Below are 55677 nucleotides of genomic sequence, written 5' to 3'. Positions count from 1 at the left end.
GGTGCGCCGCCTTCTCCATTGTCCAGTTATACAAACCGCGCAGCATCGATTCTCGCCCTCATTGTTCGGCTGCGCCTCTAGGCGAGGCGTCTGGTGCGCGCAATGCGGTTGGAGCCCCCCTAGTAATAACCTATTTGGTTCTTTTCTGTTGACATCGTAACGCTCTTGGCCTAGACAACTGGAACATCGCGATAGACCGAGTCGGAACGGGCAACGTTCCCGATGGCGGAAACACAAGGGCGGAGCCGCACAGGCTTTCCGCCCTTTCTTGTGTCCGCCCGGCTCGTACACCCGCACACACTTAATTTTCGGGAGGATATGATGCGTGACCCGATCCCCGGCCCCAAATGGATCCCGGTCTTCCTCGAAACGCTGGTCGAAACTCGGATCGTCAGCGATGCCATGACTGCCACCGGGAAGACGCCCGGTACAATCTACGCCCAGCGCAATCGGAACCTCGCCTTTGCCACCGCATGGCGCGATGCGCTGGACGGCAAGCTGACTGCCAAAGCGGCGCGCGACGCACAGAAGAACCTGATCGAAGTGCCGGCCAATGGCGGCTGGAAAGACGCGTTTTTGAGCGCGCTGGCCGACAGCTCGAATATCACGAAGGCGGCGCAGGAGGCCAATATCCCGGTCTCCACCGTTTACCGCGAGCGCAGCAAAAATCCCGCCTTTGCGCAAAGCTGGCAGGCCGCCTTGTTCGAAGGATACACCAATCTGGAGATGGAAGTGCTGGGCCATCTGCGCGACCCCGATCCGACCCGCCCGATGGATATCACCAATGCACTGCGCCTTCTCGCCGCCCACCGTGACAGCTTCGCCCGTGAACATGCGCAGCGGCAGAATGTGACCGCAGCCGAGGTGCGCGCCTCCATCGAGCGCAAGGTGGAAAAGCTGCGCCAGCAGGTCGCCAAACGAAAAGCGAAGGAGGCCCATGACGGACAATAAGTCACGCGGGGAGCTTTATGCCGAAGCAACACCTGCGGAAAAGCTCTCCTTCATTCGCACATTGAACCAGGACGAGCGCAACGGGTTCAATTCCGATTTCAGCAATTTCGCCCATGAGGGGCAGCGCCCGCCCAGCCAGAAATGGGCTACCTGGCTTATGATGGCCGGACGGGGCTTTGGCAAAACGCGGGCCGGGTCCGAATGGGTCAGCAATATCGCCATCAACCACCCGTCCGCGCGCATTGCACTGGTAGCGGCGTCGCTCGGCGAAGCGCGGGCCGTGATGGTGGAGGGCGATAGCGGCCTGATCGCCGTCGCCAGCCCCGGCTGCGTGCCGGTATTCGAACCCTCTTTGCGCAGGCTGCGCTGGCCAGGCGGCGCGCAGGCGCAACTGTTCTCTGCCGCTGAACCGGAAAGCTTGCGCGGGCCGCAGCACAGCCATGCGTGGTGTGACGAGCTGGCGAAATGGGACAACTCAAGCAATCGCGCGCTGCGCTGTTGGGACAATCTGCAGCTCGGCCTGCGGCTGGGCGACATGCCGCAAACGGTTGTGACTACGACGCCCAGAGCGGTGCCAGTCGTCCAGCGTCTGGTCGACGAGGCGCAAACGGCTGAAGCGGCCATTGCCATTACCGGCGGAAGCACGCTGGATAACGCGGCCAATCTCTCGGCCAATTTCCTGACGGCGGTCTATCGCCAGTTTGGCGGCAGCGCCCTCGGGCGGCAGGAGCTGGAAGGGGAGCTGCTGCGCGATGTCGAAGGCGCTTTATGGAGCCGCACTTTGCTGGAGCGGTGCCGAAGCGATGTTCCGCCTGCCATGGTGCGGCTGGTGGTGGCGGTCGATCCCCCGGCCTCGGCGCGCGGCGATGCGTGCGGTATCGTGGTCGCTGGCGTGGATGCCGGCGGCAACGCGGCTATCCTCGCCGATGCCACGGTAGAGAAAGCCAGCCCCGAACGCTGGGCGCGGGCGGTGGCCGACACCGCATCCCTGTGGGGTGCCGACCGCGTGGTGGCCGAAGCCAATCAGGGCGGCGCGATGGTCGAAAGCGTGTTGCGCGCTGCCGACATCTCGCTGCCGGTCAAACTGGTCCACGCCAGCCGCGGCAAGTCCGCAAGGGCCGAACCGGTCGCGGCGCTATACGAAGCAGGCCGCGTCCAGCACTCTGGCCTGTTCGGACCGCTCGAAGACCAACTCTGCGGCCTGATGACAGGCGGCAGCTACGAGGGCCCCGGCCGATCACCCGACCGCGCCGATGCTCTGGTCTGGGCGCTGACTGAATTGATGCTTGGCAAACAGGGCGCGCCGAGGGTGCAGGTGTTTTGAGTTGTTTGTTTTGGGCCCTGCGGGCGGGTCGCATCCGCGCCCCTTGCTTCCTCGCATAAGCTCGGGCGGGCAGTCGCCCTTGCGAGGCCTCGCGGCCTCGACCCATTCCTAGCCAGTACTGTCTTCCCAATCTCGGTTGGCAACCAGCCAACCGCAAGGCCACGCGGCCGCCCCGCAGGTGCTCGATGCGCAGCATCGAAACTGCACCGAGGACGCGCTCACAGATGTGAGCGCAAGAAAAGGAAATCCCATGTCATTTCTCGATACCCTGTCCTCTGCCTTCAAGGGCGGGGGCGGCGCCCGTGTACCTTTGAACCGTGCCATTCCGAGCGGCTATGTCTCGCCTTGGGCGACGGCGTTTGAAGCGGGCACGGGCCGCGCAGCCTTTAACTACAACAGCGCGCTGCAAAGCGGCTTTATCGACAATCCCGTGGCCCAGCGCGCCGTGCGGATTGTCGCCGAAGGGGTAGGTAGCGCGCCGCTCGGCGAGACCGATACGAAGCTCGCCGCGCTGATCAATGCGCCTTCCGCCGGACAAAGCCTGATCGAAACGCTGGCCGCGCATCTGACACTGCATGGCAATGGCTATGTCCAGATCATGAAAGATGCCGGCGGCAAGCCGGTCGAATTGTTCGCCCTGCGGCCCGAGCGGGTGAGCGTTGTCGCCGGGCCTGATGGCTGGCCCTGCGCTTACGAATATCGCCTCGCGGAACGCACCATCACCGTGCCGCTGGAGGATGACAATGGCTGGCCCGAAATCATCCATCTGCGCAGCTTCAATCCGGGCGACGACCATTACGGCGCAGGCTGCCTCGCCGCCGCCCATGGCGCGGTCGCGATCCACAACGCCGCGAGCGAATGGAACCGCGCGCTGCTGGCCAATTCGGCGCGGCCCAGCGGGGCGTTGGTCCACGATGCCAGCGAGGGCGCTTCGCTGACGCCGGAGCAATTCGAGCGGCTGAAGGACGAGCTGACCCGTGCCTTCTCCGGCGAAGCCAATGTCGGGCGGCCCATGCTGCTGGATGGCGGGCTGAGCTGGCAATCCATGGCGATGAGCCCCGCAGAAATGGACTTCGCCACGCTGAAAGCCGCCGCCGCACGCGATATCGCGCTGGCGTTTGGCGTGCCGCCCATGCTGCTCGGCCTGCCGGGCGACAATACGTACGCCAATTACCGCGAGGCCAACCGCGCCCTGTGGCGGCTGACCCTGCTGCCGCTGGCCGGCAAGATCCTGTCGGGCATCGCCGATGGTCTGTCGCCGTGGTTCCCCGATGCCAGCCTCTCGGTCGATCTCGACCGGGTGCCCGCTCTGGCCGACGACCGCGAGAAACTATGGAGCCAGGTCACCGCCGCCGATTTCCTCTCGGACGAGGAGAAGCGGGTGATGCTGGGTCTGGACACAGGAGCTGCGCAATGAGCCGGATGGAGAACAGCCCCCTGCCATCGGAAGACATGATTGCGCGACTGATCGCACAGGCGACGAGCGATGATGGCGCGGGTGCGAGCAACCTGATCACCCTGCGCGCGATTGTCGAGGAAGCCAGCGAGGCAGGCGCGGCGCGGGCGCTGGGCCGCATGGGTCTGGCCGATGAGAGCGCGCAGGACGACATCGACGAACTGCGCGAACTGCTCGGCGCATGGCGTGAAACGAAATCGGGCGCGCTGAAGGCTGCGCTCGACTGGATCATGCGCGGAATGTTCGCGCTTCTGTTGATCGGCATTGCGGTCAGGCTGGGCGTGCCGGAGATGGTCCGATGAGTTCGCCGATCATGCGCTTTGCCGGATACGCTGCCCTGTTTGGCACACCCGACGCCGCGCGCGATACGATCCATCCCGGCGCCTTTGCCCGTACGCTGGGAGAACGCGACACTCCGCTGCCGCTCTATTGGCAGCACCATCCGGAGCAGCGGATCGGCTGGATCGAACGCGCCGAGGAGGATGCGCGCGGCCTGCGGGTCGTTGCTAGAATCGACAATCCCCACAGCCGCGCCGCGAACCTCCTCGCCAATCGCGCAGTCGATGGCCTCAGCTTCGGCTACCGCGCACGGGCCAGCCGCCAAGAGCCATCAGGCCGCCAGCTGGACGAAATCGACCTGTTCGAAGTGAGCCTTGTCACCCACCCGCTGCAGGATCAGGCGCGGGTGATTTTTATTTCTTGAACCCGTGTCCGCGGGTTCAGCCTCGTCCCGGAGCTCGGTCGGCGACTAGCCGACCGCAAGGCCGACCGGCCGCCCGCAGCGCCGCAGGCGCGAGGATTTCGCACGCCGGATGGCGTGCGGACAACAAACACTCCCCCATCCCCAACGCCAGGAAAGGCACCCCCTATGGACACCATCACTTCCACCATTTCCGCTGCAGAAACGGCCCCAGACCCGGCCCGCGACCCTGCGATGCAGAGCTTCGACATTGCCGCCCGTCAGGACAAAACCGAGGCCGATGTCACCGCGCTGCGCAGCGATGTCGACGAGGTGAAGGCCCGCGTCGACCGCATCGGGCGCGTCGCGTCGCGCCCCGCCATCGGCGGAGCAGACACCGCCACGCCCGAGGTAAAAGGCTTCGTCGATGGCTATCTGCGGCGCGGCTCCACGCACGAGCTCAAATCGCTCAACACGATCACACCCAGCGACGGCGGCTATGCCGTGCCGCGCGTCATCGATGCGATGATTGCCCGCGAGCTGACCGAGATCAGCCCGATCCGCAGCCTCGCCCAAGTGGTACAGACCGGTAGCGCAGGCTATCGCAAGCTGGTCAGCACCAGCGGCACAGCCAGCGGCTGGGTCTCCGAATCGGCGGCCCGCCCGGAGACCGAAACGCCGGAATTTGCCGAGATCGCGCCGCCATCGGGTGATCTCTATGCCAATCCGGCGGCCAGCCAGACCATGCTGGACGATGCCGGTTTCGATCTGGAAAGCTGGCTGGCGAGCGAGATCGCCATGGAATTCGCCCGCGCCGAAGGGGCTGCCTTCGTCAGCGGCTCCGGCTCGGACCAACCCGAGGGGTTCCTCTCCGCGCCCTTCTCCACCGCTGACGACGGCGCGCGCGCGTTTGGCACCCTGCAATATATCGGCACCGGCGACGCGGCCGGTTTTGGCACGGATCCCGATGCGAAGCTGATCGATCTGGTCCACACGATTAAGGCCGGGCATCGCCAGGGCGCCAGCTTCGTGATGAACAGCGCCACACTGGCGCAGGTCCGCAAGCTGAAGACCGCCGATGGCGCGTTTCTGTGGCAGCCGGGTCTGGTCGATGGTCAACCCGACCGATTGCTCGGCTATCCGGTGGTCGAGGCGGAGGACATGCCCGATATCGGCGCGGGCGAATTCCCCGTCGCATTCGGCAATTTCCGCCACGGCTATCTGATTGCAGAACGCAGCGCGACGCAGGTGCTGCGCGATCCGTTCACCAACAAGCCCTTCGTCCACTTCTACGCGACCAAGCGCGTGGGCGGGCAGGTGCTGGATAGCAGCGCGATCAAACTGCTGCGGATCGAGGAGTAGGGCGCAGCGCGTGCGGGTGTAGTGCCAATTGCTGGCGCTGCACCCGCGCTGCCTTTTTTGTTTGGACCCTGCGGGCGGGGTGCATCCGCACCCCTTGCTACGCCGCATAAGCGGCGGCGCGCGGTCGCGCGCTGTCGTCGCCTATCGGCTCCGATACCATCGCCGGCTACCAATGTCGGACTGATCTCGGGCGCGACCAGCGACCGACAGAGGGCGACCGCCCGACCGCAGGTGCTCGATGCAAAGCATCGAAACAGCACCGAGGACGCGCCTGCGGATGCAGGCGCATGAGACAAAAACACCGCAACAACCGCCACACATCACGCGCGCTCTCGATCATGCGCCCCTCCCCATACAGGGACGACCATTATGCCAAAAACCACCCTCGTGCCCCCCGTGATGGCGGGGGCACTCGATGAATTGCGCCAGTGGCTTGCCGTTTCGCGCGACAGCGAGAATCCGCAACTGGCGAGCCTGCTTCGCGCCGCGCTGGAGGCGTGCGAGGCTTTCACCGGTATCGTCCCGATCAATTTTGAAGCAGAGGCGATCCTGCCGGTCGTCAAAGACTGGCAAGGCGTTCCTGCGCAGCCGGTTCAGGCCGTGCTGGGGATCGAGGGCATTCCTGCCGAGGGGCCGCGTTTCGCGCTTCCCTCCGATGCGTGGGCGGTCGAGCTGGGCGCTGACGGGACAGCGTGTGTGCGCGTGATCCGCCCGGGCGCAGCAGGCCGGGTCGCGGTACGATTTGTTGCCGGCCTGTCACCCGATTGGGCCAGCCTGCCCGATGGCCTGCGCCACGGTATTCTACGCCTTGCCGCGCATTATTACCGGGCCCGCGAGGATGATCCGCGCTCCTCGCCGCCCGCTGCGGTTGCTGCCTTGTGGCGGCCGTGGCGCATCATGCGGCTGACTTGAACGGCGCCGTGATCGACACCCGCATCCGCCCGCCTGCCGCAGCTCTCACCCGCCGCCTTGCCGCGCGCGCCGCGAGGATGGCGGTGGACGCCGTCAACGCCCGCCGCTCCGCAGCGCTGTCGCGCGATCCGCGCGGCCTGTGGCCCGACATGTTCGAGGAATAGCCCATGGAAACCCAATTGCGCACCGATCTACTCGGCTGGCTGCGCGGCGAACCCACGATTACCGCAGCGGTCAATCTGGTGGACGAGGCCGAGACCAGCCGGGCCATGATGCCGTGGCTCGCGCTTGTCGCCAGCGCCTCTGTCGACTGGAGCAGCAAGACCCACACGGGCCGCGAAATCCGCATCGCGCTGGAGCTACGCCACCGCGGCGACGTGCCGGGCGATGCGGCTGAACTGCTCCGGGCAATCGAAGCGCGGGTGGAAACGCTGCCTACCCAGCAAAATGGCTACGAGATCGCCGGCATCCAGTTCCTGCGCGCCCGCACCGAACGCCGCGCAAAGAACGAGCGGGCAAGTCTGGTGGAGTATCGGTTCCGGGTAGTGCTGACTTAGAGACCTTGCCCCCGACTTCGTCATTGCGAGCGACCGCAGGGAGCGCGGCAATCCATGGGATGCCGTTCCAATCAAGTGGACCGGCAGTGACCGGCGAATGTGGTCGCACTCTGGATTGCCGCGTCGCTTCGCTCCTCGCAATGACGATGTTTTTTCCACCAAAGGCATAATGCCTCAGCCCGCGCCAGTATTTCGCGCAGAGACCGCAGAGGAGCAGAGATGCGAAGATGTCTCGCTCGCGGCGAAGCCGCACTCGATCGGTGCACATCGCACCGCGTCGCACCGTCGCAATTCCAAAGCGGCCTCGCCGCTCGCACAAGACCTCTGCGTTTCTCCGCGCTCTCTGCGCGAACTCGGCAACATTCCCAATTGAACCCACGCCCGAAAGGACCTCCCCCAATGCCTGCACAAAAAGGCTCCGCCTTCCTCCTCAAGATTTCCGATGGAGCGCAGCCTCCAGCCTACGAAACCGTCGCCGGTCTGCGCACCACGCAGATGTCGATCAATGGCGACACCGTCGTCGTCACGCACAAGGAATCGGGCGGCTGGCGCGATTTGCTTTCCGGCGCGGGCACCCGCTCGGTCAGTGTCTCTGCCAGCGGCATCTTTCTCGGCTCCGCAGCCGAAGCTCAGATCCAGTCCGAAGCGCTGTCCGGCACGGTCGCCGATTACGAGCTAAGCTTCGAAGACGGCGCACGGATGCAGGGGCGCTTCCTGATCCAGCGGCTCGATTATTCGGGCGATTTCAATGGCGAGCGCAATTACACGCTCCAGCTGGAAAGCTCAGGCCCGGTGCTGCCCGCATGAGCGCGAACAGCTTACGCGGTGAGGCCGAGTTGGTGATAGCCGGCACTCCGCATTTGCTGCGCCCGACATTCACCGCGCTGATTGCGGCAGAGGAAGAGCTGGGCCCGCTCTTCGCGCTGGTCGAGCGGGCGGGCGAGGGACAATTGCGCCTCTCCGAAATGACCGCGCTGTTCTGGCACTGCCTTGCACAGCGGCAGGACCTGACCCGCGACGAAGTGGGAACCGCCGTGATGGAAGCCGGGCTCGCGGCTTGCGCCAAACCTTTGCGCGCTCTGCTCGGGGCGATCCTGCAGGGCCAGGGCTAGCGCGGGTAATGCAAGAGCGATTGGCGGACAGCGTTCCGCAACTGGCGGCCCTCGCCGCACAGGCTCTTGGCTGGAAACCGCGCGAGTTCTGGTCCGCCACTCCTGCCGAACTGGCGCTGTCCCTCGCCCCTCCGGCGGGCGCGGCATCGCGAGATACGATTTCACGGGACGACATCGACCGCATGACCGCAACCGACACACACAAAAGGCACCGCCATGGATGATCCGATCGACGAAATGCTGGTCGAGGTTCGCGCCAGCACGCAAGGCTTTCAGGCCGATATCGCCCAGATGCGCTCGAGCTTCGACGGCACTCTGGTGCAAGGGTTCGAGAAGGCTGGCGGCGTTCTGGAGCGCGGGCTGCTTACCGCCTTGCGCAAGGGAAGCCTTGGCTTTGACGACCTGAAGCGCACGGCCAGCGCTGCGTTGGACCAGATAGCTTCGCAGGCGCTCAATCTCGGTCTGGGTTCGCTGTTCGGTGGATCCAACAGCGGGTTGGGTGGCTTGCTCGGCGGCACGCTGGGCGCATTGTTCGGCCTGCCCGGACGCGCCACCGGCGGGCCGGTCTCCCCCGGACGCGGTTATATCGTCGGCGAGCGCGGACCCGAATTGTTCGTGCCGACCAGCGCGGGCCGGGTGGAAACCGGCTCCGGCACCTCTGGCGCTTCCGGCGGGCGCAACATCAATGTGGCCATAAGGCTGAATGCCGAACGCGGTCTCTCAGCCCCCACGGCAATGCAGCGCTCTAGCCGCCAGGTCGCCAGCGCGGTTAGCCGAGCACTCAGGCAAGCCTGAGTTTCTTCTCCGCAAGCGCATCCGCGCTCGCGATTTCCTCGCTCATGCGGCCTGAAGGCCGCGTCGCTGCGGGCGGCCAGTCGGCCTTGCGGTTCGCGGGGGCGAACCGGTCACAGCTCAAAGGAAACATTATGGCATTCTGGCTGGCGAGCAAACGCCAAGGACAGGACAGCGATTTCATCCAGCGCTTCGATCCGCGGTTCTGGACGGTCAATTTTCCCCGTCCGATGATGGCCAGCATCGTCACTACCGGCGCGGATTCGCTGCGGGTCGATCTGGAGTTTCACAACGAGGGCGAGCTCGCCGGGCTGATCTGGGAGAGCGAAGACACGCTCGATCACCCGCTGCTCGGCTACGACACCAATCGCGACTATGCGCACACTGTGCTGCATTTCCGGTGGCGGTCGGGCGGGGTGATTGCGCTCGATGCGGTCAATGGCCCGACGCTGACCATCGAGGGCCGCGACGCTGCGGGCACTCCGCGCAGCTGGTATGTCCGGCTGTGGAACTACGCCTCGGGCACGCCGGAGGATGCGCAGATCAGCCTGCCCTTCTCCTCGCTCCAATCGGGCTTCGTCCTGCCGGGCGAGGCGGTGCACCCCGCCGATATCGACCGGATGTTTATCTCCTGCGTCCCGCCCGCTTTTGTGCAAGGGAGCGACCAGCCTTTGCCCGCACGGGCGGATGGCTGGGTAGAGCTGAGCGCGATACGCTGCGAGGGCGAACATGCCGTGCTGCCCATCGGCGATGTGATGCTGCCCGAACACGGGGAGCGGATCGCCACCGCCTATGACGATAGCTTCAACCAGACGCCCGAACGGCTGCTACGCTCCATCATCGGTCTCGGTTACCGCGATCGGCTGGTCCATTATGTCGGGATGAGCCATTTCTTCCGGCTGGAACGCGATGTGGACGATTTGCTGGTCGACCAGACAGGCAACCTGTGCACCCCCGCAAACCGCTGGCACGAGGCGTTCTTCGCAGCTTGCAAACAAGCGCGCATCAACCCGATCGTCTCCCTCTCTTACGAGCTGTTTGCCGAGCATTGTCCGCTCGACTGGCAGCAGCAGGACCGTCAGGGCAATTACGCCCGCACCGGCTGGGTCCCGCCCTCCGCGCTGCTTTCTCCGGCAAGCGCACCCGCTATGGCGTATCTGCAATCGGTCGCCGCGCGGTTCGTCGCTTTGCAAGAGACTGCAGCTTTGCCGGTGCTGTTCCAGATCGGCGAGCCATGGTGGTGGATCATCCCCGCCACCGCCTCCATTTGCCTGTACGACACCTCCATGCGGGCGTTGATCCTTGCCGAATTCGGCTCGCTCCCGCTGGTCGACGACATGACGGCGAGTTTCAATTTCCGCCAGAAACAGGTGCTGGATCTGGCGGGCACTGTGCTTGCGAACTCCACCGCCGCACTGGGACAGGCCGTGCGCGATGCGGCCAGCGGCCCGGCGGAGATCCTGCTGCTGGCTTTCACGCCGACCATTCTGGACCCTGCCATGCCCGAAGCACGGCGCGCCAATCTGCCGGTGGAGTGGGCCTTTCCCGCTTTCGACCGGCTCCAGCTCGAAGATTACGACTGGTTGACCGGCGGAGCCGACGGCCTGCGCAGGGCCGCTTACACATTTGTCGATCAGCGGCTCGGCTATCCGCTGGACCGGCAGGATTATCTCTCCGGCTTTGTGCTCCTCGCGGAAGATGCAGCGCGCTTCTGGCCGATCATCGATGCGGGCCTGGAGGAAGCGCGGGAACGCGGCGTGGCCCAGCGCTATGTCTGGGCGCTGCCGCAGGTCGCGCGCGACGGATACACCCGATTGCCCTTTCAGGAGGATGACACCATGCAGGCCTATGACGACGTTCTCTACCCGCTGGCTCTGGGCCGAGATGCCGGGGTCAGCCCGGAATTTTCGACCACGATTGCGGTCACCGCTTCAGGCCATGAGCGGCGCAGCTCGCTGTGGTCTGACGCGCGGCTCAGCTTCGATGTCGGGCCGGGCATCCGCAGCGAGAAGGAGCTGGGCACGCTGATCGCCTTCTTCCGCGCCCGGCGCGGGGCGGCGCGCGCTTTCCGCCTGTCCGATCCGTTCGATTTCAGCTCCAACGCCATGACCGGTACGCCCGGTCCGCTCGACCAGACCATCGCGACCGGCGACGGGCTGGCGGCGCGCTTCCCGCTGATCAAATCCTATGGTGCCAATTCCCCCGGCGGGTTCGACGAGCCGCAAATTCGCCGGATCACGCGCCCGCGTGCCGAGACGGTCCGTGTGGCCGTGGACGGGGCGGAGGTGACTGGCTGGAGCCTGCAAGCAGGCGGAGTGCTAATGTTCGATGAAGCACCGCCCCAAGGCGCGGCCATCACGGCAGGCTTCCTGTTCGATGTATCGGTGCGTTTTGCCGAAGACCGGCTGGATGTGACCAGCGCCAATTATGCCGCCGGAGAGGCCCCGTCCGTGCCGCTGATCGAAGTGCGCGAGGCGGTATGAGCGGGCACGTCTACTTCGCGTCCGAACTGGAAGGCGTAGCGACTTTCTGGCGGATTTTTCGCACCGACGGGGTCGCTCTGGGCTTTGTCAGCCATGACCGCGACATCACGTTTGATGGCATCCTTCACCGCGCCGCGCCCGGCATTCTGCCCGCCTCGCTACGCAAAACCGAACGGATCGATGGCGACAGTGCCGAGATGCAGGGGCCGCTCGGCCACTGGAGCATTTCGGAAGAGGATTTGCAGCAGGGTCGATACGACAATGCGCGGGTGGAAGTGGGCGCAGTCGACTGGGAAACAGCCGAAAGCGCCACCCTGTTTCATGGCACGCTGGGCTCGGTCTCGCAGGAAGACGGGGCGTTTATCGCCGAGTTGCAATCCGCGAAAGCTGTGCTCGATACGGGCGAACCCGTGCGCACCAGCCCCTCCTGCCGCGCACAATTTTGCGGGCCGGGCTGCACTTTGTCGGCGGCACGGTTCACCCACCATGGCGAGATTACGGAGGCCGATGGCACAGCCGGATCGGTGCGCGTCTCCGTAACCGACGCGGCCTTGTTTCTGTCGGGCGAACTGCGTTGGCTGAGCGGCGCGCATATCGGCAAGAGGTGCGAAGTGCTCGGCATCGATAATGGATGGCTGAAGCTGGACGATCCTCCGCCTGTTCTGGTCGAAATGGTCGGAGCACCGGTCGCCTTGCGAGAAGGCTGCGACCATACGCTGGCCACCTGCTCCACCCGCTTCGGCAATGCCGCCAATTTTCAAGGCGAGCCGTTCCTGCCGGGCAATGATCTGCTGGCCCGCTACGGCTCTCCGGGCTGAGCGCGCGATGAGCGGAAATGGCGAGGCCCTCGCCGCCGCCGCCGCACAACTGATAGGCACGCCCTTCCGCCTTCACGGTCGCGACCCGGTGACGGGGCTCGATTGCGTCGGCCTGATCGAGGCGGCCATGCAGGGGGCGGGCTATGCGCTCGAAACACCGCTTTCCTACCGGCTCCGCAATGCCTCCATTGCCCCGCTTCTAAACGCACTGGGCGAGGCTCCCGCCCGGCGCACTGACGAGCCGCGCATTCCCGATCGAACCGGCGATATCGTCCTGTGCGCTTTAGGATCGGGCCAGCACCACCTGCTGATTATCGAGCATTCAGGCCTGCGGCCATCCTCGCAAGTCTCCTTCATTCACGCCCATGCGGGCCTGCGCCGCGTGGTTCGCACGCCCGGTACGCCGCCCTGGCCCGCCCTTGCGCGGTGGCGCTTCGACTGAACCAGCCAAAGGACACCCCGGCATATGGCAACGCTTCTTCTTACCGCCGTCGGCACTGCGCTGGGCGGACCGCTTGGCGGCGCACTCGGCGCACTGGCCGGTCGCCAGATCGACAGCGCTATTATCGGCACCGGCACCCGTGAAGGCCCGCGCCTCAAGGAACTGGATGTCACCACCTCCAGCTATGGCAATCCGGTGGCCCGCCATTACGGCACCTCGCGCAGCGGCGGGACGATCATCTGGGCCACCGAACTTGTGGAAAGCAGCGAGAGCAGCGGCGGTGGAAAAGGACAGCCGGGCACCACGACCTACAGCTATTCTAGCTCCTTCGCCGTCGCGCTTTCCAGCAGCCCGATCGAGAGCGTCGGGCGCATCTGGGCCGATGGCAATCTGCTGCGCGGGGCTGCCGGTGATCTGAAGACAGGCGGCACGTTCCGGCTGCATCGCGGCTTTGCCGATCAGGCCCCCGACCCGCTGATCGCGTCTGCCGAAGGCGCGTCCGCCCCCGCATTTCGCGGACTTGCCTATGCGGTGTTCGAGGATTTGCAGCTGGGCGATTTCGGCAATCGTATTCCCGCCCTGACCTTTGAGATTATTGCCGGTTCCGGCGATGTCCGGCTGACACAGCTTGCAAGCCCGACGCCCGCCTCGCTTCCTGAACCGGTCGAAGCCGATGACGTTTTCGCGGGCCTTGCCGGGTATGCGGCAGAAACAGGGTCGTTAGCGCAGCATTTTGAAACGGTCGGTCAATTGTATCCGCTAGCCTTTGATGCCTCGGGCGACAGGCTGTCGATTGCACAAGTTTCCCGTCTCGGTGCGGACACCGCCCTGCTCCTTCCGCCGGACCGCGTTGCTGCATGGGATGGTCAGGATTACGGACAGGCTGGAGGTCTCGCTGCGCAGCGCGCCGACGGTGCACGGGCCACGATTGCCGGGGTAAGGCATTACGATCCGGCGCGCGACTACCAACCGGGCGTCCAGCGGCTCGATGGGCGCGCGGCCAGTGGGCGCGCCTCCATTGTGGAGTTTCCCGCCACGATTGCGGCCCCGGCAGCCAAGGCGTTGACTGCGCAGGCTGCACGGCGCGGCGCGGCTACCGCAGAGACGATTGCCTGGCGGATGGCCGAGCTCGACCCTGCGATCCGTCCCGGCCAATTGGTCACATTGCCCGGCCGCGCAGGCCATTACCGCGTGCTGGCATGGGAATGGCGGGAGCGCGCGGTCGAGCTAGAACTGGTCCGGCATTCTTTCCCCGACGGTGCGATACCGGCCTCCGATCCGGGCCGGATTCCTTTGCCCGGGGATGTGCAGGCCGGGCCGACAACCCTGTCCGCCTTTGGCTTGCCGTGGGACGGCAATGGCAGCGCGGGCACTGCGCAGATGTTTGCCGCCGTCACCACCGGCTCGTCTTCTACCAGAGCCTCGCTGTTCACCGTTCAAGACAACGGATTGGAGCCCGCAGGCTCCGCCCGAGGCGATGCGCTGCAAGGCACATTGGCCGCGCCGCTCGGCCCGTCGCGAGCCGTGCGATTCGAGCCTTGCGCCTCGCTTGAGGTCGCATTTACCGGGCCGGACACACGGCTGGCCCCCGCCACCATGCAGGACTTGGCGGTCGGCGCGAATCGCCTGCTTATCGGCGCGGAGATCGTGCAGTTTGCTTTGCCAGTACCGCTTGGTGGCGGGCAGTGGCGGCTGGAAGGGCTGCTGCGCGGTCGCGGCGGAACAGAGGCGGCGGCGATGGCGGGCCACAACGGTGGCGCGCTGGCCGTGCTGCTGGATGACCGCCTCGTGTCGCTGGCTCCCGGTCTTGCAGAAAAAGCCGATCCCGCCATCGCTGCCAGCGGGCTTGGCGATGCTGAGCCAGTGACGGCGGCCATTGCCGGACCCGACACGTCGCTGCGACCGCTGACGCCTGTTCACGGGCAGGCCTATCGGGCTGGCGATGGTGGCCTCACCCTGTGCTGGACCCGCCGCTCGCGCGGCGCATGGGTCTGGCGTGACGCTGTCGATGCTCCGCTGGTCGAGGAAACCGAAAGCTATCTGGTGGGGCTTGGCCCCGTCGATGCACCTGTCGCCAACTGGGAGGCCAGCGAACCACGGCTCGATCTCTCTGCCGACGAGGTGAGCGAACTGTCCGCAACCCACACGGGAAAAACGCTGTGGGTTCAGCAGCAAGGCACCTTCGCGCGCTCCACTCCCCTGAGCCTGACCGCGCTCTAGCTCTCAAGCAGCATCCCAGCCCCCACGACAAAGGACCACAAGATGACCCAGTCCATAACCTATACTTCGCGCACCGCCCGGTTCGATTTGCCCCTGCTGTTCGCCGGACAGGCCCAGAAGGAGTTCACCGTCAACGACGCGCTGACCCGGATTTCCGCGCTTCTGCATATGACAGTGGGGGGCGAATCGGACACGCCGCCTTCCACCGCGGAGGAAGGCGAATGCTGGCTTGTGGCTCCATCGGCAACCGGCAGCTGGGAAGGCCATGACGGGTCGGTCGCGTGCCGGATTGATGATGCTTGGGCGTTTGTGGAGCCGGTCATCGGCCAGCGCTGCTATGAAATATCGACCGGAGCGACATTGTTCTACGACGGTATCTGGCAGCGCCCGCAAGGCCCGGCTGCAATCGATGGCGGCACGACGCAGGACACTGAAGCACGGGCGGCCATTGCCGATCTCGTGGCCGCATTGGAGCAATCGGGAATCATCTGAATCGACTTGTTTTCGCAGAAATCGAAAATCGCTGGAACTTCGCTGGTGATGCGCCGTTAGCACCCCACAGGACGGAGAATTCAGGCATTTTGTGGCGCAAGACAGCCAATCGCGGCATTCTTGCAACACTATCACATGGATGTTTGCTTGCTTCGCCTTTGTTCAAAAGTTAGATGAGGGGCCTCTTGGTGGCTCCATTTCGCTTTAAAAGGGGAATTTGTAATGCGGAAACTCGTCATTGGAATGGCGATGGCATCGACGGCACTCACTGTGCCGGCCCATGCCCGCGAAGATGCGTGGTACGTCGAATTCGACGGCGGCGTGACTGTTATGCAGGACATCGATCTGGACATTAATGGCCAGGCCGACGATCTGACACTCGGTCACGACGAAGGTTTCGATTTCGGCGGTATCGTCGGTTACGACTTCGGCGGCGTTCGCCTCGAAGCCGAAGCCAGCTATCGTGAAGCTGACATCGAAGGTGTCACTGTCGGCAACCGTGGTTTTCCCGGTGGCGGCACGAATGGTACCGGTTTCGTTTCGAACGGTATCTATCCTGCCAACGGCAGCACGAGCTCGCTGAGCTTCATGATCAACGCTCTCGCAGACTTCGGTCCCGATGACGGCCTTCAGGCATTCATCGGTGGTGGTCTGGGCGTAGCTCGCACCGACATCGGCGCGACGATCAACACGAACGTTCCTGACGGCTTCGACGATTCGGACACCGGCTTCGCTTACCAGCTGCTCGCTGGTGTGCGCGCTCCGCTGACCGACACGATCGACGTTGGCCTGAAGTATCGCATGTTCACCGCACAGGGCGTGTCCGTACTGGACCGTGCCGGCCGGACGAACAGCGCGCAGTCGCGTTCGCACTCCCTGCTGGGTACGCTGGCGTTCAACTTCGGTGCGGCTCCGCCGCCTCCGCCTCCGCCTCCGCCGCCCCCACCGCCGCCTCCGCCGCCCCCGCCGCCTCCGCCACCGCCTCCGCCGGTCGCTGAGTGCAACACGGGTCCGTACATCGTGTTCTTCAACTGGGATCAGTCGGATATCACGCCGGAAGCAGCAACGATCCTGAACAACGCGGTTTCGGCATACGCCAATTGCGGCACGGCTTCGGTCATGCTGGCAGGCCACACCGACCGTTCGGGCAGCGTGCAGTACAACATCGGCCTGGCCGAGCGTCGTAACTCCTCGGTTACCGATTACCTGACGGGTCGCGGTATTCCGGGCATGCGGATCAGCAGCGAAGCCTTCGGCGAATCGCAGCCCCGCGTTCCGACCGCCGACGGTGTTCGCGAACTGCAGAACCGCCGCGTGGAAATCACTTACGGTCCGGGTTCGGGCATGTAAGTTTCGCAGCAGCGAAGAAAATGAAGAGGGGCCGGAGCAATCCGGCCCCTTTTTCGTTGTGTGGGCATAGTCTCCAGCGAAGGAATGCCCGCATGACCATCCATACGACCAAACCTAACAGCCTGCGCACACCCGCGTCCGCCACCGCATCCGCTATTGCCAAGGCTTCGGTTGTAGCCACGATGGCCCTTGCGCTCACCGCTTGTCAGTCGATTGACCAGATCCCGACAGAGCGCATCGCCTCGGCCCGGCTGACATTGGCCAATGGCGTTCCTGCGGGAACCGCGCAGCTCCTCGCCAATGGCAATACGCTCACCCTCGCAATTGCCGCCACGGGGATCACACCGGGCGAGCATGGCTTTCACCTGCACACTGTGGGCGAGTGCAAGCGTCCGGACTTCACCTCGGCTGGAGGCCATTTGAACCCGACCAATGAAGGGCACGGGCTGGACGATGACGACGGCAGCCATCTGGGCGACCTGCCCAATCTCTCGGTGCCCTCGTCCGGCACAGTCACCACGACGGTCGATTTGCGCGGCAGCCGCGCCGAAATCGAAGGCTACATCTTCGATGCCGACGGAACAGCCGTGATGATCCACGCCGACCCCGATGACGGGACCAGCGAGCCTTCAGGCAATGCTGGCGACCGCATCGCCTGCGGCGTCCTCACAAAGAGCTAGTCTATCCTAGACATCCTCGCCGGCGGCACGGGCGCGCTCGATCAGAGTGCGCTCCGCCTCCGGCACCGTGCGATACGCCACCAACAGGAGCACCAACCCGATCGGCACCGCGATCAGTAGGCTAAGCCCCCCGGTCGAGAGGCTCTCGCTGAGCGTCGAAACCTGTCCGGCCATATACGGGCCAAGCGCCAGGCCCACCAAGGTTGTCGAAAGGAAGAATGTCGCCGTCGCCGTGCCGCGCATCCGCGGCAGGACGAGATCCTGCGAAGTCGCCGCAGCCCCGCCCAATGCCGAGCTGCCGAAGACGGACTGGAAGAAGGCGGCGACGTAAAAGACCAGCGTCGATTCGGTCGTGAACATCAGGAACAGGAACGGTGCCGCCCCCACGAGACCGAAAGCGACCACCAGAAGTCGTCCAGCCGGATTTCTCTTGCGCAGGTAGTCGGCAGCCGCACCGCCGAGGATCACACCCAGAAAGCCGCCCAGAGCACCCGGGCCGCCAATCCAGAAGCCCGCCGTAGACGGCGCTTCGCCGAGGATCCGGATGGCGTAAGGGGCCGCCCAGAACGAGGCGGCGTAGGACATGAAGGCGACCATCCCGTAACCCAGAATTGTCGTCAGGAAGGCCGGTGTTCCCCAGATCAGCTTGAACGCAGCTTCATCACGGCGCTTCAAGGTCGAGGCCCAAGAGAAGATCGCATAATAGCCGATGCCCACGGCAATCCATTGCTGGTAGCTGCCCGTCGCGACAGCCAATGCGTAGGCGGCTCCCCCGATCACGAGCATGCCCGCCAGGTTGGTGGCAATGCCTTTCGGCCCCGCTTGCGCCGCTCCAATCAATGTGAAGGGCGGGATGACCGCGACAAGTTCGCGCGCAAAGCCGCGGAACGGATCCTTGGCTGGCGGCGTGATGATGCCGTCGCTCTGGCCGCGCAATGGCTCGCGCAGGGTAAAGACGAGGCAGGCGAGCAGAATACCGGGCAAGCCGACTGCGATGAACGCCGCTTGCCACCCCGCCAGTCCCAGCGGGGCGTCGACCGGATAGGCCTCGTTCCAATTCTCGACGATGGCCCCGCCGATCAGCAGCGAGATACCGCCGCCAATATACAGGCCGGACGAATAGATCGCGAGCGCGGTTGCGCGCATCTTCTTCGGAAACCAGTCGGAAATCAGCGAGTAGGCGCTCGGGCTGGCGGTCGCCTCACCGACGCCCACGCCAATCCTCGCGACGCTAAGCGCAGTGAAGCTCTTGGCAAACCCCGACAGGGCGGTGAAGGCGGACCAGATAAACAGACCCGCCGTCATCAGCCGGATGCGGTGCCAATTGTCTGCCAGCTTGCCCAGGGGAATACCGAACAGCGCGTAAAACACGCCGAAAGCGGTTCCATAGAGGAACCCGATCTGGTCGTCGCGCAGACCCAGATCGGCTTTGATATCCTCAGCCAGAATCGAGATGATGTTCCGGTCGACGAAGTTGAGAACGTAGACGATCACCAGAACGCCAAGAGCATACCAGCTATAGGCCGGGACCTTGGCATCGGCCTCCGGTGCCGTGACGTCAGGCTGCTCGGCCTGGTTGGTTTCCGCCGTCAAATCACGTCTCCCGATGGATGGCCCCGATTGCCGAGTGCGCTGTTTGCCCGTTGTTGCCGTAAACCGTGCCGTCTACAAGTCCGGCTTCATCAAAACCCTTCTTGCGCAGGCGGCAGCTGTCGCATTCTCCGCAGGCCAGGCCGTCTGGTGTCGGGTCGTAGCACGACCAGCTCCACGCAGGGTCGAGACCCAAACGGTGCGCCTCGCGGGCGATATCCGCTTTGGTCATATGCTGCAGCGGGGCATGGATTGTGAAGGGCGCGCCCTCCACGCCGCTCTTGGTACCCAGCCGCGCCGTCTCGGCAAAACTGGCGATGAATTCGGGGCGGCAATCGGGATAACCGGAGTAATCGAGCGCATTCACTCCGATAAAAATGTCGTTAGCCCCGCTTGCTTCGGCAAAGGCGGTGGTCAGGGCGAGGAAAACCAGATTGCGCGCCGGGACATAGGTGACGGGAATGTCATCACCCACGCCGCCCTTGGGCACCTCGATATCGTCGGTCAGCGCCGATCCGCCGAAGCTGCGCAGATCGAGCGCGATTTCACTGTGTTTGGCGAGGCCAAGCTGCTTGGCAATCGCCCGCGCGGATTGCAATTCGCGCACATGACGCTGGCCGTAATCGATCGTCAGCGCGAAAACATTAAAGCCCTGCTTGCTCGCCAGCGCAGCGCTCACCATGGAATCCAGTCCACCCGAGAGGAGAACCACTGCGGCAGGAGAAGTCGTCGTGTTCATGCGGCCTCGGCTAGCCCAAGCGAGGTGAGCCCCCAAGCGCTAATTCGCCGCGTAGGGGCTCAGGCCTCCAGCGTGAACAGTTTCGAGCAAAACGCGCAATCGACAACGATCTTTCCGTTCTCGTCACGCATTTCGTCGCGCTCCGCTGCGGGGAAGCCGGAAATCACACTCTCATAATGCTCTACCGTGCAGCGACATCCGCGCGAAATCGGCTCGCCCGGCGTGACCCGAACTTCTTCTTCCTCGTGGAACAGACGCCAGACCAACGCCTCCATCGAAAGGTCGGGATCGAGCAATTCGGCATCTTTGACCGAGCCGCCCAATATGGCGACATGCTCCCAATGGGGATGATCGAGGCGCACATGCAGCCGCTCGCGGCCCTGCTCGCCTTGCGGCAAATGCTGGATCAGCAATCCGCCTGCCCGCACTCCGTCCACGCCTGCATTCACCGCCACCCGGATCAATGTCGGCACCTGCTGCGACTGCACGAAGTAAGCCTCACATGCGGCGGCCAGTGACGCGCCTTCGAGCGGAACGATGCCCTGATAGCGGCCCCGTTCGTCATTCATGTCGAAGGTAATCGCCAGATGCCCGCTTCCGAACAGAGCCTCCAGATCGGGAGTCGGCCCAAGGGAAGCCACGCGCTCCGCATCGAAATCAGCATAGCCGCGCAATTCGCCGCCGCGATAATCGCAGACCAGCAGACGCACCGCGCCATTTTGCGCCTGAGCCTGCAAAGTCAGCTGGCCCTCGCCCTTGTCGATCGTGCCGCCGATCAGCGCTGCCACCACCAGCGCTTCTCCCAGCAAATGGGTAATGGCCGGGGGGTAAGCGTGTGCGGACAAGATCACATCGACGACATCATCCAGCCGCACGCCGCGTCCACGCGCATCGCGGCCCGGAATAGAGAAGCCGAGGAGGCTGTCGGAAAAGGTTTCGGTGGTGGTCAGCATGGCGGCGATATGGGGACGATCCGGCCCGCTACCACCCCCAAGCTGCTGTTGCCCGTCCCCGCTACAGCTGGCCGAATGCCCAGCGCAGGATCGATTTCTGCGCATGAATGCGGTTTTCTGCTTCGTCGAAGACCACCGATTGCGGCCCCTCGATCACATCCTGCGTTACTTCGTCGCCCACATGGGCGGGCAGGCAGTGAAGGAACAGCGCATCGGGCTTCGCCTGCGCCATCAGCGCCGCATCAACGCGGAACGGCTGCATCGCATCCAGTTTGGCCGAGGCATGCTCTTGCCCCATCGAGACCCAAGTGTCGGTGACGATCACATCGGCGTCTTTGGCAGCCGCGACCGCATCGCGTGTCACATCCACGCGCGCACCTCCGGCCTCGGCCATACGGACAAATTCTGCCTCCGGCTCATAACCGGACGGGCAACCGACACGGACGTTAAACTTCATAAGGCCCGCCGCTTCGAGAATGGAATGCAGCACATTGTTGCCGTCGCCCAGCCAGGCGACTTCCAGCCCCGGCAGGGCTTTGCCGTGTTCGATCACTGTCAGCAGGTCAGCGACGATCTGGCAGGGATGGCTGCGATCGGTCAGGCCGTTGATAACCGGCACACTGGCATTGGCCGCCAGCTCCTCGATCTTCGCGTGATCGTCGGTGCGGATCATGATGGCATCGACCATTCGGCTGAGCACGCGCGCCGTATCGGCGATGCTCTCGCCCCTCCCGAGCTGCATGCTGCCCGCCTCCATGACGATGGCGCTGCCGCCCAGCTGACGCATGGCCATGTCGAAGCTGACGCGTGTGCGGGTCGAGCTTTTCTCGAAAATCATCGCCAGCACGCGGCCCGCCAGCCGAGCATCGGCATCGGCCGCGCCCTTGGGTAGATCGCGCCGCGCAGCCTTGCGGTCCTGCGCGTCATTGATCATCGCGGCAATCGCATCGGCGCCTGCATCGGACAGATCGAGAAAGTGCCGGGGCGAGCGTGTCTCAGACATCACGCAGCTTCCGGAATCGCATAGCTCGCCGCGCCTGCGGACAGCTTGTCAAAGAACTCCTCGATCTCTGCATCGCCGATTACCAGCGGCGGGAGCACCCGCAACGTCTGGTCGCCAGCAGCCACCATCAGCAATTGATGGTTATCGCGCAGGTGCACGAAGAACGGCCGGCTTTCGACCTTCATCTTGATACCCAGCATCAGGCCCTTACCGCGCACCAGCTCGAACAGGTCGGGATAATTGCCGATGAACTGCTCCAGCCGGGTGCGGATACGCTCGCCCTTCTCGGTCACTTCGGCAAGGAACTCCTCGTTCGCCACCGTGTCGAGCACGGCCTTGCCCGCCGCCATCGCCAGCGGGTTGCCGCCGTAGGTCGAGCCGTGGGTGCCAAAGCCCATGCCGCGCGCCGCCTTCTCGGTCGCGATGCAGGCACCCAGCGGGAACCCGCCACCGATCCCCTTTGCAGTGGCCAGAATATCGGGCTCGATCCCGTAATGTTCGTGAGCATAGAGCTTGCCCGTGCGTGCCACGCCGCATTGCACCTCGTCCAGCACCAGCATCAGATCATGTTCGTCGGCCAATGCGCGCAGGCCCGTCATGAATTCCTGCGATGCCGGGCGAATGCCGCCCTCACCCTGGATCGGCTCGACCAGAAAGCCCGCTGTCCGCTCGTTGATCAGTTCCTTCACCGCATCGAGATCATCGAACTCGGAATACATGAAGCCGCGCAGCAAGGGCCGGAAGCCCTTGTGCATCTTGGTCTGGTTGCTGGCGCTGATCGTGGCCATTGTCCGGCCGTGAAAAGCGTTCGCAAAGGTGATGAGTTCGGTGCGGTTCTCGTCGCCGCCTTCGTGCTGGTGATAGGCGCGCGCGGTCTTGATCGCGGTTTCGACCGCCTCGGCACCAGAATTGCAGAAGAATGCCGTGTCACCGAATGTGTTGTCGACCAGCTGCTGCGCCAGAGCCTCACCTTGCGGACTGCCATAGAGGTTTGACACGTGCATCAGCGTGGCCGCCTGTTCCTGAATGGCTCTGATCAGCCCTTCATGGCTGTGGCCGAGCAGGTTCACGGCGATACCGCTCGCAAAGTCGAGATAGCGGGTCCCGTCCTCGTCGATCAGGTGGCAATGCTCGCCGCGCACGGGGCGAACGCCGCAGCGCGGATAGACAGGCATGAGCGGAGTGATGGACATCGTCGAAATCCTCGGGACAGGTGGGTGGTTCGCGAAACACAAATGGCGACCCCTCAGGAGCCGCCATTTGGATTGGGTTTAGGCCGCGCCGCGCAAACGGTCAAACAGCCTTCGAAGGTGGTCCGGTATCAGCCTTGGGCAGGCACCAGATTCACCGCCGAATGCTTGCCTCGTCGGTCCACTTCGAGATCGAATTCGTAGCGTTCGCCTTCATTGATCTGCGACAGGCCAGAGCGCTCGACAGCACTGATATGCACGAACGCATCGGGCTGGCCGTCATCGCGGACTAGGAAGCCAAAGCCCTTCATGGAGTTGAAGAACTTGACCGTGCCGGTGGCTTTCTCGCCGGTCAGCTCGCGCCGGGGTGCACCGCCGCGATCCGCACCGCCTCCGCCGCCCTGCACTTCGACGACATCACCGACAATCTGCAGATCCTGTGCCGAAACCTTGCCGCCGCGATCGACGAGATTGTATTCAAGGCCCTGACCTTCGCCGAGGCCTTCGAGGCCGGCACGTTCGACAGCAGAAATGTGCACGAAGACGTCTTCGCCGCCCTCATCCTGCTGGATGAAGCCGAAGCCCTTTTGCGCGTTGAAGAACTTTACCGTTCCCTTGCCGGTTCCGACAACCTGGGCGGGCATACGGTTGAAACCGCCGCCACCGCCACCACCACCGCCGCCGCCACGCGGGCCGCCGCCGCCGCCGCCGCCGAAGCCGCCGCGATCACCGCCGCTATTGTAGCCGCCGCCACCGCCGCCATAGCCGCCCCGGTTGCCACCGCCGCCGCCATAGCCGCCGCGATCGCCGCCACGGTCATTACCGCCGAAACCGCTGCCTCCGCCGAACGGATCGAAGCTGTCTTCGCCGATATTGTCCCGCTTGTCGCGACCTTTGCGACGTCCTCTGTCGTAACCCATAACTCGTCTAGTACCTTAATCGTCCGTCCGCTCATCAATGAAGGCGCACCCGGGACGGTAACCAGTGCGCCAATTCGCAAAATCCCGCAGCCGGAGGTCCCGGATGGCCGAATCCCGCAGTTATGCACGATCTACGTAGCGCAAAAGCCATGTCTGCGCGAATGAATTAACGTGAGGCTCATCTATCGCGGAGAATTGTGTCGGATTTGCTTCAAGCTGGGCAATGATTTGCGATTGTAGCATGGGCGCTACGTGCTACTTCCAGCAGCATACTTTCGCTGCATTATCCCAAGGACTCACCCGATGGCCGATTTCAGAACTCTTTCGGATACGGTTCTCGCCAGCCCGCAAATCGTGCCGGAGCAGCTTGCTTTGGCAAAAAATCAGGGGGTCACGCTGGTGATCAACAACCGGCCCGACGGGGAGGAAGCCGGTCAGCCCGATGGTGCAGTGATAGAGGCTGCGGCGAAAGAAATCGGGCTGGATTACTGCGCTATTCCCGTCACCTCGGCGGGCTTCAGCCAGCCGCAAGTGGAGGCGATGGCGCAGGCGCTGGACAGTTCCGGGGGCAAGGTGCTGGCCTATTGCCGCTCGGGCACACGCTCCACCTTCCTCTGGTCGCTCGCTCAGGCAAGCTGCGGGGGCGATCCCGAATCGGTGACCAGAGCGGCCGCGCAGGCGGGCTATGACGTGTCACCCATCCGCCCGGCCATGGATATGTTCGCCGCCAGGAGCAGCGAGTAATCCGCGCGGCAAAACCGTTCGGAAGTCCAACCGATGACCGACCTGTTCTCTCCGGTGGTTCTGCAATTCGGCGGCTCTCTGCTGGCCATCCTTGTGCTTGCGTGGCTGACCGGAAAGCTGGGTCTGGGCGCGCGGCCCACGCTGGATAGCGACGAAGCCGTCCGGCTGGCGGCGGGGCAGGCGGAGGATGGCTACGAACCGGTTGCCATCGCGCGCGACCGGCACGGGATCGCCGCTCTGGCGCAGGACGCAAGGGGCGGGATCATGGTGCTGCGCCCGCATGGCGGGCATATCGCGGCGCGTATTCTGAGGGCCGGTGCGACCGCGCGGATCCTGCAGGATGGGGACGACATCATGCTGGACGTCGATTGCGGGGAGCGGCGCTTTGGCACGGTGGTGCTGGCAATCGAGGATGCGAACACTTGGGCCGACGCGATCAATCGCCTATCGGATGCAGACCATGCCTGACTTTTCTCCAACCGATTATGCTGTGCCGGGCTTCGTGGCGCTGGTCCTGATCGAGATGATCTGGGCCCGCATGCGCCGCCCTGACGCTTACGAGCCACGCGACACTCTGGTCAGCCTGAGTTTCGGCCTTGGCAGCACGGTCGCCGGGTTGCTGTTCGGCGGGTTCGCCGTTGCAGTGTTCATTGCGGCCTATGAGTACCGGCTGTTCGATGTCGGCTGGGCATGGTGGGCCTGGCCGCTGTGCTTCGTGCTCGACGATCTTAAGTATTACTGGGTCCACCGCGCCGGCCACCGCATCCGGTGGATGTGGGCAAGCCACGTGAACCACCATTCCAGCCAGCATTACAACCTCTCGACCGCCCTACGGCAGAGCTGGACCGGCGCATTCACCTTTGGCCTGTTGTTTGCTCTGCCGCTGGCCCTGCTCGGTTTCCACCCGGCGATGATCGCCATCTGCGGGGGCTTCAACCTGATCTACCAGTTCTGGATCCACACCGAGGCGATCGGCAAGATGCCGCGCTGGTTCGAAGCGGTGATGAACACGCCGAGCCATCACCGTGTCCACCATGCGACCAACCCGCGCTATCTGGACCGCAACTATGCCGGTGTTTTCATTGTGTGGGACCGGATGTTCGGCACGTTTCAGGAGGAGCTGCCCGATCAGGAGCGCATCCGCTATGGCATTGTGAAGCAGCTGGGCAGCTTCAATTTGCTGTGGGCCGTCTTCCATGAATGGATCGGGATGATAAGCGACATCTGGCGCGCGCCCATGCGGCACAAATTATCTTATCTCTTGCGCGAGCCGGGCTGGACCCACGACGGCAGCCGCGACACATCCGACACAATTCGCGCGCGCTGGGCCGCACGTCATCGAGCGGCCGGTGAGCCGCAAACCAATACCCCCGACCAAATGCCGATTGAAGCAAAGGTCCGCGCCCACTAACCCCTCCGGCCAAGGAGAGGTTGCATGAGCCAATATGATTACATCGTAATAGGCGGCGGGTCCGCCGGGTCTGCAGTGGCAGGACGGCTGGCCGTCGACGGCACACGCTCGGTCTGTCTGGTCGAGGCCGGCGGGCGCAACAACAACATGCTGGTCAAGACCCCGGGCATGATGCCGTTCCTGCTGAAAAACGCCAATTACCGCTACGACACGGTCCCGCAAAAGGGGCTGAATGGCCGCATCGGCTACCAACCGCGCGGCAAGGGGCTGGGCGGATCGAGCGCGATCAATGCGATGGTCTATATTCGCGGCAACCGATATGATTACGACAATTGGGCGGCGCTCGGTTGCGATGGCTGGTCTTACGATGATGTACTGCCGTGGTTCATAAAATCCGAAGCCAACGAGCGCGGCGGCGATGATTATCACGGCGCGGGCGGGCCGCTGTTCGTCTCGGACCAGCATTATCCCAACCCGGTCAGCAAGGCCTTTGTCGAGAGCGCGGCCAAGCTGCAATTGCCGCAGAACGACGACTTCAACGATGACAGCCAGGCCGGGTTCGGCATGTATCAGGTGACCCAGCGAGGCGGCGAGCGGTGGTCGGCTGCGCGCGCCTATGTCGAGCCGATTCGCGACCAGTCCAATATCGACATCCGCACTGGCACCATGACGCAAAAGCTGGTGATCGAGGGCGGGAAGGTCACCGGTGTAGTCGTGAAACGCGGACGACGCACCGAAACGCTGACGGCGCGCAAGGGCGTGATCCTCTCGGCTGGCGCGTTCAACAGCCCGCAAATCCTGATGCTCTCCGGCATTGGACCTGCCGAGCATCTGAAATCGCACGGAATTGCAGTCAAAGTCGACCGGCCCGCTGTGGGCAGCGATCTGCAGGACCACATCGATTATGTGTCCAGCTGGGAAACGGAGAGCCGCGAGCCCATCGGCGATAGCGTCGAAGGCACGATGCGCATGGCCAAGGCCATCATCGAACATCGCCGCAAGCGTACCGGCATCATGACCTCGCCCTATGCTGAAAGCGGCGGGTTCTGGAGCGTCATGCCGGATGCCCCCGCACCCGATGTACAGTGGCATTTTGTGCCTGCCATGCTGGAGGACCACGGGCGCGAAAAGGTGAAGGGGCATGGCTTCTCGCTCCACGCCTGTGTCCTGCGACCAGAGAGCCGAGGTACTGTGCGGCTGAATTCAGGCGACGCGAAGGATGCGCCCCGGATCGATCCCAACTTCCTCGACGATGACCGCGACATTGCTGTGCTGAGAGAAGGGGTGCGCCTGTCCCACCGGATCGTCGATGCGCCGCCGCTTTCCGGCTACGCGCCGAAAGACCGGCACGCAGTCGATTTGAACGACGAGAATGCCCTGGACGAACTGATCCGCAACCGCGCCGACACGGTCTATCACCCGGTCGGTACGTGCCGGATGGGATCGGACGAGGATTCAGTGGTCGACACGAAGTTGAAAGCGCGCGGCGTAGACGGCCTGTGGGTCGCCGATGCCTCGATCATGCCAAGGCTGGTAAGCGGCAACACCAACGCCCCCAGCATAATGATCGGCGAAAGATGCGCAGACTTCGTGATGGCGGCGGAGTAGGTGCGCTGACTCAGATGTAGGCGCTGCGTTTCGCGCGGGAATCTTTGTTTGAGACCCTGCGGGCGGGGTGAATTTTTTGGCCTCAAGCGCCGGCGGTCGCATTCGCTCCGTCAAGCTATCCTCGCTAACACGCCTTTCAGGCGCGTCGCTGCGGGCGGCCGGTCGGCCATTGTGGGGCCTCTCGGCCCCAGAACATTCCAAGCCATCAACCTTGCTGCGGAGCACGGCCTGCGACCAGCAGGCCGCAAGGCCACGCGGCCGCCCCGCAGGTGCTCAACCCGCAGGGTCGAAACAGCACCGAGGACGCGCCCACGGATGTAGGCGCACGAAACAAACACACCCAGACAAAAAAGAGCCGAGGTTCTTACACCCCGGCTCATTAAGTTGTCTGTTCGCAGGAGGAACAAAGATCGGTGGGCCGGGCGGGGGAGAGGGTCCGCCCGGCCCACCAATTAGGTGCGCTCAGGTGCCCCGAGCGAATTCGGGATAGGCTTCGACGCCGATCTCTGCCTGGTCGAGGCCGATCTGCTCTTCTTCAGCCGTCGGACGGACGCCGATGGTGTATTTCAGAGCAAGCCAGACGATGGCGGATGCTGCGCTGACCCATACGGCGGTCAGCAACACACCGACCAACTGGCCAACAAAAGTTGCATCGCCGGTCCAGGCAACGATCAGCGTGCCCCAGATACCAGCCACAAGGTGGACCGGGATCGCGCCGACGACATCGTCGATTTTCAGCTTGTCGAGCAGCGGAACGGTGAAGACCACGATGGCCCCGCCAATGCCGCCGATCAGGATCGACTGGCCTACGGAAGGCGCAAGCGGTTCTGCAGTGATCGATACGAGGCCGGCCAGTGCGCCGTTCAGCGCCATGGTCACGTCAGCCTTCTTATAGCGCAGCTGCGTCAGAACAATCGCGACCACCACACCGCCAGCAGCGGCCATATTGGTGTTTACGAAGATCTTGGACACATCCGAGGCATCGCCGACCGTACCCATCGCAAGCTGCGAGGCACCGTTGAAGCCGAACCAGCCAAGCCACAGGATAAACGTACCAAGCGTTGCGAGAGGAATGTTCGAACCCGGGAACACGTTGACCTTGCCATCCGCGCCGTATCGTCCGGCCCGCGAGCCGATGATGAGAGCACCGACGAGAGCTGCCCAGCCGCCAGTCGAATGCACCAGAGTGGAGCCTGCGAAGTCGCTGAAGCCCCAAACCGAGTCGAGGTAGCCACCGCCCCACTCCCAGCTCACCACCACAGGGTAGATGATGCCGGTCAGCACGGTCACGAAGATGAAGAACGGAACGATCTTGACCCGCTCCGCCACAGTGCCCGAGACGATCGAAGCAGTGGTGGCGCAGAAGACCATTTGGAAGAACCAGTCGGACGCTACCGAGTATCCAGTATCCAGATCGGCTTCACCGACGCCCTGCATTCCGTACGGGCCGCCTGCCATGCCGAATAGGCCGAGCGAATCGTCGCCAAAGCCCGGATAGGCGATGTTGTAGCCGATGACCCAGAACATCAGGCCCGCAATCGAATACAGGCCAATGTTCTTGAGACACTGGGTGGAAGTGTTCTTGGACCGGACGAGACCGGCTTCCAGCATGGCAAAGCCTGCGGCCATCCACATGACCAAAAAGCCGCCGATCAGGAAGAGAAGCGTGTTGAGGATGTAGGCAGTGCCGCCGCCCACAGCATCAGCAACAGCCTCCGCCGCTGCATCGGTCGCAGGAACAGCGGCGGAGACTGAAGTGGCCGTTACAACAGCCGCGAGGCCGGCAACGGTAACGAATGGCTTGAGGCGCATGGTGGTTACCCCCTTGGTATCGGATGCGTGGATCACAGCGCGGTCTCCCCGGTTTCACCGGTGCGGATGCGCGTGACGCTGCCCAGATCGAAGACGAAGATCTTGCCGTCGCCGATGCTCTCGGTCCCGGCGGTCTGCTGAATGGTCTCGACGGCTTGCGCAGCCAGATCGTCACCCACTGCGATTTCCAGCTTCACTTTCGGAAGCATATTGGTCGAATACTCGGCCCCGCGATAAATCTCGGTCTGACCCTTTTGCCGCCCGAAGCCCTTGACCTCGGAAACGGTCATGCCCGCCACGCCAATGCTGCCGAGTGCTTCGCGCACCTCGTCCAGCTTGAATGGCTTGATGACGGCGATGATGAATTTCATGGCGCACCCCTTTTGCCCAATGCGATATTTGCGGGAGGCAATCCCGCGCCTCGCAAATGGAGCAAGAGCTGTGCCAGTTAACGCTTTGGCAGGATTTCGGGGATTCTTGGGGCAGTGGGACCGCCAGATTGCCTACAAATTGCGCAATGCCTACTTTTTAGGCATCCCTAGTCTCGCGGTCACCGGCAAATGATCCGAGGCGACATGCGACAGCGCGCTCCGGTGCACGTGCTGGTCCATCACTTGCCACGATGGCGATATCGCCATCCGGTCGAGGCGGCCGATGGGCCGGCCGCTGGGAAAGGTCGGCCCCGGTGCGAGCATCCGCCAGCCTTTGTCGAAGGCCCGGATCGCGCCGCGAGAAATCTGCCACTGGTTGTAGTCCCCCATGACCACCTCGGGGCATTTCGGGCGGGCGGCGGCCAGGTGATCGATGACGGCATGCAACTGGTCGCGGCGGCGAAAGCCGGACAGATCGAGATGCATCCCGACAACGCGAAAATGCGCGCCCTTTGCGACCAGATCGGCGCACACGGCCCCGCGCGGCTCCAGCATGGGCAGAACCAGCGCTTGCGACCGCACGATCTCGATCCCTCTCCGCACCAGCAGGGCATTGCCGTGCCAGCCGATGCTGCGGGGCCTGCGCGCCACATCGACCACTTTCCAGTCGGTGTCCTGCAAAGCGGCACGCGGCAGCACACTGGCCCGCTCGCCGAAACGCAAATCCGCTTCCTGCAAGGCGATCACATCGGCGTCGATTTCGCGCAGCACGGCGATGATCCGCAGCGGGTCCCGTTTCCGGTCCACCCCGACGGCCTTGTGAATATTGTAGCTGGCGAACTTCAGTTGCACGGCGAAGGGGTATCAGTCCGGACGTGTGCCCGGTGCGCCTTCGATATAGCGGTCGGTGGGCCGGGTCGGCAGGCCATCGATGCTGGTGGTCCGCCCGGTGACTTTCTCCACCCATGCTTCCCCATCGAGCCGTGTATGCGCTTTCAGCAAAGTCTTGCGCTCCGCCTCCAGCGCCATAACAGGCACACCCCAGCCGCAACTGGTCTGCACGCTTTCGATGTCGATCACGAAAATCTGCCGCGTGCCGGGCAGCAGCGTGAAATGCTCGGCCAGCGCCTCCCACCCCTCATCCTGCGGCAAGACCGGACGCCCGCGCCCGTATATCCGCAGGATCAGGGCTGGCTGCTGGAAGTTGCAGACCATGATGGTGATCCGCCCCCCGGAGCCATTATCGTCCGCAGTCAGATGCGCATGCGTCTCGTTCCCCGATCCGCCCAGATCGAGATAGGCCACCTGTGTTGGCGAAAGGATGCGAAAAGCGTCGTAGCCCTTGGGGCTGAGATTGATCCGCGCATCCGCCGCCGCCGTTGCCACGAAGAACACGGATTGCTTGCCGATCATGGCAGCATGATCATCGGTCAGCGCATCGAAGAATTCAGCCATGGGCAAAGGCTAGGCGCGCTACCCCATCGCGACAAGCGTCAACTTAACTCATCCCGGCCCCATCCGTTGCGCGCACCGGAATGCCTTCGGGATCGAACCCGTCCAGGCAAAAGACATTTACGCCCACCCAATCGGGCGTCACGCGCTTGCGATGAAACGGATAGATGCCGCACGTACTGCAGAAAAAATGCCGCGCGGTGTGGGTGTTGAACCGGTATTCGGTCAGCGCTTCTTCGCCCGCCAGCAACTCGAATGCGCTTTCGTGGACCTTGACCATCAGCGCATTCTTGCGGCGGCAGATCGAGCAATCGCACGTGGTCAGTTCAGGGAAGTCGGTCTCGATCGCGAACCGGACGGTGCCGCAATGGCAGCTTCCGATATACCGATCGACTGCCCGCTGACCCATTTCGGTCACCGTTCCTTGGTCGCCGAGAATTTCAGCTTCGGATTTTTCTCTTCCTGATAGCCGACATCCCACGGGCTCTTGGCCATGAACACCAGATCGCCGTCGCGGTCCCGCGCGAGATTGGCGCGGTTGAAACGCTCGAACTCGTCCAGCGCCGCCTCGTCGCCCGAAACCCAGCGGGCCGTCGCGAAAGGCGCTGCTTCCAGCCCCGCCTCCACCTTGTATTCCGCCGACAGCCGCGACACGAGCACTTCGAGCTGCAGCTGGCCCACCACGCCGACAATATGCTGCGCGCCCAGCTCTGGATAAAACACCTGAATCACGCCCTCTTCGGACAGATCGTCCAGCGCCTTGCGCAGCTGCTTGGTCTTGGTAGGATCGCGCAATTGCACGCGCCGCAGAATTTCCGGCGCGAAGTTGGGCAGGCCGGTAAAGCGGATCGCGTCTTTTTCACTCAGCGTGTCGCCCACCCGCAGTGTGCCGTGGTTGGGAATGCCGATAATGTCGCCTGCCTGTGCGGTGTCGGCAATCTCCCGGTCTTGCGCGAAAAACAGGATCGGCGAATGAATGGCGATTGGCTTGCCCAGACCGCTGGGCGTCAGCTTCATCCCGCGTTTGAAGGTGCCCGACACCTGCCGCATGAACGCGATACGGTCGCGGTGATTGGGGTCCATATTCGCCTGCACCTTGAAGATGAAGCCGGTCACTTCGTCATGTGCAGGCTCGATCAGCTCCTCGCCAGCAGGCTGCGGGCGCGGCGGCGGGGCGTGCTCGGCAATGGCCTCGATCAGCTTAATGACCCCGAAGTTCTTCAGAGCGCTGCCGAAGTAGACCGGGGTCAGATCGCCATTGCGATAGGCCTCGGCGTCAAACTCGGGATAGCCGATCTGCGCCAGCTCAGCCTGCTCGGCAAACCGTTCGGGGATGGCAGGGTCCTCGTCGAACGTGCCGAGAAATTCCTTTGAGCCGCCTTCGGGCCGCGCCACGTGGCCGGTGGCGAAGTCCAGCACGCCTTCGAACTCGCCGCCCATTCCGATCGGCCATGTCTGCGGGCTGACATCCAGCGCCAGCATGTCCGCCACTTCGTCCAGCGTCTCGAATGGATCGCGCCCCTCGCGGTCAACCTTGTTGACGAAGGTGATGATCGGCACGTTGCGCAGCCGGCACACCTCGAACAGCTTGCGGGTCTGCGGCTCGATGCCTTTTGCAGCGTCGATCACCATAATTGCGGAATCGACTGCCGTCAGCGTTCGGTAAGTGTCTTCGGAGAAGTCTTCGTGGCCCGGCGTGTCGAGCAGGTTGAAGGTGACGGTCTCGCCATCAGGTCCCTCGCGCTCGAATGTCATTACGCTGGAAGTGACCGAAATCCCACGCTGCTGCTCGATCTTCATCCAGTCCGAGCGCGCCCGCCGCGCGGCCCCGCGCGCCTTGACTTCGCCCGCCAAATGGATCGCGCCGCCGGTCAGCAGCAGCTTCTCGGTCAGCGTGGTCTTACCCGCATCGGGGTGCGAGATGATGGCAAAGGTGCGCCTGCTGTTTTCGGGCGAATTGGTGGTCGATGTCATTGCAAATTACCGTTCGTGCTGAGCCTGTCGAAGCACCCGTGCCGACCTGCCTGCCCTTCGACAAGCTCAGGGCGAACGGGGGTTACGGGATCATCCCCGCAGCTCTGCTCCCTGCTTGGCGGCGGCGGCCACGACCTTGTCGGAAATCGCCTTCAGCTCGTCGTCGGTGAAACTCTTCTCGCCCGGCTGCATGGTGACCTCCAGCGCAATGGACTTCTTGCCCTCAGGCACGCCCTGCCCTTCGAACAGATCGAAGATGCGTGCATCAATGATGGCTTTTTTGTCCGCGCCCCTCACCGCCCGCAGCAATTCCCCAGCCGGCAATCCAAACGGCACGAGGAACGCAAAGTCGCGGGTGACGGCCTGCAACGCGGGCGGCGCATAGGGTGCGCGAGCGAATCCTCCGTTGCCTTTCTTCGCGGGGATCGCATCGAGCAATATCTCGACTGCAACGACCGGCCCGTCGACATCAAATGCCTTGAGCGTAGCAGGATGCAGCGCGCCAAAGCGGGCCAGGACATTCTTCGGGCCGAGGCGCAGAGTGGCGGATTGGCCCGGATGGAACTGTTCGCCGGCATCGCCCATCACCATCAAATTGCCGACCGGCGCACCCGCCGCTTCGAGCAGTTCCAAAGCGGCGGACTTCGCATCGAAGGCATCAAAATGCGCCGCTTTTCCGGTGGCCCAGCCGCGCGGTGTTTTCTCTCCTGCGAGAATCACTCCGAGCGTCGGCTTCTCGTCGCTCGCGCCGCCTTCCCCGCGGAAATAGCGCCGCCCGATTTCGAACAGGCGCGCGGTACTTGCCCCGCGATCGGCATTGCGTTTGGCGGCTAAGAGCAAACCCGGCAGCATGGAAGGGCGCATTGCCTTCATGTCTTCGCTTATCGGATTGTCGAGCACCCACAGGGGCGCACCATCAGAAAAATGCTCAGCATCGGGCAGAGGCAGGAATGACCAGGTGACGGCTTCGTTCAGCCCGCTGGCAGCAGCAGCGCGGCGCAGCTTGCGTTCCAGCGCTTGCTGGGGCGTTGCAGTAGGCCGCGCCACACCCTCGGCGCGTGGCAGGGCGACGCTGGCCACTTTGTCGAGCCCGTGAATCCGGACAACCTCTTCGACAAGGTCCGCTGTGCCTTCAATATCATGGCGGCGCAGCGGGACAGTGACCTGCCAGCGGGTCGCGCCGTCTCCGATTTGCTTGTGGCCAATATCGAAATCGAGCGCCTGCAGAATGCGCAGCTGCTCGTCTTCGGCGATATCGACACCGCCCAGCCTCCGAACGAGGTCAGGTTCGAAGTGGAGCGTCATCGCCTCGCTTGGCGGTGAGCCTGCACGGACCACCTCGCTGGCCTCGCCGCCGCATATGCGCTGGATGAGCGAGGTCATGATCGCCAGACCATCATCGAGGAACGCCGGGTCCACCCCGCGCTCGAACCGCGTGCGCGCATCGGAGGCCAGCCCCAGCTTGCGCCCGGTCACGCCGATGGATGCCGGATCGAAATAGGCAATCTCAAGCAGAACATCGGTGGTCGTTTCGGTAACACCCGAATGCTGGCCGCCCATGATCCCGGCGATGTCATGCACGCCTGCATCGTCGGCAATGACCGTCATGCTATCATCCAGCGTATAGATCTTCTCGTTGAGCGCCTCGACCTGCTCGCCATTCTTCGCGCGGCGGGCGACGACCGCGCCGCTTAGCTTGGCCAGATCATAGGCATGCGCTGGCCGCCCGAAGGCGAGCATCAGGTAATTGGTGATATCGACAATCGCCGAGATAGGCCGCTGACCCGCCGCAATCAGGCGGCGCTGCATCCATTCCGGCGCGGGGACGCTGTTGTCGACCCCGCGAATGACACGGCCGTAGAAAGCAGGGCAACCCTCTGCATCATCGGTGCGAATTTCAATCGGGCACGGGAAGTCGCCAGCAATTTCGCTCGGCTCGACCGGCGTGAACGTCCCGAGGCCAGCCGCCGCCAGATCGCGGGCGATTCCCTGCACGCCCATGCAATCGGGACGGTCGGGCGTGATCGCCACATCGAAGACCGGGCTGGTATCGTGATACTCGGCGAAGCTCTGGCCAACCGGCGCATCGGCGGGCAGCTCGATGATCCCGTCATGCTCCTCGCCCAGCTCCAGCTCGCGCACGCTGCACATCATGCCATTGCTCTCGACGCCGCGAATGGCGCTCTTACGAAGTTCCATGCCATTGGCCGGAACCACCGCACCAGGCAGGCCGAGCACGCCCTTCATGCCCGCACGGGCATTGGGCGCACCGCAAACGACCTGCAACGGATTGCCATCGCCGGTATCAACGCTGAGGACTTGCAGCTTGTCGGCATCGGGATGCTTCGCAGCCGTCAGCACTTCGGCCACGCGGAAACCGTCCAGACGTTCCGCAGGACCGTCAATCCCTTCGACCTCGTGGCCAATTTGGTTGAGCGCAGCGGCGACGTCTTCGACCGAGGCATCGGTTTCGAGGAAGTATTTCAGCCATTCGAGAGAGAACTTCATGCCCGCGCTCCCACACCGGAGGAGAGTGTCGGCTGATCGAACGCGCTGAACCCGTAATGATCGAGCCAGCGCCCATCGCCGTCGAAAAATGCGCGCAAATCGTCCATCCCGTATTTCAGCATGGCCAGCCGGTCGACGCCCACGCCGAAGGCGAAGCCCTGCCATTCGCTGGGGTCGAGCCCGGCAAATTCCAGCACACGGGCATTGACCATCCCGCTGCCGAGCAATTCCATCCAGCCATGGCCCGGCGCATCGCCGTCTCCGCCAAGCACTCGCCTGCCTTTTTCGTCCTTCCACCCGACGTCGACTTCGACGCTCGGCTCGGTGAAGGGAAAGTAGGACGGGCGCAGGCGCAGGACGATATCCTCGCGCTCGAAGAACGCCTTGAGGAAGGTTTCCAGCGTCCATTTCAGGTGGCCGAGATGGATATCGCGGTCGATCACCAGCCCCTCCACCTGATGGAACATCGGCGTATGGGTCGCGTCGCTGTCGCTGCGATAGACGCGGCCCGGCGCGATAATCCGAATGGGCGCGCCCTGCTTCACCATACTGCGGATCTGAACCGGCGAGGTGTGTGTCCGTAGCAGCATGCGCCTTTTTTCGCCTACCGCTTCGCTACTTGAGGCGGGGACCGTCATGGCATCGTGATCCGGGAAATAGAACGTATCGTGCATCGCCCGCGCAGGGTGGGTTTCCGCCATATTGAGGGCGGTGAAATTGTGCCAGTCGTCTTCGATCTCCGGCCCCGTCGCCACCGCGAAACCTAGGTCGGCGAAAATTTCGGCCAGCTCATCCATCACCTGGCTCACCGGGTGCACGCTCCCCTTGGGCGCAGCAGGTGCGGGCAGCGTCAGGTCGAGCGTTTCACTGGCGAGGCGCGCGTTCAGTTCTGCCGTTTCCAGCTCCGCCTTACGCGCCGCAATCGCATCGGCAATCGCAGCCCGGACGCCCTGAATTTTCGGCCCTTCGGTCTGGCGTTCGTCAGGCGTCATCCCGCCCAGCGTTTTGAGCAGCGCGCTGACCCAGCCCTTCTTGCCCAGCGCCTCCACGCGCAGCGCTTCCAGAGCGTCTATCGTCTCGGCCTTGGCAATTGCGAGAAGGGTCTCGTCGCGGCGGGAATCTGGTTCAGTCATAGCGGATGCCCGCTACCTGTTATTCGCCTGCAAGGCAAAGGCCGAAACTGCCCCAGGCGCCCACGATTGAAGCGCGCCGAATGTGCCCGTGGCTTAAGCCGGAGGCTCCATTGTTTGGACGGGGCGGCCCAGAGCCTGCGCCCGGCTTTCGATCCCGGCCCGCAGGATGGGACCGATCTGCCCCAGATACTGGTTCGGCGAAACCTTCATGAAAGCGCGAAATTCCCGCACGAAATGCGCCTGATCGACAAAACTGTCGTCGATCGTGTCGCTCCATCGATGGCCATTGGTCATGATAAACTGCGTCAGACTGCGCATCAGGCGCTGCCGCCGCAGCAACAGGGCCGGTGGGAACCCGAAGAAGCGATTGCACAGGCGCCCGAGAGTGCGGGTCGAAAGCCCCGAGCGCTCGGCAAACTGGCCCACGTTCTTGGTTGCCGGATCGAGCAGGGCGGCGTGAGCGGCGTTGATTGCGCTCGCATCACTGTCCGGCCGATCAAGCGACTGCAAGTGTTCGCAAATCACCGCATATTGCGCCTCATCATCATGATGCGGCGTGTCCCGCAATTTCTGAGCCAATGGTGCAAAGGCGGCGAAAGCAGGATGGCTTTCAATGTCGAACAGCCCGTTGGCAAGCGGCGCCGCATCGCAGTTCATCAGCCGCGCCCATCCAAGTGGCAACAAGCCAATGCCCCAGCAATGCACGTCCTGAGCACGGTAATAATTGGGCGAGGTGGAGGGCCCGCTGGCCACCGCACGCGCAGAGCCGAAATGGCTACCGTTGGCTGCTATCAGATCAGTCGGAGGGGGATCGAAAAAGCGCAAAGTCGCCCATTCGGGCTGCATGTGTTCTTGCCCGCGCAGCGCTTCGGGAACAGTGATCGTGAGGCGGGTGATCGCGGTAAAGCAGCCATCCATACCTTCCGGCGCAGCGAAAAAGCGCTGATCATAGCCTATCCGGTTCTGCGCGTCGTCGCGCCCCAATGTGCGATCCTCCAGCGCCATCGCAGGCGCGTATCTGATTTGCCGCATGTCTAGAGCAAGGCACGTTAATGCCAAGCGAATTTGCCGGAGTGCCCCCCTTCAGGTCGATTTCTACCATCATTGCTCAAACATCAGCGACCAAACGAGAAGGGGCGGCTGTGACAGTGTCACAGCCGCCCCATCGCAATCTGTGTTGCGTTATCCCTTAGGCAGGGAGCGCGTCCTTCGCCTGAGCGATAATCGTCTTGAACGCCGCTTCTTCGTTCATCGCCAGATCGGCCATGACTTTGCGGTCCAGTTCGATCCCGGCCAGCTTTACGCCGTGCATGAACTGCGAATAGGTGAGACCTTCGGCGCGGACAGCTGCGTTGATGCGCTGGATCCACAGGGCGCGGAAGCTGCGCTTCTTAACCTTGCGATCGCGGTAAGCGTACTGGCCGGCCTTTTCGACCGCCTGACGTGCAACGCGGATGGTGTTCTTCCGGCGACCGCGATAGCCCTTGGCTTGGTCGAGGAGACGTTTGTGCTTCTGGCGCGTGGTGACGCCGCGTTTAATGCGTGGCATTTCTCAGTACTCCTGCTTCAGCCGAGCCCGTAAGGGGCCCATTTCTTCACGGCTTTCTGGTCACACTTGGCGAGGACCTCGGTGCCGCGGTTCTGGCGGATATACTTCGAATTGTGGCTGATCAGGCGGTGACGCTTGCCAGCGACGCCGTGCTTGATCTTGCCGGTTGCGGTGATCTTGAAGCGCTTCTTCACACCGCTTTTGGTCTTCAGTTTGGGCATTTTCATCTCCTGTCGGAAGTCGATTTAATAGACACGTCCCGACCAGCCCTGGCAGCCCTAACGGCCAGACCGGCGGATGAATCACGTGTCGGTGAAGTGCGCGCAGATAGCGGATTGCGGGCGCAATGCAAGCTTTGCCGTCAGCGGGGGCGCTACCCCATCGCTTCCAGCACATCCTCCAGCCGCGCCGGCTCGCCCAGCGCGATGACCGTCCCGTCGCTTTCGGCATCCAGCGGATTGCCCTGCCAATCGGCCATCATCCCGCCTGCACCCTCCACAATCGGAACCAGAGCCGCATAATCGTGCAATTTCAGACCCGCCTCGCACACGATATCGACGTGTCCAGAGGCCAGCAGTCCGTAATTGTAGCAATCTCCGCCCCAAATCACCTGCTGCGATGTCTGCGCGGCGAGCGACATGAAAGCGCCTGCTTCGGCATCGGAGAAATATTGCGGCCCGGTCGAAGCCAGCGTCGCCTGTGACAATTCCTTGCACGACCGCACCTTCGCCGGGAGGCCGTTGAGCGTCGTGCCATGCCCGATTCGCCCGGCCCAGCGCTCGCCCGCAATCGGCTGGTCGATAATGCCCAGAACGGGCCAGCCATCCTGCAACAGGGCGAGCAGCGTGCCGAAGATCGGGCGGCCCGCCATAAAGCTGACCGTGCCGTCGATCGGATCGAGGACCCATTGCCGCCCCGCGCCCTCGTTGCGGGTGCCGTATTCCTCGCCGATGATCCCGTCATCGCTGCGCTCTGCTTCCAGAATGGCGCGCATCGCAGCCTCTGCCGACTGGTCGATCTCGGTCACGGGCGAAGCATCGGCCTTGCGCTCATGCGACCAGTCACCCCTGAATGCAGGGCGGATAACGGCACCGGCAGCATCGGCCAGCCGGTTTGCGAGGGTGAAATCCTTTTCAGTCATAGTCCTGCTGGTTCCACGCACGGCGCGCTCGGGCAAGCATTGAATGCGTGACAAGCCGCGCCCGCCCCTTATGAACACGCGGCATGACCGGCGGTGAAAGCGAAAAAGCAGATCGGACTGCGCAAGGAGCGGAGCAGCAGTTGGATTTGAACCGCCAAGCCTACAGCCCGGAAATGCTGTCGGAAACAGGTCGCACCCAAGACGGTGTGCCGCTGTCGATCAACCGCAGGCCGGACGAGCGTCTGGACCCGTGGATCGGGCGCTCCATGGTCGCCTATGCCTACGAGCCCACCCGTCATCCGATCAACGGATTGCTGTGCAACGACGCATCCTATCTGCGCACCGCCGTGGGTGTCGATTGGAATGTCGGGACCGCCGACGGAATGGTGGCAGTACGCGACCAGACATTCCTGACCGGGCAGCACACCAAAGCCATGCCGCTGCGCTATGCCGGGGGCGTAAAAGTCGCTGGCCTGATGCTTCGGCCCGGCGCCATGCGCGCCCTGTTCGGTATCGAGGACGCGGTGCTGGTCGATCGGCTTCGTCCGATAGAAGAGGCTGGCATTTCCGATTCAAGCGTCACGGGACTCTACAATCTGGAGCTAGAGCCGGAGCAATGGCTGGCTCGCCTGGAAAGCTGGCTGGCCGATCATATTGAGCGCAATGATATCAAGCAGCCTGATCAATTGACGCGCCGCGTGGAGGAAGCCGCGTTTGCCAATCCGAATGTTACCACGCGCGATCTGGCTGATGCCAATGGTGTCGAACTGCGGACCCTGCAACGTATATGCAAGCGTGATTTCGGGCTTTCGCCAAAGCACATCATGCGCCGTGCCCGCGTACTCGATCTGGCGGCACGGCTGTGCGGCGTGGCTGACGAGGAAGAAGCGGACGAGTTTCTCGCGCGCTATTTCGATCAGGCGCATCTGATCCGCGACTTTTCTTCCTTCTTCGGAACCAGCCCGAAACAGTTTGCGCAGGAACGCCAGGCCTTGCTCACCCTCAGCCTCGAAATCCGGCAAGCCCGCCGGCTCGAATTGCTGGACAGGATAGAACCCGGCGCCGTGCGGCCATGGATGCGCCGTCCGTTTCGACCGATCAGCGCGCAGGCTTCCTAAGCCATATTGGGCAGCAGCCATGCCGCGCAGGTCAATGTAAATTCGCCTGAAAGCTTGCCGGATCGGCCTTGAGAGCGCAAACAATGCGCAGGACAGGGGCGCAGAGGATGGAAATTCCAGTCGATCCCGGCGTGATCGCAACGCGTCGGCTCGCCGCAGTGACCAGAGATGGCGGGCAGCCGCTATCGGAAAACAGGCGGGCGGCAGATGATCTCGATCCATGGATCGGGCGGCTGGTGGCAGCCAAAATTCCGACCATGCCCGACACCGTCATCTCCTGCGGCATGGTCAATGACCTCGCCTATGTGCGCTCAATCTTCGGCGCGAGATGGACAGCGACCAGCAAAGAGGGCCGGAAACAATACGAAGATCAGGTCCTGCTGTTCGGGCCCCATTCCAAATTCATGCCGCTCACCTGTGAAGGGCATGTCTTTTCCGCCGGATTTGGCCTTCGGGCAGGCGCGCTCTTTGCGCTGACCGGCCGATCCTGCGCCGAAATGCTGGACCGGATTGCACCGGAAGATACGTTCGGCCTGCTGCAGGACGATTTGCGCGAAATTCACTCGGGCGAACATTCACCGGCCGAATGGACGCTGGCGATGGAGGAGGCGATGCGCCGCTTTATTGCCAAAAATGATCCGCCACCGCCCGATCCGGTCTCCACTGCATTCGAGCTGCAGGCTTTTCGCGATCCGAACATTTCGCCCGCCGACTTCGCCGAGGAACAGGGAATCGCCTTGCGGACATTGGAGCGCACGGTTCGGCGCGATTTCGGCATTCCGCCAAAGAGAGTTCTCCGCCGCGCGCGGGCGCTCGATCTGGCGGCACTGCTCTGCGGAGTGGCCGATGATGCCGAGGAAGACGAGCTAATGCTGCGTTATTTCGATCAGTCGCATCTGATCCGCGAGTTTTCGGCATTCTTCGGTGTGACGCCGAAAAAATTCCGTTCCAAACCGCGCCCTCTGCTGACCATCGTGCTTGAGCAACGGCAAGCCCGGCGGCTGGAAGAATTGGGGCGGCTGGACGAAGGTGCGAAACGGCCCTGGATCTAGGCGGGCCGGACGCGCCCCTCAGTCGAACAGCGAGCTGACCGAGCTTTCATCGGCAATCCGGCGGACCGCCTCGCCAATCAGCGGAGCAATCGTCAGGATGCGGATGCGGTCCGAATCCAGCGCATCGTCGGTCGGGCGGATCGAATCGGTGATGACCAGTTCCTTCAGCGCCGATCCATTGACCCGCGCCACTGCGCCGCCCGACAGTACGCCGTGCGTAATATACGCCGCCACACTGGTCGCGCCCTTGTCGAGCAAGGCCTGCGCTGCATTGCACAAGGTGCCGCCCGAATCGACAATGTCGTCGATCAGGATGCAGTGCCGTCCTTCGACCTCGCCGATAATGTTCATCACTTCGCTTTCGCCGGGGCGATCGCGGCGTTTGTCAACGATGGCCAGCGGGGCATTGTCTAGTCGCTTGGCTAGTGCGCGCGCGCGCACAACACCGCCAACATCGGGCGAGACGACCATCAAATCCTGATCGCCGTAGCGGGCCTGAATGTCTGCTGCCATGACCGGCGCGCCGTAGAGATTGTCCGTCGGGATATCGAAGAAGCCCTGAATCTGACCCGCATGCAGATCGACCGACAGCACGCGGTCGGCCCCTGCTTCGGTAATCAGATTGGCGACCAGCTTGGCCGAAATCGGCGTGCGCGGGCCGGGCTTCCGGTCCTGCCGGGCATAGCCGAAATACGGGATTACGGCAGTGATTCGCCGGGCCGATGCACGGCGCAGCGCGTCGATCCCGATCAGCAATTCCATCAGGTTATCATTCGCCGGATAGCTGGTGGACTGGACCACGAACACATCTTCGCCGCGCACATTTTCGTGGATCTCGACGAAGATTTCCTCGTCGGCGAAGCGGCGGACCCCCGCATCGACCAGCGGCATTTCGAGATAGGCCGCGATGGCCCGGGCCAGCGGCAGGTTCGAATTGGCGGCCATGATTTTCATGCGGAGTATTTCCTGCGCTGGTGGTGATGTCTGCGGCTTACGCTGCGGTCATCATTTTGCAACAGAGTGGGCTGCGGTATTCCCATATTCCCGTCTCCGGGCTGCCGACTTAGCGGACAGATCAGATCCGGTGTTCGCCCTTGATCCACCGGACGGTGCCGCTGGAAGCGCGCATCACGACGCTTTCGGTCGTCATGATCCCGCCCCGCTTGCGCTTGACGCCTTCGAGCAGCGATCCCGACGTCACGCCGGTGGCCGCAAAGATGCAGTCGCCGCTCGCCAGTTCGTCGAGCTTGTAGATGCGGTCAAAATCAGCGTCGGGAATGCCCCATTTGCGGGCGCGGGCTTTCTCGTCGTCATTGCGGAACACCAGACGCCCGTTGAACTGCCCTCCGACACAGCGCAGCGCTGCAGCAGCCAGCACACCCTCCGGCGCACCGCCCTGCCCCATATACATATCGACCGTGGTGTCTTCGTCCGTGGTCGCAATCACGCCAGCGACATCGCCGTCGCCGATCAGCACGACACCGCAACCGATCGAACGCAATTCTGCGATCAACTCGGCATGACGCGGGCGATCAAGCACGCAGACGATGATGTCGGCCGGCTCGACGCCTTTTGCCGCAGCCACAGCCTGCACATTTTCGGTCGGGCTCTTTGCCAGATCGATCACGCCTTGAGGATAGCCCGGCCCCACGGCCAGCTTGTCCATATAGGTGTCGGGCGCATTTAGCAGGCAGCCTTCTTCCGCAGCAGCCAGCACGGCCAGCGAATTGGGGCCGGCCTTGGCGGTGATGGTGGTGCCCTCCAGCGGATCGAGCGCGATGTCGATTTTTGGGCCCTTGCCCGGCGCGCCGCCGACTTTCTCGCCGATATACAGCATGGGCGCTTCGTCACGCTCGCCCTCGCCGATTACGACGGTCCCGTCCATGTAGAGCAGGTCGAAGGCTTCACGCATCGCTTCAACAGCGGCAGCGTCGGCGGCCTTTTCATCGCCGCGTCCGATCAGCTTCGATGCGGCAATGGCCGCCGCCTCAGTCACCCGGACCATTTCCATCACAAGGACGCGGTCGAGTTCGTTTCCACTGGTTGGTTCGGTCATTCCGGGCACATCCTGTCAGCTACTATGCGGTGTTCCAGCGCGCTTAGACAGGGGGCGCGGCCCTGTCGAGTAAAGCTGTCGCGTGAAGCCGAAGTGTTCAGGCGTTCAATTCTGCAGGATCGGCATCACCAACGGGGCGCCTGTCAGGCTGGGCGACTGTTTCGCCGCAGCCACTGCTTTGCGCACATTGGCCACCGGACCGGGATGCGTGACCATCGCAATCAAGACGCCGTCCTGTCCGGGCGAGCCGTCTTGGATCAGGCTTTCGATCGAGACATCGGCATCGCGCATGGCTGCGGCCAGCTCCGCCAGCACGCCCGGTTTGTCCGCGACGGTAAAGCGCAGATAGGACCGGCTGACGCGTGCGCCCGAATCGGCACGGGTCGCTGGTCGCAGACTGCCGGTAGGAATCGAAAACGGCGGCGTCCGGTCGCCGCGTGCGATAGCGATAATGTCGGCCACCACCGCGCTGGCGGTCGGTCCTTCGCCCGCCCCGGCGCCCTGAAACAGCAATTGTCCCGAGAAATTGCCTTCCGCGACTACGGCGTTGGTTGCCCCGTCAATCGGGGCGAGCGGGTGATCCTTGGCAATAAGGCACGGGCGCACCCGCTGCAGCAGGCGAGGCACACCGCCGGGCTGGTTCTCGATATCGGCGACACCGATCAGCCGGACGACAAATCCCAGAGCGTCGGCCCGGGCGATATCCACGGCGCGCACCTGCCGGATGCCTTCGATTTCCACCCCGTCGAAATCGACCTGCGTGCCGAAGGAAAGCGCCGACAGGATCGCCAGCTTGTGCGCGGCATCGACCCCGTCGATATCGAAGGCGGGATCGGCTTCGGCGTAACCCAGCGCCTGCGCGTCGCCGAGTGTCTCGGCAAAATCAGCGCCGGACGATTCCATCTGCGAGAGGATGTAATTGGAGGTGCCGTTGAGAATGCCGTAAACCCGCTTGAGCGCATTGCCCGATGCGCCCTCGCGCAGGCCCGATATGATCGGAATGCCGCCAGCGACTGCGGCCTCGAACCGCAAGGGCGCGCCGCTGCTTTCGGCTGCCGTGGCGAGCGCGTGGCCGTGATGCGCAATCATCGCCTTGTTTGCCGTGACCACGCCCTTGCCCGCCTGCAGTGCAGCCTGCGCAAGCGCCAGGGTAGACCCGCCCGATCCGCCGACCAGCTCGACAACCACATCGACATCACCGCGCTGCGCGAGATCGTCCATTGTCTCCGCCCAGGCGAAGGGCGCAAGATCGATCCCGCGATCTTTTGCGCGGGTTTGCGCGGTGACAGCAACCACTTCGATGGGGCGCCCGCTGCGGGCCTCGATCAGGTCACGGTTCTCGGCCAGCAGCCGGATGACACCAACTCCGACCGTTCCGAGACCGGCAATGCCCAGACGCAGTGGCTTCTGGCTTGTCAGACCGGCAGGTCCCGATGGGCGGGCAGAGGTTTCGCTTTCATTCTCGCTCATGCTGCCAGCCTCTAGCGGCCCTATCGCCTGCTATGCACGCAGTTAATCTTGGCCTGACTCTAGGCGGAATTGAGGGAACCTATCCCATGTCGACTCTGACCTTATCATTGCGAGCGTCAGTCACGCTGCATCACAGCGTGCGGGGGCATGGGCCCAGCGACTCGATTACATAGGCGTAATCGCGGGCCGCGCGGCTGCGGTCTATCTCGGTGTTCGACAAATTCGCCTCCACCGGCAAAGCGGCTGGCAAGGAGCAAGCCAAGCGGTACCATGGCAGCGTGTTGCGGGCAGGCTGACTGGCAGACCGATCGACAATCTCGGTCCAGGATACGCCCCATCCGGGCTCCATCCCCGGCCGGCGCACAACCGTAATGGAGGCTGGGCGACCGCTCTGGGTGCTCAGGAACAGCTGCGTTTCCGATTCGCCCGTCAGGTTGCCCGCGACCGACAAGGCATCCCGTACGCCATCGACGCGCGGAGGCGATGTGGGGGAGGCCAGTTCGGCCAAGATGGGTCGCAGGCGCTGCTCGGTCTCGGCTGACCACGGCAATTGTGCGGACTGGGTCACCAATTGGATCTCTGAAGCGCGGCCCGGCACCGGGCGTGCGAACAGGATCACCTCGCTTCTTTTCAGCTTCGGCACCTTGCCACGCGCATCCAGCGGCACGTCTACAAGATATTTGAGCGATTCGCCGACCGGCACACTGCCCGCAATCAGAGAGATCGTTTCTGCCTCGATATACAGCCGCGCCTGATCCATCGGCAGGCCCGGCGCACGCTCGCGGTCGACTTCGGCCTGGCGCTTGATTTCGGCCCGCAGAACCAGCGGAGTTCCGTCGGAGAGATCGGCCAGATCCGCATATGTCGGCTGCATCGGGGCCGATCCCGCATTGGGGAATTCCTGCGCCCCGACCGCCGTGCAGGCAGAGAGCGCAAGGGCGGCGGTAGCCAGCCATACAGGCGCAGCAGGGGAAAGGGGCGTGGGCGGGCGTGACATCGACATCTCCAAGAGGGCGTACCCCCTTAGCATAGGGAACATTGGCCGGGTGCATCCATTAGAACAAGGCGACCAGTGAATTGCGGCTTAACCGAGAAAGCGTTTGCGCGCGTGCCGCTGAATGCTAAGGAAAGCGCTGGTCTTGGGGAAGGCGACACACAGAATCGGCTCCTCACGACAAACCCCGGCAAGCAGCCGGAGGAGGGGTCGACACCTCAACTCCATGACGGTTTGCGCACCGGGTTCGACTATAAATTGCCGGGTTTTCATGCCCGGTTGAACCTGCCGGGCGATGCCCGGTGCAGACGGAGTGATGCGACTGCATGGCCTATGCTGACCAAGAGATGAGCGGTAATCGCATAATTGCGATCATCATCGTTGCTCTTATTCATGTGGCTATCGGCTATATTCTCGTCACCGGACTTGCCTACGAAGCGGCCAAGAAGGTCGTTGAGCGGGTGACCACGGTGGACATCGAGGATGAGCCGCCACCAGAAGAAGAGCCACCACCGCCCGAAGAAATTCCGGATGTGGCACCGCCGCCGCCGGTTGCGCCCCCGCCGCCGATTAGCATTGCGCCTAATCCGCCGCCAATTCGTACGGTGCAGACCATTCCGCCGCCGTCGCCGCCTGCGCGAGTCATACCGCCGCCGGCACCACCGGCTGCCGCGCCTCCGCCGCCTCCGCCGCCGCCACCGCCACCCCCGCCGCCTTCGCAGGCACGGGCTGCTTCGCCTGACAACCTCAACCGTTGGGCTGGCCGTATTCAGGGTGATTACCCCTCGCGTGCTCTGCGCGCCGAGGAACAGGGTACTGTGACGATGCGGATCACTGTGGGTGCGAACGGGCGGGTCTCTGCCTGCACGGTTACTGGTGGATCGGGTTCAAGTGCACTCGATCAGGCCGCGTGCCGTGGTATGCAGCGTTACGCGCGGTACAACCCGGCGCTGGACGATGCGGGCAACCCGGTTAGCTCCACAACTTCGCAATCGATCCGGTACGTATTGCCGGATTGACGCCCAACCTTCTGAATTATCTCTTTTTCCGAGAGGACTGAAACAATGACCTTTGAAATTCTTACCGCAGCGGCCGGGGAAGCCGCACCGCAAAACCAGTTCGGTTTCTGGGAAGCCATGGAACAGGGCGGTGCGATCGCCTGGTTCATCTTCGGCGTTCTCGTGATCATGTCGATCGGTTCGTTCTACATTCTGTTCACCAAGCTCCTCGAGCAGCGCAAGATCAACAGCCAGTACGAGCAGGTCCGCTCGCAGTTCTGGAAGGCCGGTACGCTGCGTGACGGCGCAACCAAGCTGGAAAAGAACAGCGCATGGCGCCAGCTGGTCGATGACGCTCTGGCAGCCGACGACAAGCACGGCAAGATGACCGACAAGCTGGAAGCGCATGACTGGCTGCACGGTTCGCTCTCGCGTTCCGAAGACAGCATCAATGCCAAGCTGGCAGGCGGTCTCCCGTTCCTCGCATCGGTGGGTGCAACCGCACCGTTCATCGGTCTGCTGGGTACGGTGATCGGTATCTACCGCGCTCTGATCAACATCGGCCTCGCCGGTTCGGCCTCGATCGACAAGGTCGCCGGCCCCGTTGGTGAAGCTCTGATCATGACCGCCATCGGTCTGCTGGTGGCCGTGCCTGCCGTGCTGGCCTACAACTGGCTGCAGAGCCGCAATCGCCGGATCGCCGAGAAGCTCTCCAGCTTCTCCACCGACCTGCTGGCCAACATCAACTCCAACGGCGCAATCAAGCCGCAGGTGATGACTGCTGCATCGGCCAAGCCTGCTGCAAAGCCGGCCGCCAAGCCGGCAACGACCACGGTCAAGAAGTAAGGATGGTTACGGGCGGCCCACACGGGTCGCCCGCCAACCTCGAAACTTACTCGGTACACGGATAGGAAGTAACCATGGCAATTTCGATGGCAGGCGGCGAAACGCCGATGTCGGACATCAACACCACCCCGCTCGTCGATGTGATGCTGGTGTTGCTGATCATCTTTCTGATCGCAGTTCCGGTCGCCATTCAGACGATTGAAAAGCTCGAAATTCCGATCATGGAGTCGGTCGAGTCGAAGGATAAGGTGGAAAACCTGCTCCTGACTGTGAGTACGACGGATGACGCCGGCGTGGCCGCCGGGGAAGGCAATTTCCAGGGCGCATCGCGCGGCGGGCAATGCCGGATCTATTTCAACAATGTCACCCCTGTGACATCGGAAGAACTCTACGATCAGGCTTTCAGCCGTCTCGATGCCATTGTGCAGCGTGCGGGCGGGCCCGAAGCGATCATGGACGATCCGGAAGCTATTCCGCAGGTCCATATTCGCGGTGACAAGAACGCCCCGTGGCGCTGCGTTGCCGGGGCCATCTACAATGTTCAGGCAGCCGGTTATCCGACTGTCGGATTCATCTCCAACCCGGTCGATCCGAACGGCTGATCGGGCCACAGAGAACTAAGGAGTAACGCATATGGCAATGTCAGGCGGCAAAGACGACGGCGCGCCGATGCTGGACATGAACATGACTCCGCTGATCGACGTTTTGCTCGTTCTGCTGATCATGTTCATTATCACCATCCCGGTCGCCACCCACGCGGTGAATATCGACCTTCCGCAGCCCGATCCCAATCCTCCGCCGGAGAACATGATCGAGCCGGACCAGAACAAGATCGTCCTCACCCAGGCGAACGAGATTCTGTGGAATGGCACAGCGATCAACCAGAACGAGCTGGTTCGCAATCTGCAGTTCACCAAGAACATCGTTCCCGAGCCGGAACTGCAATTCGAACCCGAGGCTTCGGCCAGCTATGACCTTTCGGCCCGCGTGCTGAACGTCATCAAGGGATCGGGCGTCACCCGGTTCGGCTTCGTCGGCAACGAACAATATCGCAGCTTCGGCAAATAACCGCAGCATTTGCGAGCTGATAAACACCGAAAGGGGCGGAGCGATCCGCCCCTTTTTTTGTGCCTGTGCCTGTGCCTGTGACTGTGCCGGTCCCTGATCGCCGCGCCCTTGATCGGGAGAGAATGTTGGTGGCCATAATCACACCATTGCAAACTGCCGGTCACCAAATGCCCAGCGCCAGACGCCAGTGCCTCATTTGCATTCCCCTCGCATGTCATGATACACTGTATCGTCTAAAAGAGGGAGAATGATGATGCGTCGCACCAACCCCTACCGCCCCTTGCCGCCGCGCTCGACCGGCGAGCTCAATATGACCCCGCTGATCGATGTCCTGCTTGTGCTGCTGGTCATGATTCTCCTGACCATGCCGCTCTCCACACATTCTCTTGAGGTGCCGCTCCCATCCGGCGATGCGCCGTTTGCGGTTACGCAGCAAAACACGGTGTCGATCAGCGCCACAGACAGACTATTCTGGAATGGCCGTGCGATGGGCGACGACGCGCTTCTCAATCAATTGGCTGCTACTTCCAAACTGGGCGACAAGGCGACCGTCCGCTTCGAACCACATTCCAATGCAAGCTATGATCGATCGGCAAAAACCATTGCCCTGATCAAAGATGCCGGGATCGAACAGTTTGCGTTTGTTGGCAACGATCAGCACCGCACATTCGGTCGTTAGCGAGAAGCTGGGTCCGCCCGCGCAACTCGTAAGGCCCTGGAAGACCTTCTCTAGAACACGCCGCCGCACCCAAGCCGCCATTCTTGGAAACGCGGCGCTAGCCGGGCAATTCATCCACCCGCATGGCAGCGCCCGCGAGGCTCTCGGCCTCCAGGAGCAGCTCGTCATCGACTGCGCCTTGCGGGGTGGCCTCGCGCCCGATCATGACCATGACAGGCACTGCCAGAGGGCTGACCCGGTCAAGCTCGACATGAACCAGCCGCTCGGCCGCTGTCTCCAGCACGTCGGCCAGCCGTCCAACATCGGTCATGCGCTCGCGCGCATCGGCCCATGCGGCCTCGAGCAAAACATGCTCCGGCTCGTATTTGCGCAAGACATCGTAGATCAGATCGGTCGAGAAGGTGACCTGCTTGCCGCTCTTGCGCTTGCCCGGCTGCTGGCGCTCGACCAGCCCGCCGATCACCGCCACCTCGCGGAACGAGCGGCGCAGGAGATGCGAATCCTGCACCCAATCGATAAACTCGTCCGCCAGAATATCGGGCGAGAGCAGCGGCAAGGGATCCTTCACCGGCTTCAGCCCCCACACGGCGAGGCAATAGTCATTGGCCACAAAACCGCCCGGCATCAGGCCGCGATCGGCCATCCGTTTAGTGATCAACATGCCGAGCGACTGGTTCGCATTCCAGCCCGCAAAGGTGTAATAGACGGTGTAGTGCCGCTGCCCGTGGACGAAGCTTTCGACCAGCAAATTGTCGGGGCCTGGCATTTCGCTGCGCCAGTCCTGCACCTCCAGCCATTCGCGCACATCGTCGGGGAAACGGCCCCACCCTGCGCGGTCAACCAGCATACCGCGCACCCGGTCCGCCAGATGCGTCGTCAACGGCATTCGCGCGCCGCCATAAGACGGGATCATCGCCGATTTGGAGGAGGCTTTCACAGTCACCTCCATGTCCTTCATTTTCTCCACCTCGAGCGCCATCCCGGCAAAGGCGAAGGTGTCGCCCGGCGAAAGCTGGGCGGCAAACCGCTCTTCCACCCGCCCCAGTGACCGGCCATTGCGGAACCGGACAGAGATCATCTCGCCATCCATGATGATGCCTGCATTAAGCCGGTGCCGCGCAGCCTGCGACGGATGGGCTAGGCGCCACATCCCGTCCTTCTCCCGTACGATCCGGCGGAACTTGTCATAGGCCTTCAGCGCGTACCCGCCGGTCGCCACGAAGTTCAACACGCGCTGCCAGATCGTATCGTCCACCCAGGCATAAGCGAGGCTGGAGCGGATTTCGGCCAGCAGCTCCGCTTCATCAAATGGTCCCGCGCAGGCGCAAGCCATCGCGTGCTGGGCCAGCACATCCAGCCCGCCCGGGCGGAAATCCTCGCCATCGCGCTGCCCCGCATCCACCGCATCCTTGGCTGCGGTCGCTTCCAGAAACTCGAAGCGATTGCCGGGCACGAGCAGCGCGCGGCTAGGCTGGTCGAGGCGATGGTTGGCCCGCCCCACCCGCTGGAGCAGGCGACTGGACCCCTTCGGCGCCCCCATCTGCACAACGCAATCGATATCGCCCCAATCGACCCCCAAATCGAGCGAAGCCGTCGCCACCAGCGCGCGCAATTCGCCCCGTGCCATTGCGCCCTCGACCTTGCGGCGCGCTTCCTTGCTCAGGCTTCCGTGGTGAATGCCAATGGGCAGATTGTCCTCATTCGCGTCCCACAGGTTCTGGAAGACGAACTCGGCCAGAAACCGCGTATTGGTGAAGACGAGCGTGGTGCGGTTGGCCCTGATCACCTCGGTCAGCTGGGGGATTGCCCAGGTCGCGGCATGCCCGCCCCACGGGATGCGCTCCTCATCGGGCAGCAGAATCTCGACCTCCGCAGGCGCGCCCGGCTCGCCTTCCACCAATGTCACTGTGTCGATATCGCCCCACGGGGCCAGCCACCCGCGATAGGCTTCCGGATTGGCGACGGTGGCGGACAGGGCAGCGCGCTGCATATCCGGCGCCAATGCCTGCAGGCGGGAGAGCGCCAAAGCGAGCAAATCACCACGCTTGCCGGTCGCGAAAGCGTGGATTTCGTCCACCACCACGCGCTTGAGGCCCGCAAACAGCGTCGCACTTTCCGGATAGCTCAGCAGCAAAGAGAGCGATTCGGGCGTCGTCATTAGAATGTGTGGCGGGCGCTCACGCTGGCGACGCTTGCGATCGGACGGTGTATCGCCGCTGCGGGTCTCGATCCGCACCGGCAACCCCATTTCCTCGACCGGCGTCACCAGATTGCGCTGCACATCATGGGCAAGCGCCTTTAGCGGCGAGATATAGAGCGTGTGCAGGCCCTCCGGCGGCTCTGCCCCCGCCAGCCGCGAGGGCGTGAAGGCGGCCAGGGTCGGCAGGAACCCGGCAAGCGTCTTGCCCGCGCCCGTGTCCGCGACCAGCAGGCTGTGCTGCCCCGCATCGCTGGCTTCCAGCATTGCGGTCTGATGCCGTCGAATGCGCCAGTCGCGGCTGGAGAACCACGCTTCGATTTCGGGCGGGATTACAGACATGCGGGAAGGGCGGGCAGCAGCATCACGCGCCGATCAAGCATATTTGACCGGCAGAGAACAGCGGCCCGATAGTCGGCGCTTCTTGCTCCCCCTCTTACTCCCCTTCATACTCCATTGTCTCGTCTGCATCCTTGGCCTCGGCGGCGGCTGCCATGCCCGCCCGCAATTGCTCGACGCTAATGCCCAGAAGGCGCGCCGCCTTTTCGCGCTCCCCGCCGGAAAGCTGATCGAAGGCCTTCGCTTCAGGCACATTGGCCATCGCAGCTTCCATAGTGGCTTCGAAATCGCCCATCTGGCCCATCATCTGCGGCATGGAACCCATGATCGACGACATGAATTGCGGGTCCGCCGCCATCGCCATCGATTCGCGCGCATAGAGCGCCCCTGTGGGCGTATCGAAAAACGCTCCGATCTCTTCCAGCTGCCGGGTCGTAAAGCGCGTGACATAGGCCCGCGCCATGCCTTCACGCATCGGCCCTTCCATCACCGCAAACATCTCGCCCATACCGGACGTCATGGCGGCAATCATGGTGTCGGTGCGCGTCGCATAGGCTGGGTCCAGCGTTTCGGCGAGCTCCGCCCATTCGCCATCGGACAATTCCGGCAGACCCTGATCGAGCGAGACGCTGCCCATAACGACCATCTCCGGGCCGGAAAACATCGAAAGGATGGGCCGCAAGGTCGTACCCATGACGTCACCCATCAGTTCTTCATAGAAGCCGGGCGGCAGCATCTTGCTCACCACAGCGTTGGCCAGCGGCAACCGCGCGGTCTGTTCCTCGGTCAGGGGCTCGGGCGCGAACATGCCGCCCATCATTACGCTGAAAGCCGCCATATCCTCGGCCGACATTTCTTCGGAAGAAGTGCTCGACCAGTCTTGCGCCGCGAGCGGCGCGCTGAGGCCAAGAGCCAATGCACCGAGCGGCGCTGCGATCAACATTCCCATTTTCTTCATCGTATCCACCTCTAGGCCGTTTACCTGCAATCTAACGATCCCACCCCAACACAGTCTTAACCGGAAAGGCCGAGTGCGGGGCAGGCTATATGCCCCGAAGCAAGTCGATCGGCGCATCTTCACCCTGATCCAGCGTCGCCTCAAGAATGGCAATCGTGGCGGCGCAATTTCCGGGCTCGGTTATTTCTGACATACTGCGCCGGAGCGCCGGGACACCCACCCCCGAGTTTTCGGACGCTGCCTCCAAAATATCCTGCGGAAAGCGAAGAGGGACGATTTCCCCTTCGGTGTAGTGCAGGGATTCATCGCGAATCAAGCGCCAGACAAGCTGACGCTCCTTGCTCAAAGCCTCCTCGCCCATTCGGGGGATACCATCGAAAAAGGCTCGTCCCGTCACTTCGCGGCACGCACCGTCTTCCTGGGTCAGAGCCGTCTTCAGCCAGCCAAGGTAAAGCCGATTGACCGCCACGACGTCAGAGCGGGGCAAGTCCAGACGCGAGAAGAGCATGGCAAGGCGCAGGCTTGACCGGGCCTCTGCGACACTGGTCGCGAGGTCATTCTCTTCATCCCATGCCACGCGCCGAACCAGCGCACCTGCCATCCACGGGTCAGCTTCCTCCACCTGCCGCCATGTCACGTCGGTACCGAACAGCTGAACCGCTGCCGCGTCGGCGCGGTCTCTGGCAGGGCCATCGGGAAGCGGCTCGTATTCGTCGTAATAGGCCCCGGCGTCGTTCCATCCCTCTCGAAAGTCGTCGACCACTTCGGTCAGCATGAAGATGCCAACCAAGAGGAGGCCGACGCCTGCGGCATAAAGGCGAAAGCGATCCAGCTTGTCGAAAAATGGCTGTGTGGCAAAGGCTGGCGGATGTTCCCGCGATGCCGGGCCGGAAGCGTCCTTCGGAGGCTTTTGATCCTCGCTGCCAACCAGAACGACGCGTGGCGAGGCGGGGAAGGCCCTTTCCGACTGATCGGTTCGGTTGGTCTCGGAAACCGCGGCCGTTTCCGTTGCCTCCGTCCGATCGCTTACCCCCGTCTGTGCGTTCTGCGCCTGCTTCAGCGCATCGGTCCGCGCATGCATGAGCTGCGAATACCGTTCCGCCGGCGTGTCCAGCTTTAGCTTGGCGAGTTTGCGGCGATACGCGTCATGGATAGCGTAGGCATCGCTGGTCGGCCCGATGCCCAGTATTTTCCATGGATCGGGGCTCATCCGGCGACGACCGGTTTCAATGCCCCGCCTGTTCGCCGCGCTCCAGACCGCTCAGGCCCAGCTGCTCGTCGATCTGGGCCATCAGGCGTTCCAGACCGGCTTCATCATCGCTTTCTGCCCGGGCGACCAGCACATCCTGCGTATTCGAGGCCCGCAGCAGCCACCAGCCGTCATCGGTGGTCACGCGCACACCGTCGGTGCTGTCGACATCTGCGGGGCTGTCGGCAAGACGCGCCTTCACTTCGTCGATCGCGGCGAATTTGCGCGACTCGTCGACCTGGAACCGCATTTCCGGCGTGTTGATCATCGGCTTCATCGCGCCGCGCAACTGCGTGACCGATTTGCCCAGATTGGCCGAGGCCGCCATCAGGCGCAGCCCGGCATACAGAGCATCATCATAGCCGTAATAGGTGTCGGCAAAGAACACATGGCCGCTCATTTCGCCGGCCAGCGGAGCGCCTGTTTCCTTCATTTTGGACTTAATAAGGCTGTGACCGGTCTTCCACATCACCGGCGTCCCGCCATGCTCCGCGACATGATCGAACAGCGCGCGGCTCGCCTTCACATCCGCGATAATCGTGGCGTTAGGTAGTCTCCCCAATAGATCCTCGGCGTAGATCATCAGTAGCTGGTCACCCCAGACCACGCGGCCCTCGCCGTCGATTGCGCCGATCCGGTCGCCATCGCCGTCGAAAGCCACACCGAAGTCGAGCTTCTTGTCGGCGACCAGAGTGCGCAGGTCGGCCAGATTGGCCTCAACAGTGGGATCGGGATGATGATTGGGGAAATTGCCATCAACTTCAGCGAACAGGACATGATGTTCACCAGGGAGCTTCGCAACGAGCTTCTCAAGCGCGGGACCGGCGGCGCCGTTTCCGGCATCCCAGCCGATGCGCAGCCCGGCCAGACTGTCATGGTCGATCCCGTCCAGTGCCCCCATAAGCCGGTCTATATAGTCGTCGAG

59 protein-coding genes (2 of these 59 only partly in view) are annotated in these 55677 nt (G+C 63.2%); 31 read left to right on the top strand and 28 right to left on the bottom strand.

Translation table 11 applies throughout. The features are described from left to right. Window positions 1-46 carry the 5' portion of a YqaA family protein gene (locus ACFCW2_RS06295; protein ID WP_379548776.1) on the bottom strand. It extends 617 nt beyond the left edge of the window, so the window shows 46 of its 663 coding nt (coding positions 1-46); it begins with the start codon at window positions 44-46; its stop codon lies off the left edge, out of view. 272 nt (window positions 47-318) lie between these two features. Between ACFCW2_RS06295 and ACFCW2_RS06290 the strand changes: the two genes are divergently transcribed. From ACFCW2_RS06290 to ACFCW2_RS06230, 13 genes are all read left to right on the top strand, one after another. Continuing rightward, the gene (locus ACFCW2_RS06290) at window positions 319-951 is read left to right on the top strand and encodes a hypothetical protein (RefSeq protein ID WP_379548775.1); all 633 of its coding nucleotides are present in this window, start codon (window positions 319-321) and stop codon (window positions 949-951) included. Next, window positions 938-2275: a DNA-packaging protein gene (locus ACFCW2_RS06285; RefSeq protein WP_379548774.1), complete on the top strand. Its 1338-nt coding sequence runs from the start codon at window positions 938-940 to the stop codon at window positions 2273-2275. Before ACFCW2_RS06290 ends, ACFCW2_RS06285 begins: the two co-directional genes overlap by 14 nt. A 250-nt stretch (window positions 2276-2525) precedes the next feature. Next, the gene (locus tag ACFCW2_RS06280) at window positions 2526-3692 is read left to right on the top strand and encodes a phage portal protein (RefSeq protein ID WP_379548773.1); all 1167 of its coding nucleotides are present in this window, start codon (window positions 2526-2528) and stop codon (window positions 3690-3692) included. Further along, window positions 3689-4033 carry a DUF6127 family protein gene (locus ACFCW2_RS06275; RefSeq protein ID WP_379548772.1) on the top strand — a complete coding sequence of 115 codons (345 nt, stop codon included), beginning with the start codon at window positions 3689-3691 and terminating at the stop codon, window positions 4031-4033. Before ACFCW2_RS06280 ends, ACFCW2_RS06275 begins: the two co-directional genes overlap by 4 nt. After that, window positions 4030-4434, top strand: a complete 405-nt coding sequence (locus tag ACFCW2_RS06270) for an HK97 family phage prohead protease (protein WP_379548771.1) — start codon at window positions 4030-4032, stop codon at window positions 4432-4434. Before ACFCW2_RS06275 ends, ACFCW2_RS06270 begins: the two co-directional genes overlap by 4 nt. Window positions 4435-4665: 231 nt before the next feature. After that, window positions 4666-5772, top strand: coding sequence for a phage major capsid protein (locus ACFCW2_RS06265; protein ID WP_379548935.1), 1107 nt, complete (start codon window positions 4666-4668; stop codon window positions 5770-5772). 369 nt (window positions 5773-6141) lie between these two features. After that, a complete protein-coding gene (locus ACFCW2_RS06260) occupies window positions 6142-6684 on the top strand; it encodes a head-tail connector protein (RefSeq protein WP_379548770.1) in 543 nt (180 codons plus the stop codon). An 8-nt stretch (window positions 6685-6692) separates the two neighbouring features. Continuing rightward, window positions 6693-6848 carry a hypothetical protein gene (locus ACFCW2_RS06255; protein WP_379548769.1) on the top strand — a complete coding sequence of 52 codons (156 nt, stop codon included), beginning with the start codon at window positions 6693-6695 and terminating at the stop codon, window positions 6846-6848. 3 nt (window positions 6849-6851) lie between these two features. Beyond that, window positions 6852-7241 carry a DUF3168 domain-containing protein gene (locus ACFCW2_RS06250; protein WP_379548768.1) on the top strand — a complete coding sequence of 130 codons (390 nt, stop codon included), beginning with the start codon at window positions 6852-6854 and terminating at the stop codon, window positions 7239-7241. Window positions 7242-7640: 399 nt separating this feature from the next. Further along, window positions 7641-8048, top strand: coding sequence for a phage major tail protein, TP901-1 family (locus tag ACFCW2_RS06245; protein ID WP_379548767.1), 408 nt, complete (start codon window positions 7641-7643; stop codon window positions 8046-8048). After that, on the top strand, window positions 8045-8353 hold the full coding sequence (locus ACFCW2_RS06240) for a gene transfer agent family protein (protein ID WP_379548766.1): 309 nt from the start codon (window positions 8045-8047) through the stop codon (window positions 8351-8353). Before ACFCW2_RS06245 ends, ACFCW2_RS06240 begins: the two co-directional genes overlap by 4 nt. Before the next feature lie 8 nt (window positions 8354-8361). After that, window positions 8362-8577: a phage tail assembly chaperone gene (locus ACFCW2_RS06235; RefSeq protein WP_379548765.1), complete on the top strand. Its 216-nt coding sequence runs from the start codon at window positions 8362-8364 to the stop codon at window positions 8575-8577. Continuing rightward, complete coding sequence (locus ACFCW2_RS06230; protein WP_379548764.1) at window positions 8570-9148, top strand: tail tape measure protein; 579 nt, start codon at window positions 8570-8572, stop codon at window positions 9146-9148. The genes ACFCW2_RS06235 and ACFCW2_RS06230 overlap by 8 nt, the downstream gene beginning before the upstream one ends. Here the strand turns inward: ACFCW2_RS06230 and ACFCW2_RS06225 are convergent. Then, the gene (locus ACFCW2_RS06225; RefSeq protein WP_379548763.1) at window positions 9135-9278 is read right to left on the bottom strand and encodes a hypothetical protein; all 144 of its coding nucleotides are present in this window, start codon (window positions 9276-9278) and stop codon (window positions 9135-9137) included. The two genes, ACFCW2_RS06230 and ACFCW2_RS06225, sit on opposite strands and share 14 nt — an antisense overlap. Window position 9279: 1 nt before the next feature. Between ACFCW2_RS06225 and ACFCW2_RS06220 the strand changes: the two genes are divergently transcribed. The 7 genes from ACFCW2_RS06220 to ACFCW2_RS06190 all read left to right on the top strand — a co-directional run bounded on the left by ACFCW2_RS06220 (window position 9280) and on the right by ACFCW2_RS06190 (window position 17630). Next, the gene (locus tag ACFCW2_RS06220; protein ID WP_379548762.1) at window positions 9280-11628 is read left to right on the top strand and encodes a DUF2460 domain-containing protein; all 2349 of its coding nucleotides are present in this window, start codon (window positions 9280-9282) and stop codon (window positions 11626-11628) included. Then, on the top strand, window positions 11625-12446 hold the full coding sequence (locus tag ACFCW2_RS06215; RefSeq protein ID WP_379548761.1) for a DUF2163 domain-containing protein: 822 nt from the start codon (window positions 11625-11627) through the stop codon (window positions 12444-12446). Before ACFCW2_RS06220 ends, ACFCW2_RS06215 begins: the two co-directional genes overlap by 4 nt. Before the next feature lie 7 nt (window positions 12447-12453). After that, window positions 12454-12888: a peptidoglycan endopeptidase gene (locus ACFCW2_RS06210; protein ID WP_379548760.1), complete on the top strand. Its 435-nt coding sequence runs from the start codon at window positions 12454-12456 to the stop codon at window positions 12886-12888. Window positions 12889-12912: 24 nt separating this feature from the next. Continuing rightward, on the top strand, window positions 12913-15108 hold the full coding sequence (locus ACFCW2_RS06205) for a phage tail baseplate protein (RefSeq protein ID WP_379548759.1): 2196 nt from the start codon (window positions 12913-12915) through the stop codon (window positions 15106-15108). Between the two features lie 42 nt (window positions 15109-15150). Further along, on the top strand, window positions 15151-15600 hold the full coding sequence (locus ACFCW2_RS06200) for a DUF2793 domain-containing protein (protein WP_379548758.1): 450 nt from the start codon (window positions 15151-15153) through the stop codon (window positions 15598-15600). Between the two features lie 222 nt (window positions 15601-15822). Next, a complete protein-coding gene (locus tag ACFCW2_RS06195; protein ID WP_379548757.1) occupies window positions 15823-16950 on the top strand; it encodes an OmpA family protein in 1128 nt (375 codons plus the stop codon). Between the two features lie 92 nt (window positions 16951-17042). Beyond that, on the top strand, window positions 17043-17630 hold the full coding sequence (locus tag ACFCW2_RS06190; RefSeq protein ID WP_379548756.1) for a superoxide dismutase family protein: 588 nt from the start codon (window positions 17043-17045) through the stop codon (window positions 17628-17630). Between the two features lie 6 nt (window positions 17631-17636). Here the strand turns inward: ACFCW2_RS06190 and ACFCW2_RS06185 are convergent, their stop codons facing one another. The 6 genes from ACFCW2_RS06185 to ACFCW2_RS06160 form a co-directional block, all read right to left on the bottom strand. Continuing rightward, on the bottom strand, window positions 17637-19223 hold the full coding sequence (locus ACFCW2_RS06185) for a spinster family MFS transporter (protein ID WP_379548755.1): 1587 nt from the start codon (window positions 19221-19223) through the stop codon (window positions 17637-17639). A 1-nt stretch (window position 19224) separates the two neighbouring features. Beyond that, window positions 19225-19959 carry a 7-cyano-7-deazaguanine synthase QueC gene (gene queC / locus ACFCW2_RS06180; protein WP_379548754.1) on the bottom strand — a complete coding sequence of 245 codons (735 nt, stop codon included), beginning with the start codon at window positions 19957-19959 and terminating at the stop codon, window positions 19225-19227. A gap of 59 nt (window positions 19960-20018) precedes the next feature. After that, window positions 20019-20912 carry an Hsp33 family molecular chaperone HslO gene (locus tag ACFCW2_RS06175; RefSeq protein WP_379548753.1) on the bottom strand — a complete coding sequence of 298 codons (894 nt, stop codon included), beginning with the start codon at window positions 20910-20912 and terminating at the stop codon, window positions 20019-20021. Window positions 20913-20973: 61 nt separating this feature from the next. Continuing rightward, complete coding sequence (gene argF / locus ACFCW2_RS06170; protein ID WP_379548752.1) at window positions 20974-21915, bottom strand: ornithine carbamoyltransferase; 942 nt, start codon at window positions 21913-21915, stop codon at window positions 20974-20976. Next, a complete protein-coding gene (locus tag ACFCW2_RS06165) occupies window positions 21915-23108 on the bottom strand; it encodes an aspartate aminotransferase family protein (protein ID WP_379548751.1) in 1194 nt (397 codons plus the stop codon). The genes argF and ACFCW2_RS06165 overlap by 1 nt, the downstream gene beginning before the upstream one ends. Before the next feature lie 128 nt (window positions 23109-23236). Continuing rightward, window positions 23237-24025: a cold-shock protein gene (locus ACFCW2_RS06160; protein ID WP_379548750.1), complete on the bottom strand. Its 789-nt coding sequence runs from the start codon at window positions 24023-24025 to the stop codon at window positions 23237-23239. 303 nt (window positions 24026-24328) lie between these two features. On the opposite strand from ACFCW2_RS06160, the gene ACFCW2_RS06155 reads away from it, so the two are divergent. The 4 genes from ACFCW2_RS06155 to ACFCW2_RS06140 are packed head-to-tail and all read left to right on the top strand — an operon-like array spanning window position 24329 to window position 27788. Next, a complete protein-coding gene (locus ACFCW2_RS06155) occupies window positions 24329-24769 on the top strand; it encodes a TIGR01244 family sulfur transferase (RefSeq protein ID WP_379548749.1) in 441 nt (146 codons plus the stop codon). A 33-nt stretch (window positions 24770-24802) separates the two neighbouring features. Continuing rightward, complete coding sequence (locus tag ACFCW2_RS06150; RefSeq protein WP_379548748.1) at window positions 24803-25237, top strand: hypothetical protein; 435 nt, start codon at window positions 24803-24805, stop codon at window positions 25235-25237. Continuing rightward, a complete protein-coding gene (locus ACFCW2_RS06145; protein ID WP_379548747.1) occupies window positions 25230-26180 on the top strand; it encodes a sterol desaturase family protein in 951 nt (316 codons plus the stop codon). The genes ACFCW2_RS06150 and ACFCW2_RS06145 overlap by 8 nt, the downstream gene beginning before the upstream one ends. 24 nt (window positions 26181-26204) lie before the next feature. Then, a complete protein-coding gene (locus tag ACFCW2_RS06140; protein ID WP_379548746.1) occupies window positions 26205-27788 on the top strand; it encodes a GMC family oxidoreductase in 1584 nt (527 codons plus the stop codon). A gap of 462 nt (window positions 27789-28250) precedes the next feature. Here the strand turns inward: ACFCW2_RS06140 and ACFCW2_RS06135 are convergent, their stop codons facing one another. The 12 genes from ACFCW2_RS06135 to ACFCW2_RS06080 form a co-directional block, all read right to left on the bottom strand. Further along, a complete protein-coding gene (locus tag ACFCW2_RS06135) occupies window positions 28251-29600 on the bottom strand; it encodes an ammonium transporter (protein ID WP_379548745.1) in 1350 nt (449 codons plus the stop codon). Between the two features lie 32 nt (window positions 29601-29632). After that, complete coding sequence (locus ACFCW2_RS06130; protein WP_379548744.1) at window positions 29633-29971, bottom strand: P-II family nitrogen regulator; 339 nt, start codon at window positions 29969-29971, stop codon at window positions 29633-29635. A gap of 150 nt (window positions 29972-30121) precedes the next feature. Continuing rightward, window positions 30122-30823: an endonuclease/exonuclease/phosphatase family protein gene (locus ACFCW2_RS06125; protein WP_379548743.1), complete on the bottom strand. Its 702-nt coding sequence runs from the start codon at window positions 30821-30823 to the stop codon at window positions 30122-30124. 12 nt (window positions 30824-30835) lie between these two features. Beyond that, window positions 30836-31426 carry a pyridoxamine 5'-phosphate oxidase family protein gene (locus ACFCW2_RS06120; protein WP_379548742.1) on the bottom strand — a complete coding sequence of 197 codons (591 nt, stop codon included), beginning with the start codon at window positions 31424-31426 and terminating at the stop codon, window positions 30836-30838. A 43-nt stretch (window positions 31427-31469) separates the two neighbouring features. Then, a complete protein-coding gene (locus ACFCW2_RS06115) occupies window positions 31470-31832 on the bottom strand; it encodes a GFA family protein (protein WP_379548741.1) in 363 nt (120 codons plus the stop codon). A gap of 5 nt (window positions 31833-31837) precedes the next feature. Continuing rightward, window positions 31838-33397, bottom strand: coding sequence for a peptide chain release factor 3 (locus ACFCW2_RS06110; RefSeq protein WP_379548740.1), 1560 nt, complete (start codon window positions 33395-33397; stop codon window positions 31838-31840). Between the two features lie 90 nt (window positions 33398-33487). Beyond that, window positions 33488-35905, bottom strand: coding sequence for a phenylalanine--tRNA ligase subunit beta (gene pheT / locus ACFCW2_RS06105; RefSeq protein ID WP_379548739.1), 2418 nt, complete (start codon window positions 35903-35905; stop codon window positions 33488-33490). After that, entirely contained in the window at window positions 35902-37038 is a 1137-nt protein-coding gene (gene pheS, locus ACFCW2_RS06100; protein ID WP_379548738.1) for a phenylalanine--tRNA ligase subunit alpha, read from the bottom strand. The genes pheT and pheS overlap by 4 nt, the downstream gene beginning before the upstream one ends. Window positions 37039-37131: 93 nt before the next feature. Beyond that, a complete protein-coding gene (locus tag ACFCW2_RS06095; RefSeq protein WP_379548737.1) occupies window positions 37132-38070 on the bottom strand; it encodes a helix-turn-helix domain-containing protein in 939 nt (312 codons plus the stop codon). 157 nt (window positions 38071-38227) lie between these two features. Beyond that, window positions 38228-38587 (bottom strand): 50S ribosomal protein L20, encoded by a 360-nt coding sequence (gene rplT / locus ACFCW2_RS06090; protein ID WP_379548736.1) that lies wholly within the window; start codon window positions 38585-38587, stop codon window positions 38228-38230. A gap of 17 nt (window positions 38588-38604) precedes the next feature. Then, on the bottom strand, window positions 38605-38808 hold the full coding sequence (gene rpmI / locus ACFCW2_RS06085) for a 50S ribosomal protein L35 (RefSeq protein WP_379548735.1): 204 nt from the start codon (window positions 38806-38808) through the stop codon (window positions 38605-38607). A gap of 152 nt (window positions 38809-38960) precedes the next feature. After that, complete coding sequence (locus ACFCW2_RS06080) at window positions 38961-39728, bottom strand: inositol monophosphatase family protein (protein WP_379548734.1); 768 nt, start codon at window positions 39726-39728, stop codon at window positions 38961-38963. 146 nt (window positions 39729-39874) lie between these two features. On the opposite strand from ACFCW2_RS06080, the gene ACFCW2_RS06075 reads away from it, so the two are divergent. Next, window positions 39875-40846, top strand: a complete 972-nt coding sequence (locus ACFCW2_RS06075; protein WP_379548733.1) for a helix-turn-helix domain-containing protein — start codon at window positions 39875-39877, stop codon at window positions 40844-40846. A gap of 107 nt (window positions 40847-40953) precedes the next feature. Further along, on the top strand, window positions 40954-41898 hold the full coding sequence (locus tag ACFCW2_RS06070; protein ID WP_379548732.1) for a helix-turn-helix domain-containing protein: 945 nt from the start codon (window positions 40954-40956) through the stop codon (window positions 41896-41898). 18 nt (window positions 41899-41916) lie between these two features. On the opposite strand, the gene ACFCW2_RS06065 is transcribed toward ACFCW2_RS06070, so the two are convergent. The 4 genes from ACFCW2_RS06065 to ACFCW2_RS06050 all read right to left on the bottom strand — a co-directional run bounded on the left by ACFCW2_RS06065 (window position 41917) and on the right by ACFCW2_RS06050 (window position 46421). Next, a complete protein-coding gene (locus ACFCW2_RS06065) occupies window positions 41917-42852 on the bottom strand; it encodes a ribose-phosphate pyrophosphokinase (protein ID WP_379548731.1) in 936 nt (311 codons plus the stop codon). Between the two features lie 121 nt (window positions 42853-42973). Then, a complete protein-coding gene (gene glpX, locus ACFCW2_RS06060) occupies window positions 42974-43954 on the bottom strand; it encodes a class II fructose-bisphosphatase (protein WP_379548730.1) in 981 nt (326 codons plus the stop codon). A 105-nt stretch (window positions 43955-44059) separates the two neighbouring features. Beyond that, window positions 44060-45424, bottom strand: a complete 1365-nt coding sequence (locus ACFCW2_RS06055; RefSeq protein WP_379548729.1) for a homoserine dehydrogenase — start codon at window positions 45422-45424, stop codon at window positions 44060-44062. A 130-nt stretch (window positions 45425-45554) separates the two neighbouring features. Continuing rightward, entirely contained in the window at window positions 45555-46421 is an 867-nt protein-coding gene (locus ACFCW2_RS06050; RefSeq protein WP_379548728.1) for a hypothetical protein, read from the bottom strand. Between the two features lie 323 nt (window positions 46422-46744). On the opposite strand from ACFCW2_RS06050, the gene ACFCW2_RS06045 reads away from it, so the two are divergent. The 5 genes from ACFCW2_RS06045 (at window position 46745) to ACFCW2_RS06025 (ending at window position 50009) form a co-directional block, all read left to right on the top strand. Beyond that, window positions 46745-47437: an energy transducer TonB gene (locus tag ACFCW2_RS06045; protein ID WP_379548727.1), complete on the top strand. Its 693-nt coding sequence runs from the start codon at window positions 46745-46747 to the stop codon at window positions 47435-47437. Window positions 47438-47482: 45 nt separating this feature from the next. After that, window positions 47483-48262: a MotA/TolQ/ExbB proton channel family protein gene (locus ACFCW2_RS06040; protein ID WP_379548726.1), complete on the top strand. Its 780-nt coding sequence runs from the start codon at window positions 47483-47485 to the stop codon at window positions 48260-48262. A gap of 74 nt (window positions 48263-48336) precedes the next feature. Continuing rightward, complete coding sequence (locus tag ACFCW2_RS06035; RefSeq protein ID WP_379548725.1) at window positions 48337-48864, top strand: ExbD/TolR family protein; 528 nt, start codon at window positions 48337-48339, stop codon at window positions 48862-48864. Window positions 48865-48895: 31 nt separating this feature from the next. Beyond that, window positions 48896-49330, top strand: a complete 435-nt coding sequence (locus ACFCW2_RS06030; RefSeq protein WP_379548724.1) for an ExbD/TolR family protein — start codon at window positions 48896-48898, stop codon at window positions 49328-49330. 247 nt (window positions 49331-49577) lie between these two features. Beyond that, a complete protein-coding gene (locus ACFCW2_RS06025; RefSeq protein WP_379548723.1) occupies window positions 49578-50009 on the top strand; it encodes an ExbD/TolR family protein in 432 nt (143 codons plus the stop codon). A gap of 97 nt (window positions 50010-50106) precedes the next feature. On the opposite strand, the gene ACFCW2_RS06020 is transcribed toward ACFCW2_RS06025, so the two are convergent. The 4 genes from ACFCW2_RS06020 to pgmG all read right to left on the bottom strand — a co-directional run. Continuing rightward, window positions 50107-52548 carry a ligase-associated DNA damage response DEXH box helicase gene (locus tag ACFCW2_RS06020; protein ID WP_379548722.1) on the bottom strand — a complete coding sequence of 814 codons (2442 nt, stop codon included), beginning with the start codon at window positions 52546-52548 and terminating at the stop codon, window positions 50107-50109. 94 nt (window positions 52549-52642) lie between these two features. Beyond that, the gene (locus ACFCW2_RS06015) at window positions 52643-53488 is read right to left on the bottom strand and encodes a hypothetical protein (protein WP_379548721.1); all 846 of its coding nucleotides are present in this window, start codon (window positions 53486-53488) and stop codon (window positions 52643-52645) included. Window positions 53489-53588: 100 nt separating this feature from the next. Further along, window positions 53589-54713 (bottom strand): hypothetical protein, encoded by a 1125-nt coding sequence (locus tag ACFCW2_RS06010; protein WP_379548720.1) that lies wholly within the window; start codon window positions 54711-54713, stop codon window positions 53589-53591. Window positions 54714-54729: 16 nt separating this feature from the next. Beyond that, on the bottom strand, window positions 54730-55677 hold the 3' portion of the coding sequence (gene pgmG, locus ACFCW2_RS06005; RefSeq protein ID WP_379548719.1) for a phosphoglucomutase/phosphomannomutase PgmG. Its footprint extends 456 nt past the window's final position; the window shows 948 of its 1404 coding nt (coding positions 457-1404); the start codon falls outside the window, past its right edge — the gene reads right to left on this strand; its stop codon occupies window positions 54730-54732.

The organism is Qipengyuania algicola, from assembly GCF_042492175.1.
Classification (GTDB): domain Bacteria; phylum Pseudomonadota; class Alphaproteobacteria; order Sphingomonadales; family Sphingomonadaceae; genus CAJXSN01.
The sequence above is the reverse complement of the archived record's forward strand: the minus strand, read 5'-3'. Positions and strand labels throughout refer to the sequence as shown.

Coding starts and splice junctions, on each gene's coding strand:
- ACFCW2_RS06290 (WP_379548775.1), top strand. CDS start 319: ATGATGCGTGACCCGATCCCCGGCCCCAAATGGATCCCGGTCTTCCTC.
- ACFCW2_RS06285 (WP_379548774.1), top strand. CDS start 938: ATGACGGACAATAAGTCACGCGGGGAGCTTTATGCCGAAGCAACACCT.
- ACFCW2_RS06280 (WP_379548773.1), top strand. CDS start 2,526: ATGTCATTTCTCGATACCCTGTCCTCTGCCTTCAAGGGCGGGGGCGGC.
- ACFCW2_RS06275 (WP_379548772.1), top strand. CDS start 3,689: ATGAGCCGGATGGAGAACAGCCCCCTGCCATCGGAAGACATGATTGCG.
- ACFCW2_RS06270 (WP_379548771.1), top strand. CDS start 4,030: ATGAGTTCGCCGATCATGCGCTTTGCCGGATACGCTGCCCTGTTTGGC.
- ACFCW2_RS06265 (WP_379548935.1), top strand. CDS start 4,666: ATGCAGAGCTTCGACATTGCCGCCCGTCAGGACAAAACCGAGGCCGAT.
- ACFCW2_RS06260 (WP_379548770.1), top strand. CDS start 6,142: ATGCCAAAAACCACCCTCGTGCCCCCCGTGATGGCGGGGGCACTCGAT.
- ACFCW2_RS06250 (WP_379548768.1), top strand. CDS start 6,852: ATGGAAACCCAATTGCGCACCGATCTACTCGGCTGGCTGCGCGGCGAA.
- ACFCW2_RS06245 (WP_379548767.1), top strand. CDS start 7,641: ATGCCTGCACAAAAAGGCTCCGCCTTCCTCCTCAAGATTTCCGATGGA.
- ACFCW2_RS06240 (WP_379548766.1), top strand. CDS start 8,045: ATGAGCGCGAACAGCTTACGCGGTGAGGCCGAGTTGGTGATAGCCGGC.
- ACFCW2_RS06235 (WP_379548765.1), top strand. CDS start 8,362: ATGCAAGAGCGATTGGCGGACAGCGTTCCGCAACTGGCGGCCCTCGCC.
- ACFCW2_RS06230 (WP_379548764.1), top strand. CDS start 8,570: ATGGATGATCCGATCGACGAAATGCTGGTCGAGGTTCGCGCCAGCACG.
- ACFCW2_RS06225 (WP_379548763.1), bottom strand. CDS start 9,278: ATGTTTCCTTTGAGCTGTGACCGGTTCGCCCCCGCGAACCGCAAGGCC.
- ACFCW2_RS06220 (WP_379548762.1), top strand. CDS start 9,280: ATGGCATTCTGGCTGGCGAGCAAACGCCAAGGACAGGACAGCGATTTC.
- ACFCW2_RS06215 (WP_379548761.1), top strand. CDS start 11,625: ATGAGCGGGCACGTCTACTTCGCGTCCGAACTGGAAGGCGTAGCGACT.
- ACFCW2_RS06210 (WP_379548760.1), top strand. CDS start 12,454: ATGAGCGGAAATGGCGAGGCCCTCGCCGCCGCCGCCGCACAACTGATA.
- ACFCW2_RS06205 (WP_379548759.1), top strand. CDS start 12,913: ATGGCAACGCTTCTTCTTACCGCCGTCGGCACTGCGCTGGGCGGACCG.
- ACFCW2_RS06200 (WP_379548758.1), top strand. CDS start 15,151: ATGACCCAGTCCATAACCTATACTTCGCGCACCGCCCGGTTCGATTTG.
- ACFCW2_RS06195 (WP_379548757.1), top strand. CDS start 15,823: ATGCGGAAACTCGTCATTGGAATGGCGATGGCATCGACGGCACTCACT.
- ACFCW2_RS06190 (WP_379548756.1), top strand. CDS start 17,043: ATGACCATCCATACGACCAAACCTAACAGCCTGCGCACACCCGCGTCC.
- queC (WP_379548754.1), bottom strand. CDS start 19,959: ATGAACACGACGACTTCTCCTGCCGCAGTGGTTCTCCTCTCGGGTGGA.
- ACFCW2_RS06175 (WP_379548753.1), bottom strand. CDS start 20,912: ATGCTGACCACCACCGAAACCTTTTCCGACAGCCTCCTCGGCTTCTCT.
- argF (WP_379548752.1), bottom strand. CDS start 21,915: ATGTCTGAGACACGCTCGCCCCGGCACTTTCTCGATCTGTCCGATGCA.
- ACFCW2_RS06165 (WP_379548751.1), bottom strand. CDS start 23,108: ATGTCCATCACTCCGCTCATGCCTGTCTATCCGCGCTGCGGCGTTCGC.
- ACFCW2_RS06160 (WP_379548750.1), bottom strand. CDS start 24,025: ATGGGTTACGACAGAGGACGTCGCAAAGGTCGCGACAAGCGGGACAAT.
- ACFCW2_RS06155 (WP_379548749.1), top strand. CDS start 24,329: ATGGCCGATTTCAGAACTCTTTCGGATACGGTTCTCGCCAGCCCGCAA.
- ACFCW2_RS06150 (WP_379548748.1), top strand. CDS start 24,803: ATGACCGACCTGTTCTCTCCGGTGGTTCTGCAATTCGGCGGCTCTCTG.
- ACFCW2_RS06145 (WP_379548747.1), top strand. CDS start 25,230: ATGCCTGACTTTTCTCCAACCGATTATGCTGTGCCGGGCTTCGTGGCG.
- ACFCW2_RS06140 (WP_379548746.1), top strand. CDS start 26,205: ATGAGCCAATATGATTACATCGTAATAGGCGGCGGGTCCGCCGGGTCT.
- ACFCW2_RS06135 (WP_379548745.1), bottom strand. CDS start 29,600: ATGCGCCTCAAGCCATTCGTTACCGTTGCCGGCCTCGCGGCTGTTGTA.
- ACFCW2_RS06130 (WP_379548744.1), bottom strand. CDS start 29,971: ATGAAATTCATCATCGCCGTCATCAAGCCATTCAAGCTGGACGAGGTG.
- ACFCW2_RS06120 (WP_379548742.1), bottom strand. CDS start 31,426: ATGGCTGAATTCTTCGATGCGCTGACCGATGATCATGCTGCCATGATC.
- ACFCW2_RS06115 (WP_379548741.1), bottom strand. CDS start 31,832: ATGGGTCAGCGGGCAGTCGATCGGTATATCGGAAGCTGCCATTGCGGC.
- ACFCW2_RS06110 (WP_379548740.1), bottom strand. CDS start 33,397: ATGACATCGACCACCAATTCGCCCGAAAACAGCAGGCGCACCTTTGCC.
- pheT (WP_379548739.1), bottom strand. CDS start 35,905: ATGAAGTTCTCTCTCGAATGGCTGAAATACTTCCTCGAAACCGATGCC.
- pheS (WP_379548738.1), bottom strand. CDS start 37,038: ATGACTGAACCAGATTCCCGCCGCGACGAGACCCTTCTCGCAATTGCC.
- ACFCW2_RS06095 (WP_379548737.1), bottom strand. CDS start 38,070: ATGCGGCAAATCAGATACGCGCCTGCGATGGCGCTGGAGGATCGCACA.
- rplT (WP_379548736.1), bottom strand. CDS start 38,587: ATGCCACGCATTAAACGCGGCGTCACCACGCGCCAGAAGCACAAACGT.
- rpmI (WP_379548735.1), bottom strand. CDS start 38,808: ATGCCCAAACTGAAGACCAAAAGCGGTGTGAAGAAGCGCTTCAAGATC.
- ACFCW2_RS06080 (WP_379548734.1), bottom strand. CDS start 39,728: ATGACTGAAAAGGATTTCACCCTCGCAAACCGGCTGGCCGATGCTGCC.
- ACFCW2_RS06070 (WP_379548732.1), top strand. CDS start 40,954: ATGGAAATTCCAGTCGATCCCGGCGTGATCGCAACGCGTCGGCTCGCC.
- ACFCW2_RS06065 (WP_379548731.1), bottom strand. CDS start 42,852: ATGAAAATCATGGCCGCCAATTCGAACCTGCCGCTGGCCCGGGCCATC.
- glpX (WP_379548730.1), bottom strand. CDS start 43,954: ATGACCGAACCAACCAGTGGAAACGAACTCGACCGCGTCCTTGTGATG.
- ACFCW2_RS06055 (WP_379548729.1), bottom strand. CDS start 45,424: ATGAGCGAGAATGAAAGCGAAACCTCTGCCCGCCCATCGGGACCTGCC.
- ACFCW2_RS06050 (WP_379548728.1), bottom strand. CDS start 46,421: ATGTCACGCCCGCCCACGCCCCTTTCCCCTGCTGCGCCTGTATGGCTG.
- ACFCW2_RS06045 (WP_379548727.1), top strand. CDS start 46,745: ATGGCCTATGCTGACCAAGAGATGAGCGGTAATCGCATAATTGCGATC.
- ACFCW2_RS06040 (WP_379548726.1), top strand. CDS start 47,483: ATGACCTTTGAAATTCTTACCGCAGCGGCCGGGGAAGCCGCACCGCAA.
- ACFCW2_RS06035 (WP_379548725.1), top strand. CDS start 48,337: ATGGCAATTTCGATGGCAGGCGGCGAAACGCCGATGTCGGACATCAAC.
- ACFCW2_RS06030 (WP_379548724.1), top strand. CDS start 48,896: ATGGCAATGTCAGGCGGCAAAGACGACGGCGCGCCGATGCTGGACATG.
- ACFCW2_RS06025 (WP_379548723.1), top strand. CDS start 49,578: ATGATGATGCGTCGCACCAACCCCTACCGCCCCTTGCCGCCGCGCTCG.
- ACFCW2_RS06020 (WP_379548722.1), bottom strand. CDS start 52,548: ATGTCTGTAATCCCGCCCGAAATCGAAGCGTGGTTCTCCAGCCGCGAC.
- ACFCW2_RS06015 (WP_379548721.1), bottom strand. CDS start 53,488: ATGTTGATCGCAGCGCCGCTCGGTGCATTGGCTCTTGGCCTCAGCGCG.
- ACFCW2_RS06010 (WP_379548720.1), bottom strand. CDS start 54,713: ATGAGCCCCGATCCATGGAAAATACTGGGCATCGGGCCGACCAGCGAT.